Below are 49,360 nucleotides of genomic sequence, written 5' to 3'. Positions count from 1 at the left end.
GATCCTGGCGCCGATCTTCTTCCCCATCGCCATGAAGCTGGGCATCGATCCGATCCACCTGGGTATCGTCATGGTGGTGAACATGGAGATCGGCCTGGTACCCCCGCCAGTGGGCCTCAACCTGTTCGTCACCTCGGCGGTCACTGGCATGCCGCTGGGGGCGACCATCCGCGCGGCGCTGCCGTGGCTGATGATCCTGCTGCTGTTCCTGATCCTGGTGACCTACGTGCCGTTGATCTCGCTGTGGCTGCCGGGCCTGCTGGGCATGAGTTGAGGTCGCGGCGGCGGGGCGCGAGACGCGCTCCGCCGCCCGGCGCAAGGCTACGATCGGCGCGGCTTATAGCTACGATCGGCGCTGTCGCGCAGTGGTAAGACCATGGTCGTATGGTTCGTGGGGTGTGCGCTCGCTACAACTGGGCACAACAAAAACAACACTCACGTACCGAGGTTAAAGCCATGTCTGCGGCATCCCTGTACCCCGTGCACCCGGAAGCGGTGGCACGGACCTTCACCGACGAAGCCACCTACAAGACGATGTACCAGCAGTCCGTCGTCAACCCCGACGGCTTCTGGCGCGAGCAGGCCCAGCGGATCGACTGGATCAAGCCGTTCGAGAAGGTCAAGCAGACCTCCTTCGACGACCATCACGTGGACATCAAGTGGTTCGCCGACGGCACCCTCAACGTGTCGCACAACTGCCTCGACCGTCACCTCGCCGAACGCGGCGACCAGGTGGCGATCATCTGGGAAGGCGACGATCCCGCCGACCACCAGGAAATCACCTACCGCCAGCTCCACGAGCAGGTCTGCAAGTTCGCCAACGCCCTGCGCGGGCAGGACGTGCACCGCGGCGACGTAGTGACCATCTACATGCCGATGATCCCCGAGGCCGTGGTCGCCATGCTCGCCTGCACCCGCATCGGCGCGATCCACTCGGTGGTCTTCGGCGGCTTCTCCCCCGAGGCCCTGGCCGGGCGCATCATCGATTGCAAGTCGAAGGTGGTGATCACCGCCGACGAAGGCGTGCGCGGCGGCAAGCGCACTCCGCTGAAGGCCAATGTCGACGACGCCCTGACCAACCCGGAAACCTCCAGCGTGCAGAAGATCATCGTCTGCAAGCGTACCGGTGCGGAGATCAAGTGGAACCAGCACCGCGACGTCTGGTACGACGACCTGATGAAGGTTGCCGGCAGCACTTGCGCACCCAAGGAAATGGGCGCCGAGGACCCGCTGTTCATCCTCTACACCTCCGGCTCCACCGGCAAGCCGAAGGGCGTGCAGCATACCACCGGCGGCTACCTGGTGTACGCCTCGCTGACCCACGAGCGGGTCTTCGACTACCGTCCGGGCGAAGTCTACTGGTGCACCGCCGACATCGGCTGGGTCACCGGCCACACCTACATCGTCTATGGCCCGTTGGCCAACGGCGCCACCACCATTCTGTTCGAGGGCGTGCCGAACTACCCCGACGTGACCCGCGTGGCGAAAATCATCGACAAGCACAAGGTCAACATCCTCTACACCGCGCCGACCGCGATCCGCGCGATGATGGCCGAAGGCAAGGCGGCGGTGGCCGGTGCCGACGGTTCCAGCCTGCGTCTGCTCGGTTCGGTGGGCGAGCCGATCAACCCGGAAGCCTGGCAGTGGTACTACGAGACCGTCGGCCAGTCGCGCTGCCCGATCGTCGACACCTGGTGGCAGACCGAGACCGGCGCCTGCCTGATGACCCCGCTGCCGGGCGCCCACGCGATGAAGCCGGGCTCCGCGGCCAAGCCGTTCTTCGGCGTGGTCCCGGCACTGGTGGACAACCTCGGCAACCTGATCGAGGGCGCCGCCGAGGGCAACCTGGTGATCCTCGACTCCTGGCCGGGCCAGGCGCGGACCCTGTTCGGCGACCATGACCGCTTCGTCGACACCTACTTCAAGACCTTCAAGGGCATGTACTTCACCGGCGACGGCGCGCGCCGCGACGAGGACGGCTACTACTGGATCACCGGGCGGGTCGACGACGTGCTCAACGTCTCCGGCCACCGCATGGGCACCGCCGAGGTGGAAAGCGCGATGGTCGCCCACCCGAAGGTCGCCGAGGCGGCGGTGGTCGGCATGCAGCACGACATCAAGGGGCAGGGCATCTATGTCTACGTCACCCTCAACTCCGGGGTCGAGCCGAGCGAGGCGCTGCGCCAGGAGCTGAAGCAATGGGTTCGCCGCGAGATCGGTCCGATCGCCACGCCGGATGTGATCCAGTGGGCGCCGGGACTGCCGAAGACCCGTTCGGGCAAGATCATGCGGCGCATCCTGCGCAAGATCGCCGCGGCCGAGTACGACACCCTCGGCGACATCTCCACCCTTGCCGACCCGGGCGTGGTTCAGCACCTGATCGAGACCCATCGCTCGATGCAGGCCGCCTGACTTCCGCCTGATCCGAAACGACCCCGCGCGGTGCGAGCCGCGCGGGGTCTTTCATTTGGCGCGGGCCGAGGAGGAGGGCGTTTCGAATGGGCTCGAGCCGGGAATGGGGCGGCGGTAACACTTCGGTGATGCGCGCCTGCGCATAATTGGGGCGAGAGGAAACGCCACGCACAGCCAAGGTGCGACACGGGGTAGCAGTCGAGGCGAGTCGTAGCGGCCAAGCCATTGAAGGAGAAGGAATTGGCAATTTATGGCTTGAGATTTGCTTTACTCATTGATTACACTTCGCGCTTTCCGGGCACAAATGTCGCTGCCTGTCAATATCGCCGAATGCCCTCTTCGGTGCTTTTATAATTAGTTGTCGCATTGAAGAAATAACCACTTTCGGCCTGTCGCTAGAATGCCGCTCACCCCAGCTGGCGCCCTGTCCACGAGAAGGCGCCATGCGCAAGAGCCGGTGATCACGCATATCCGTCGGCAGCCTGGGCAAGGTTCTATTTCTCCTGCCAATCGATGCCATCCCCTTCGAAGGAGTTCCAGATGAAGAAGCTCGCACTTCTCGGCGCCCTGGCGCTGTCCGTGCTCTCCCTGCCCACTTTCGCCGCCGACAAGCCGGTGCGCATCGGCATCGAGGCGGCCTATCCGCCGTTCTCGCTGAAGACCCCGGACGGCCAGCTGGCAGGCTTCGACGTGGATATCGGCAATGCCCTCTGCGAAGAGATGAAGGTGCAGTGCAAGTGGGTCGAGCAGGAGTTCGACGGCCTGATCCCGGCACTCAAGGTGCGCAAGATCGATGCGATCCTCTCGTCGATGACCATCACCGACGAGCGCAAGCGTTCGGTCGACTTCACCAACAAGTACTACAACACCCCGGCGCGCTTCGTGATGAAGGAAGGCGCCAGCCTCAACGATCCCAAGGCCGACCTGAAGGGCAAGAAGGCCGGCGTGCTGCGTGGCAGTACCGCCGACCGCTACGCCTCCGCCGAACTGACCCCGGCCGGCGTCGAAGTGGTGCGCTACAACTCCCAGCAGGAAGCCAACATGGACCTGGTGGCCGGTCGCCTCGACGCGGTGGTCGCCGATTCGGTGAACCTCGAAGATGGCTTCCTCAAGACCGATGCCGGCAAGGGCTACGCCTTCGTCGGTCCGCAACTGACCGATGCCAAGTACTTCGGCGAAGGCGTCGGCATCGCCGTGCGCAAGGGCGATAGCGAGCTGGCCGGCAAGTTCAACGCGGCCATCGACGCGCTGCGCGCCAACGGCAAGTACAAGCAGATCCAGGACAAGTACTTCAGCTTCGACGTCTACGGTTCGAACTGACACTATCCGTCAGAGGTGGCACAAACGTCCGCGACGCCTCGCGCTGTTTGTGCCACTTTTTTATTGACTGGACGCCACTGCTTTAGCGCTGCATTAGCTGCATAGAGGTACCGTTTTGATGATCACTGGCTACGGTGCGACCATCGTCGATGGCGCCTGGCTGACTCTCCAGCTGGCCCTGCTTTCCATGCTCCTGGCCATCGTCCTCGGCCTGCTGGGCGCGGCCTTCCGCCTGTCACCGGTGCGCTGGCTGGCCTGGTGCGGCGACCTGTACGCCACGGTAGTGCGCGGCATCCCCGACCTGGTGCTGATCCTGCTGATCTTCTACGGCGGCCAGGGCCTGCTGAACTGGGTCGCCCCGCAACTCGGCTACGACGACTACATCGACCTGAATCCCTTCGTGTCCGGCGTCGGCACCCTCGGCTTCATCTTCGGCGCCTATCTCTCGGAGACCTTCCGCGGCGCCTTCATGGCGATTCCCAAGGGCCAGGGCGAGGCCGGCTACGCCTACGGCATGAGCCACCGCCAGGTGTTCTTCCGCATCCAGGTGCCGCAGATGATCCGCCTGGCGATCCCCGGCTTCACCAACAACTGGCTGGTGCTGGTCAAGGCCACCGCGCTGATTTCCGTGGTCGGCCTGCAGGACATGATGTTCAAGGCCAAGCAGGCCTCCGATGCGACCCGCGAGCCGTTCACCTACTACCTCGCCGTGGCTGGCCTGTACCTGCTGGTGACCAGCGTGTCGCTGCTGTTGCTGCGCCTGCTCGAACGCCGCTATTCGGTCGGCGTGAAAACCGCGGAACTGTGAGTCAAGGGGCCCTATCGTGATCTTCGATTTCTCCGTCATCTGGGACAGCCTTCCGCTCTATTTCGACGGCCTGCTGGTCACCCTCAAGCTGCTCTCGATCTCCCTGCTGATCGGCCTGCTGCTGGCGGTGCCGCTGGCGCTGATGCGGGTCTCCAAGCAGCCGCTGGTGAACTTCCCGGCCTGGCTCTACACCTACGTGATCCGCGGCACGCCGATGCTGGTCCAGCTGTTCCTGATCTACTACGGCCTGGCGCAGTTCGACGCGGTGCGCGAGAGCGCGCTGTGGCCCTGGCTGTCGAACGCGTCCTTCTGCGCCTGCCTGGCGTTCGCCATCAACACCAGCGCCTACACCGCCGAGATCCTCGCCGGCAGCCTGAAGGCCACGCCCCATGGCGAGATCGAGGCGGCCAAGGCGATGGGCATGTCGCGCCTGAAGATGTACCGCCGCATCCTCCTGCCATCGGCACTGCGGCGTGCGCTGCCGCAGTACAGCAACGAAGTGATCATGATGCTGCAGACCACCAGCCTGGCGTCCATCGTCACCCTGGTGGACATCACCGGCGCCGCGCGAACCGTCTATTCGCAGTACTACCTGCCGTTCGAAGCGTTCATCACCGCCGGTCTGTTCTACCTGTGCCTGACCTTCATCCTGGTGCGCCTGTTCAAGCTTGCCGAGCGCCGCTGGCTGGCTTACCTGGCGCCGCGCAAATCCTGATCCGGAGGACCGCATGGAGCGTATCGACCACCTGCTGCCGTGGAGCACCCTGGGAAGCGAGAAGCGCCTGAGCGTGTTCCGCTTCGGCTGCGGCGCGCGCAAGGTCTACATCCAGTCCAGCCTGCACGCCGACGAGCTGCCGGGCATGCGCACCGCCTGGGAGCTGAAGCAGCGGTTGCGCCTGCTGGAGGCGGAAGGCCGCCTGCGCGGTACCGTCGAGCTGGTGCCGGTGGCCAATCCGGTCGGTCTCGGGCAGATGATCCAGGCGCTGCACCAGGGGCGCTTCGAAATGAGCAGCGGGCGCAACTTCAACCGCGATTTCCCCGACCTGCTGGACGCGGTGATCGACAGTGTCGGCGAGCGTCTCGGCAGCGATCCGGCGGCCAATGTCGCGCTGGTCCGCCAGGGCCTGCGCGCGGCGCTGGACGCCCTGCCGCCGGCGACCTCGGAACTGGAGGGCATGCAGCGCCTGCTCTATCGCCACGCCTGCGACGCCGACCTGGTGCTCGACCTGCATTGCGACTTCGAGGCCGCCATCCATCTCTATACCCTGCCGCAGCAATGGCCCGCCTTCGCCTCCCTGGCCGCACGCCTGGGCGCCGCTGTCGGGCTGCTCGCCGAGGAGTCCGGCGGCGGTTCCTTCGACGAGGCCTGCTCGGTGCCGTGGCTGCGCCTGTCGCGCCTGTATCCGCGCGCCGAGCTGCCGCTGGCCTGCCTGGCGACCACCGTCGAACTCGGCGGCCAGGCCGATACCACGGCGCAGCAGGCCGAGGCCAACGCCGCGGCGATCCTGGCCTTCCTCGCCGAGCAGGGCTTCGTCGAGGGCGAATGGCCGGCGGCGCCCGAAGCCTACTGCGAAGGCTTGCCCTTCGAAGGCACCGAATACGTCCACGCGCCGCATACCGGCGTGGTGAGTTTCCTGCGCCGGCCGGGCGAATGGGTGGAGGCGGGCGAACCGCTGTTCCAGGTCATCGATCCCCTGGCCGACCGTGCCAGCACCGTGTGCGCCGGGGTCTCCGGCGTGCTTTTCGCCATCGAACGGATGCGCTACGCGCAGCCGGGACTCTGGCTGGCCAAGGTGGCCGGTCGTCAACCGATCCGTCAGGGACGCTTGCTCAGCGACTGATTAGCCGAGAACACACACATGTACAAACTGGAAGTCCAAGACCTGCACAAGCGCTACGGTAGCCACGAGGTGCTCAAGGGCGTCTCGCTGGCGGCGAAAGCGGGCGACGTGATCAGCATCATCGGCTCGAGCGGTTCCGGCAAGAGCACCTTCCTGCGCTGCATCAACCTGCTGGAACAGCCGCACGCCGGCAAGATCCTGCTCAACGGCGAGGAGCTGAAGCTGGTGCCCGGCCGCGACGGCGCGCTGAAGGCCGCCGACTCTCGCCAGTTGCAGCGTATGCGCTCGCGCCTGTCGATGGTGTTCCAGCATTTCAACCTGTGGTCGCACATGAGCGCCCTGGAGAACGTCATCGAGGCGCCCGTGCATGTGCTCGGCGTGTCGAAGAAGGAAGCCATCGAGAAGGCCGAGCACTACCTGGCCAAGGTCGGCGTGGCGCACCGCAAGGACGCCTACCCGGCGCACATGAGCGGCGGCGAGCAGCAGCGCGTGGCGATCGCCCGGGCGCTGGCGGTGGAGCCGGAAGTGATGCTGTTCGATGAGCCGACCTCGGCGCTCGACCCCGAACTGGTGGGCGAAGTGCTGAAGGTCATGCAGGACCTGGCCCAGGAAGGTCGCACCATGGTGGTGGTGACCCACGAGATGGGTTTCGCCCGCGAGGTGTCGAACCAGTTGGTGTTCCTGCACAAGGGCCTGGTCGAGGAACACGGCTGCCCGAAGGAAGTCCTCGCCAACCCGCAGTCGGACCGCCTCAAGCAGTTCCTCTCCGGCAGCCTCAAGTAACATTCATCGCAGAGGCCGGCTAAGCTGCTCCCATGACTGCCCAACCCCAACGCATCGGTTTCCTCCTCTGGCCCGCCACCCGCGCGCTGACGCTATCGCTTGCCGAGGAAGCCCTGCGGGCGGCCCGGCGGTTGCACCCCGAGGCGCTCTACGAGCCGCTGTTCCTGCTCGCCGAAGCGCCGGCCGAAGAGGAGGGCTGGCGCCTGCCGGGAACGGCCTGGAACGGCAGGCTGGAGCAATGCTCGCGGCTGTTCCTGGTCGCCGACGAGGCGCCGGCGGCGGTGTCGCCAGCGCTGGGCCTGGCGCTCAAGCAACTGGCGCGTTCGGGAGCGGCGATCGGCGCGCTGTCCGCCGGCATCTACCCGCTGGCCCAGCTCGGCCTGCTCGACGGTTATCGCGCCGCGGTGCACTGGCGTTGGCACGATGACTTCACCGAGCGCTTCCCCAAGGTCATCGCCACCAACCACCTGTTCGAGTGGGATCGCGACCGCATGACCGCCTGCGGCGGCATGGCGGTACTCGACCTGCTGCTGGCGCTGCTGTCCCGCGACCATGGCGCTGAACTGGCCGGCGCGGTCTCGGAAGAGCTGGTGGTGGAGCGCATCCGCGAAGGCAACGAGCGCCAGCGCATCCCGCTGAAGAATCGCCTCGGCTCCAGCCATCCGAAGCTGACCCAGGCGGTACTGCTGATGGAAGCCAATATCGAGGAGCCACTGACCACCGACGAGATCGCCCAGCATGTGTGCGTTTCGCGGCGCCAGTTGGAACGGATCTTCAAGCAATACCTGAACCGCGTACCCAGCCAGTACTACCTGGAGCTGCGCCTGAACCGCGCGCGGCAGATGCTGATGCAGACCAGCAAGTCGATCATCCAGATCGGCCTGTCCTGCGGTTTCTCTTCCGGGCCGCATTTCTCCAGCGCCTACCGCAACTTCTTCGGCGTCACTCCGCGCGAGGACCGCAACCAGCGGCGCGGCGGCAGCGCCTTCGAGACGACCTTCACTCCCGTCGAACGCGGCTGATCGCCAACGGCGCGGCGGTTTCAGCCGGGCTTTGCGACGCCCCGGGAGGCGGATCGCCTCGGGAAGTCGCCGAGTTCGCGACGGGCCGTCGGAATGATCGCCTCCAGCAGTTCCAGCGGAACGTCGCTGGCGAACAGGTTGACCACGAAACGCCGGCCGGCGTCGTCGCGAAATACCTCGAACAGCGGCTGTTCGCCGCGCCAGCACTCCAGGCCGAGGCCGTCGCGCGGATTGACGTCGGAGGCGAAGACGAGACGGTAGTCGATTCCCTCGATGGGCATGGCTTGTTTCCCTGCTGTTCCCGCCCGTGGGGCGGCGTAGAAGAAGTATGCACCCGAGTGCATCGCGCGTTTACACTGCGCCTTCCCGATGCTTTCTGTCGCATTTCCGAAAGCCGCGGAAATTCCCGGGTTGGCGCTATAACAAGTTGTCGCATGGCGGCAATGCCGGCCCGGTCCCAATCCCTACAATCCTTTCATCGATAGCCGCCTTCAGGCAGGAGAAACACCGATGTCCGCTCCCCATGCGCAGGTAGAACGTGCCGATTTCGACCGGTATATGGTCCCCAACTACGCCCCCGCCGCCTTCATCCCGGTGCGAGGCGAGGGATCGCGCGTCTGGGACCAGAGCGGCCGCGAACTGATCGATTTCGCCGGCGGCATCGCCGTGACCTCCCTGGGCCACGCGCATCCGGCGCTGGTCAAGGCGCTCACCGAGCAGGCCCAGCGCATCTGGCACGTTTCCAACGTCTTCACCAACGAGCCGGCCCTGCGCCTGGCGCGCAAGCTGGTGGACGCCACCTTCGCCGAGCGGGTGTTCCTCGCCAACTCCGGCGCCGAGGCCAACGAGGCGGCCTTCAAGCTGGCTCGCCGCTACGCCAACGATGTCTACGGCCCGCAGAAGTACGAGATCATCGCCGCCAGCAACAGCTTCCACGGGCGCACCCTGTTCACCGTCAACGTCGGCGGCCAGCCGAAGTATTCCGATGGCTTCGGGCCCAAGTTCGAGGGTATCACCCACGTTCCCTACAACGACCTGGAAGCGCTGAAGGCGGCGATCTCCGACAAGACCTGCGCCGTGGTGCTGGAACCGATCCAGGGCGAGGGCGGCGTGCTGCCGGCGCAGCAGGCCTACCTGGAAGGGGCGCGCAAGCTGTGCGACGAGCACAACGCGCTGCTGGTCTTCGACGAGGTCCAGAGCGGCATGGGCCGGGTCGGCGAGCTGTTCGCCTACATGCACTACGGCGTGGTCCCGGACATCCTCTCCAGTGCCAAGAGCCTGGGCGGCGGCTTCCCTATCGGTGCGATGCTGACCACCGGCGAGATCGCCAAGCACCTGTCGGTCGGCACCCACGGCACCACCTACGGCGGCAACCCGCTGGCCTCGGCGGTGGCCGAGGCGGCGCTGGACGTGATCAATACCCCGGAAGTGCTGGATGGCGTGAAGGCCAAGCATGAGCGCTTCAAGTCCCGCCTGCAGAAGATCGGCCAGGAGTACGGCATCTTCGGCGAGATTCGCGGCATGGGCCTGCTGATCGGCGCGGCGCTGACCGACGAGTGGAAGGGCAAGGCCAGGGATGTGCTCAACGCCGCCGAGAAAGAGGCGGTCATGGTGCTCCAGGCCAGCCCGGACGTGGTGCGCTTCGCGCCGAGCCTGGTGATCGACGACGCCGAGATCGACGAAGGCCTGGAGCGCTTCGAGCGCGCCGTGGCCAAGCTGGTCCGCGGCTGAGCGAACCCACGGAGCCCCGGCGCAGGCCGGGGTACCCGATGCGACATCCCGGAGCGGCCCGCGCCGGAGCCGGGAACCGTGCCGCCGTGCGTGGCGCGGGATCTTCCCTGCTGGACGTTCGAAACCGTGGCACAGGAAGGTGCCGCGGTCCCGCGCATGGATGCGGCAATCATCGTTGTCTGAGAAAGGAGTGACGCCATGTTGGTGATGCGCCCCGCCCAAGCGGCCGACCTGCCACAGGTGCAGCGTCTGGCGGCGGACAGCCCGGTAGGCGTCACGTCCTTGCCGGATGACGCCGAACGCCTGCGCGACAAGATCCTCGCTTCCGAGGCCTCGTTCGCCGCGGAGGTAAGCTACAACGGCGAGGAAAGCTATTTCTTCGTCCTCGAGGACAGCGCCAGCGGCGAGCTGGTCGGCTGCTCGGCGATCGTCGCCTCGGCCGGGTTCTCGGAACCGTTCTACAGCTTCCGCAACGAAACCTTCGTGCACGCCTCGCGCTCGCTGTCGATCCACAACAAGATCCATGTCCTCTCGCTGTGCCACGACCTTACCGGCAACAGCCTGCTGACCAGTTTCTACGTACAGCGCGACCTGGTGCAGAGCGTCTATGCCGAACTCAACTCGCGCGGTCGCCTGCTGTTCATGGCCAGCCATCCGGAGCGCTTCGCCGACGCGGTGGTGGTGGAGATCGTCGGCTACAGCGACGAGCAGGGCGAATCGCCGTTCTGGAACGCGGTCGGGCGCAACTTCTTCGACCTGAACTACATCGAGGCGGAAAAGCTCTCCGGGCTGAAGAGCCGCACCTTCCTCGCCGAACTGATGCCGCACTATCCGATCTACGTGCCGCTGTTGCCGGATGCCGCCCAGGAATCCATGGGCCAGGTTCACCCGCGAGCGCAGATCACCTTCGACATCCTGATGCGCGAAGGCTTCGAGACCGACAACTACATCGACATCTTCGATGGCGGCCCGACCCTGCACGCGCGCACCTCGGGGATTCGCTCGATCGCCCAGAGCCGGGTGGTTCCGGTGAAGATCGGCGAGGCGCCGAAGAGCGGGCGTCCATACCTGGTCACCAACGGCCAGTTGCAGGACTTCCGCGCGGTTGTGCTGGACCTGGACTGGGCGCCCGGCAAGCCGGTGGCCCTGAGTGTTGAAGCCGCCGAGGCCCTGGGCGTCGGCGAAGGCGCCAGCGTGCGCCTGGTAGCGGTCTGAAGGAGCCAGTCATGATCGTACGTCCTGTTACCAGCGCCGACCTGCCGGCCCTGATCGAGCTGGCGCGCAGCACCGGCACCGGCCTGACCACCCTGCCGGCCAACGAGCAGCGCCTGCAGCATCGCGTCAGTTGGGCCGAGAAGGCCTTCCGTGGCGAGGCCGAACGCGGCGACGCCGACTACCTGTTCGTCCTCGAGGACGACGCCGGCAAGGTCGTCGGCATCTCCGCCATCGCCGGAGCGGTAGGGCTTCGCGAACCCTGGTACAACTACCGGGTCGGCCTCACCGTGAGCGCCTCGCAGGAACTCAACATCCATCGCGAGATCCCCACGCTGTTCCTGGCCAACGACCTGACCGGCAATTCCGAGCTGTGCTCGCTGTTCCTCCACGCCGACCACCGCAGCGGCCTCAACGGCAAGCTGCTGTCGCGCGCGCGCTTCCTGTTCATCGCCGAATTCCGCCACCTGTTCGGCGACAAGCTGATCGCCGAGATGCGCGGCATGTCCGACGAGGAGGGGCGTTCGCCATTCTGGGAAAGCCTCGGCCGGCACTTCTTCAAGATGGAATTCTCCCAGGCCGACTACCTCACCGGGGTCGGCAACAAGGCCTTCATCGCCGAGCTGATGCCGAAGTTCCCGCTCTACACCTGCTTCCTCTCCGAGGAGGCGCGCGGGGTGATTGGCCGCGTCCATCCGAACACCGAGCCGGCGTTGGCCATGCTCAAGGCCGAGGGCTTCAGCTACCAGGGCTACGTCGACATCTTCGACGCCGGCCCGGCGATCGAGGCCGAGACCGACAAGATCCGCGCCATCGCCGAGAGCCAGAACCTGGTGCTGGCGGTGGGCACTCCCGGCGACGACGCCGAGCCCTACCTGATCCACAACCGCAAGCGCGAAGACTGTCGCATCACCGCCGCGCCGGCGCGGGCCGCCGCCGGCACCCTGGTGGTCGATCCGCTGACCGCCAAGCGCCTGCGCCTGTCGGCCGGCGCCTCGGTACGCGCGGTGCCGCTGTCGGCGCAGAAGCGCGCTTGAAAGCCTGATGGAGGCGTCCCGGCGAGGGCGCCCGAGGAGTCGATGATGAGTACCCATTACATTGCCGGCCAGTGGCTGGCGGGCCAGGGCGAGACCCTGGAGTCCCTCGACCCGGTTGGCCAGGGCGTGGTCTGGTCCGGGCGCGGCGCTGACGCCGCCCAGGTCGATGCCGCCGTGCGTGCCGCCCGCGAGGCCTTCCCGGCCTGGGCGCGGCGCCCGCTGGAGCAGCGCATCGAGTTGCTCGAGCGCTTCGCTGCGACCCTCAAGTCCCGCGCCGACGAGCTGGCCCGGGCGATCGGCGAGGAAACCGGCAAGCCGCTGTGGGAGTCGGCCACCGAAGTGACCAGCATGGTCAACAAGGTGGCGATCTCGGTGCAGGCGTTCCGCGAGCGCACCGGCGAGAAGTCCGGTCCGCTGGCCGACGCCACCGCCGTGCTGCGGCACAAGCCGCATGGCGTGGTGGCGGTATTCGGTCCCTACAATTTCCCCGGCCACCTGCCCAACGGGCATATCGTCCCGGCGCTGCTGGCCGGTAACTGCGTGGTGTTCAAGCCCAGCGAGCTGACCCCGAAGGTCGCCGAGCTGACGCTCAAGGCCTGGATCGAGGCCGGCCTGCCGGCCGGCGTGCTCAACCTGGTCCAGGGCGGTCGCGAAACCGGCGTCGCGCTGGCCGCCCACCGTGGGCTCGACGGTCTGTTCTTCACCGGTTCCAGTCGCACCGGCAACCTGCTGCACAGCCAATTCGGTGGCCAGCCGCAGAAAATCCTGGCGCTGGAGATGGGCGGCAACAACCCGCTGGTGGTGGAGGAGGTCGCCGACCTCGACGCCGCCGTCTACACCATCATCCAGTCCGCCTTCATCTCCGCCGGCCAGCGCTGCACCTGCGCCCGCCGCCTGCTGGTGCCGCAGGGCGCCTGGGGCGACGCACTGCTGGCGCGCCTGGTGGCGGTCAGCGCTACCCTGCGGGTCGGCCGCTTCGACGAACAGCCGGCGCCGTTCATGGGCGCGGTGATTTCGCTGAGCGCCGCCGAGCACCTGCTCAAGGCCCAGGAGCATTTGATCGGCAAGGGCGCACAGCCGCTGCTGGCGATGACCCAGCCGATCGACGGCGCCGCCCTGCTGACCCCGGGCATCCTCGACGTCAGCGCGGTGGCCGAGCGACCGGACGAAGAGTTCTTCGGGCCGTTGTTGCAAGTGATCCGCTACTCCGATTTCGCTGCGGCGATCCGTGAAGCCAACGCCACCCAGTACGGCCTGGCCGCCGGGCTGCTGTCGGATTCCCGCGAGCGTTTCGAGCAGTTCCTCGTGGAAAGCCGCGCCGGCATCGTCAACTGGAACAAGCAGCTCACCGGCGCCGCCAGCAGCGCGCCGTTCGGCGGTATCGGCGCGTCCGGCAACCACCGGCCGAGCGCCTACTACGCCGCCGATTACTGCGCCTATCCGGTCGCCTCGCTGGAAAGCCCCAGCGTGTCCCTTCCTGCCACCCTGACTCCCGGGATCAGCCTATGAATGCCCATGAAGTGAATTTCGACGGCCTGGTCGGCCCGACCCACAACTACGGCGGCCTGTCCTACGGCAATGTCGCTTCGCAAAGCAACAGCCAGGCGGTGTCCAACCCGAAGGAAGCGGCGAAGCAGGGCCTGGCGAAGATGAAGGCGCTGATGGAGATGGGTTTCAAGCAGGGGGTGCTCGCCCCGCAAGCCCGCCCGGATACCGCTGCGCTACGTAGCCTGGGCTTCTCCGGCAGCGACGAGGAGGTGATCCGCCGCGCGGCGAAGGAAGCGATGCCTCTCCTCGCCGCCTGCAGTTCGGCGTCGAGCATGTGGACCGCCAATGCCGCCACGGTCAGCCCGAGCGCCGACACCGCCGACGGCCGCGTGCATTTCACCGCGGCCAACCTGAACTGCAAGTTCCACCGATCCATCGAGCATCCCACCACCAGCCGCGTGCTGGCGGCGATGTTCAACGACGAGCGGCATTTCGCCCATCACGCGGCGCTGCCGGCGGTGAGCCAGTTCGGCGACGAAGGCGCGGCCAACCACACGCGCTTCTGCAAGGACTATGGCGATGCCGGCGTGGAGTTCTTCGTTTTCGGCCGCAGCGCCTTCGACAGTCGCTTCCCGGCGCCGCAACGCTATCCGGCGCGCCAGACCCTGGAAGCCTGCCAGGCCGTCGCGCGCCTGCACGGGCTGAGCGAGGCCGGAGTGGTCTACGCTCAACAGAACCCGGCGGTGATCGACCAGGGCGTGTTCCACAACGATGTGATCTCGGTGGGCAATGGCGAGGTGCTGTTCCATCACGAGGACGCCTTCCTCGATACCGAGAAGGTCCTTGCCGAACTGCACGACAAGCTTGGCCGCCGCGGCGGCCGCTTCCGCGCCATCTGCGTGCCGCGCGACCAGGTCGCGGTGGAGGACGCGGTGAAGTCCTATCTGTTCAACAGCCAACTGCTGTCGAAGGCCGACGGTTCGATGCTGCTGGTGGTACCGGAGGAGTGCCGGAACAACCCGCGGGTCTGGAACTACCTGGACCAGCTCACCGGTGACGACGGCCCGATCCGCGAAGTGAAGGTCTTCGACCTCAAGCAGAGCATGCAGAACGGCGGCGGCCCGGCCTGCCTGCGCTTGCGCGTGGCGCTGCAGGAGCGGGAGCTGGCGGCGGTGAATCCGGGGGTGATCATGAGCGCCGGCCTGTACGACACGCTGGTAGCCTGGGTCGACCGGCACTACCGCGACCGCCTGAGCGAAACCGACCTGGCCGACCCGCAACTGCTGCTGGAGTGCCGGACGGCATTGGATGAACTGACGCAGATCCTTAAACTGGGTTCGGTTTATTCCTTCCAACTCGATTGAGAGCCTCGCCACCATGTCCGATAGCCTGCAACTGATCCTCGAAGATACCGACGGCACCCAGCTGGAAACTTCCTGCACCCGTTTCGCCGTGGTCTGGCAGGGCAAGGAAGTGTGGGTCCAGCAAGCCGGCAACGGCCAGTTGCTGATCGGCGTCGACGTCGAAGACGGCGATACCGAATACACCAACCTGCTGCTGCGGCCGATGGCGACCAACCTGGTCAGCCTGCAACTGGAGATGGAGCCGATCGAAGAGGGCGACGACCACGAGCACGGCCCCGACTGCGGCTGCGACCACACCCACTGACTGAGGACATCCCATGCTCGCCCTCGGCAAACTGCTCGACTTGACCCTGGCCGGCCGCGAGCCGACCGAGAAGATCCAGCTCACCGCCGACGGCACCCGCCTGCACTGGCTGGCCGAGGGCGCGCTGGAAGTCACGCCGATCGGCGCCCGCGACAACGGCGTCGACCTGTTGCTCTCGGCCGGTATCCACGGCAACGAGACCGCGCCCATCGAACTGCTCGAACGGCTGATCCGCAAGGTCGCCGCGGGCACCCTCAAGCCTGCCGCCAGGGTCCTCTTCCTGTTCGGCAACCCAGAAGCCATCCGCCGCGGCGAGCGCTACGTCGAACAGGACATGAACCGCCTGTTCAACGGTCGCCACGAGGAGGGCAGCGGCAACGAGGCCTTCCGTGCCGCCGAGCTGGAGCGCCTGGCCCAGGTGTTCTTCAGCAAGACCGAGCGAGTCCACCTGCACTACGACCTGCATACCGCGATCCGCGGCTCGAAGATCGAGCAGTTCGCCCTCTACCCCTGGGCCGAGGGCCGCGAGCATTCCCGCAGCGAACTGGCCCGCCTGCGCGACGCCGGCATCGAGGCGGTGCTGTTGCAGAACAAGCCGGGCATCACCTTCAGCGCCTACACTTACGGCCAGCTCGGCGCCGAGGCCTTTACCCTGGAACTGGGCAAGGCACGTCCGTTCGGAGAGAACCAGGAGGTCAACCTGGAGCGCCTGGAGCGGAGCCTGGAGCTGCTGATCGACGGCAGCGAGGAACAGCCGGACGGCTCCCGACTCGATGGCCTCAAGCTGTTCAGCGTGTCGCGCGAGGTGATCAAGCACAGCGACCACTTCCGCCTGCACCTCGACGACGACGTGGCCAACTTCACCGAACTCTCGCCGGGCTACCTGCTGGCCGAGGATATCGGCGGCACGCGCTGGGTGGTGGACGAGGTCGGCGCGCGCATCATCTTCCCCAATCCACGGGTGAAGAACGGCCTGCGTGCCGGAATCCTGGTGGTGCCGGCCAAGCTCTGAGGCGTATCGGCCTTCCCTCTCGATCATGACGGAGCGCTTCGGCGCTCCGTTTCCGTTGCGGCCGGGAAGATTTCCCGACTTCCCTTGTGGCTGTCGGTAGAGCGCCGTAGGATCGGGCTTTTCCGCCGAACCGAGGAGCCCTCCGTGCCTGTCATCGACCTGCGCAGCGACACCGTCACCCAGCCCACCGCCGGCATGCGCGAAGCCATGGCCGCGGCCGAACTGGGCGACGACGTCTATGGCGAGGACCCTACGGTCAACCGCCTGGAGGCCGAACTGGCGGCGCGCCTGGGCTTCGCCGCGGCGCTCTTCGTACCGACCGGGACCATGAGCAACCTGCTCGGATTGATGGCCCACTGCGAGCGCGGCGACGAATACATCGTCGGCCAGCAGGCGCATACCTACAAATACGAGGGCGGCGGTGCCGCGGTGCTGGGCTCGATCCAGCCGCAGCCGATCGACGGCGAGGCCGACGGATCGCTCGACCTGGACAAGGTCGCGGCGGCGATCAAGGCCGACGACTTCCATTTTGCCAAGACCCGCCTGCTGGCCCTGGAAAACACCATGCAGGGCAAGGTGCTGCCGCTCGACTACCTGGCCGCGGCGCGCGCTTTCACTCGCGCGCGTGGCCTGGCCCTGCACCTGGATGGCGCGCGCCTGTACAACGCGGCGGTGAAGCTGGGCGTAGACGCCAGCGAAATCACCCGGCACTTCGACTCGGTGTCGGTGTGCCTGTCCAAGGGCCTCGGTGCGCCGGTGGGCTCGGTGCTTTGCGGCAGCGTCGAACTGATCGGCAAGGCCCGTCGCTGGCGCAAGATGGTCGGCGGCGGGATGCGCCAGGCCGGTCTGCTGGCGGCTGCCGGCCTGTACGCCCTCGATCACCAGGTGGCACGCCTGGCCGACGACCACGCCAACGCCGCGCGCCTGGGCGACGGGCTGCGCGAACTGGGCTATGCGGTGGAGCCGGTGCAGACCAACATGGTCTACGTCGATGTCGGCGAGCGGGCGGTCGCGCTGCGCGACTTCCTCGCCGAGCGCGAGGTGCGGATCAGCGCGGCGGCGCGTTTGCGCCTGGTCACCCACCTGGACGTTTCCGCCGAGTCCATAGGACAAGTACTGGATGCCTTCGCGGCCTTTCGTCGCTCATAAGCGAAAAGGTCGGCAATAGGCAATAACTATCGCGCAAATACACTACAACCTTGCCCAAGGGCCGATATAATGCGGCCCTTTGCCGGCGATTCGTGGCCGCCAATTTTCCGTGGAAGAACCTATGAAAAGCGCTGAAATCCGTGAAGCCTTCCTCCGCTTCTTCGAAGAGAAGGGACACACCCGTGTCGCTTCCAGTTCGCTGATCCCGGCGAACGATCCGACCCTGCTGTTCACCAACGCGGGCATGAACCAGTTCAAGGACTGCTTCCTCGGCCTGGAAAAGCGCGCCTACACCCGTGCGACCACCAGCCAGAAATGCGTGCGCGCCGGCGGCAAGCACAACGACCTGGAAAACGTCGGCTACACCGCGCGGCACCACACCTTCTTCGAAATGCTGGGCAACTTCAGCTTCGGCGACTATTTCAAGCGCGACGCCATTCATTACGCCTGGGAGTTCCTCACCGGCGAGAAATGGCTGAACCTGCCCAAGGAAAAGCTCTGGGTCACCGTCTACGCCACCGACGACGAGGCCTACGACATCTGGACCAAGGAAGTCGGCGTGCCCGCCGAGCGTATGGTGCGGATCGGCGACAACAAGGGCGCGCCCTATGCGTCCGACAACTTCTGGGCGATGGGCGATACCGGACCCTGCGGTCCCTGCACCGAGATCTTCTTCGACCATGGGCCGGAGATCTGGGGCGGCCCGCCCGGTTCGCCGGAAGAGGACGGCGACCGCTACATCGAGATCTGGAACAACGTGTTCATGCAGTTCAACCGCACCGCGGACGGCGTCATGCACCCGCTGCCGGCGCCGAGCGTGGACACCGGCATGGGCCTGGAGCGCGTCAGCGCGGTACTCCAGCACGTGCACTCGAACTATGAGATCGACCTGTTCCAGAACCTGCTGAAAGCCTCCGCCGAGGCCATCGGCTGCGCCAACGACGACGCGCCGTCGCTGAAGGTGGTAGCCGACCACATCCGTTCCTGCAGCTTCCTGATCGCCGACGGCGTGCTGCCGTCCAACGAAGGTCGCGGCTACGTCTTGCGGCGGATCATCCGCCGCGCCTGCCGCCACGGCAACAAGCTGGGCGCCAGGGGCACCTTCTTCCACAAGATCGTCGCAGCGCTGGTCGCCGAGATGGGCGATGCCTTCCCCGAGCTGAAGCAACAGCAGGCACACATCGAGCGCGTGCTGAAGACCGAGGAAGAGCAGTTCGCCAAGACCCTGGAGCAAGGCCTGAAGATCCTCGAACAGGACCTTGCCGAACTGCAGGGCAGCGTGATTCCCGGCAACGTGGTGTTCAAGCTGTACGACACCTATGGCTTCCCGGTCGACCTGACCAATGACATCGCCCGCGAGCGCGAGCTGACCATCGACGAGGACGGCTTCGAGCGCGAGATGGAGGCCCAGCGCGAGCGCGCCCGCGCTTCCAGCGCCTTTGGCATGGACTACAACAGCCTGGTCAAGGTCGACGGCGAGACCCGCTTCCTCGGCTACCAGGGTGTCTCCGGCGCTGGACAGATCGTCGCGCTGTTCAGGGACGGCCAGGCCGTCGAGCGCCTGGAGGAGGGCGAGGAGGGCGTCGTGGTCCTCGACCAGACGCCGTTCTACGCCGAGTCCGGCGGCCAGGTCGGCGACAGTGGCTACCTCGAGGCGGCTGGCGTGCGCTTCGACGTGCGCGATACCACCAAGGCCGGCGGCGCGCACCTGCACCACGGCGTGGTCGCCCGGGGCAACCTGAGCGTTGGCGGCGCGGTCAAGGCCGAGGTCGACGCTTCGGTACGCCAGGCCACCGCGCTCAACCACTCCGCGACCCACCTGCTGCATGCCGCGCTGCGCCAGGTACTGGGCGACCACGTACAACAGAAGGGCTCGCTGGTGGACAGCCAGCGCCTGCGTTTCGACTTTAGCCACTTCGAGGCGATCAAGGCGGAACAACTGAAGGCCCTGGAGGATATCGTCAACGCCGAAATCCGTCGCAACACCGAGGTCGAGACCGAGGAAACCGATATCGACACCGCCAAGGCCAAGGGCGCCATGGCGCTGTTCGGCGAGAAGTACGGCGACCAGGTGCGCGTACTGAGCATGGGCGGCGATTTCTCCGTCGAGCTGTGCGGTGGCACCCACGTATCCCGCACCGGCGACATCGGCCTGTTCAAGATCACCAGCGAGGGTGGCGTGGCTGCCGGCGTACGCCGTATCGAGGCGGTCACCGGCGCGGCGGCGCTGGCCTACCTGAACGGTGCCGAGGAGCAGCTCAAGGAAGCCGCCAGCCTGGTCAAGGGCAGCCGCGATAACCTGCTGGACAAGCTCGGCGCACTGCTGGAGCGCAACCGCTCGCTGGAGAAGGAGCTGGAACAGCTCAAGGCCAAGGCTGCCAGCGCGGCCGGCGACGACCTTTCGGCGGCTGCGGTGGAAATCAAGGGCGCGAAGGTACTCGCCGCGCGCCTCGATGGTCTGGACGGCAAGGCGCTGCTGGCGCTGGTCGACCAGTTGAAGAACAAGCTCGGTCGCGCAGTGATCCTGCTCGGCGGCGAGCTGGACGGGAAGGTTGTACTGGTCGCAGGCGTGACCCAGGACCTGACCGGCCAACTGAAGGCCGGCGAGCTTATGAAGCAAGCCGCGGCGGCAGTTGGTGGCAAAGGTGGCGGACGCCCGGATATGGCCCAGGGCGGCGGCACCGATGCAGCGAAATTGGACGAGGCCCTGGCCCTGGCCCAGCGCTTCGTCGAGCAAGGGCTCTGATGCCATGCCGGCCCCGCGCCAGAGCGACGCGGGGCCGGGCGGCCAGCGCCCCTTGATGCCCGGCCGGCGGTGCGCCCCGCCAGTCCGGGTAGCGAAAGAATGTGGCAGGTTCAAAAGGGCGCCCTTCACGGAATCAGGCGGTTTGAAATGGCTTTGATCGTACAGAAGTTTGGAGGGACCTCCGTCGGCACCGTCGAGCGTATCGAGCAGGTGGCCGAGAAGGTGAAGAAATTCCGCGAAGCGGGCGATGACGTCGTCGTGGTGGTATCCGCCATGAGCGGCGAGACCAACCGTCTGATCGGCCTGGCCAACCAGATCATGGAGCAGCCGGTTCCGCGCGAACTGGACGTCATGGTCTCGACCGGAGAGCAGGTGACCATCGCCCTGCTCAGCATGGCCCTGATCAAGCGCGGCGTGCCGGCGGTCTCCTATACCGGCAACCAGGTGCGTATCCTCACCGACAGCGCGCACACCAAGGCGCGCATCCTGCACATCGACGACACCCATATCCGCGCCGACCTCAAGGCCGGCAGGGTCGTGGTGGTCGCCGGTTTCCAGGGCGTCGACGGCAACGGCAACATCACCACGCTGGGCCGCGGCGGTTCCGATACCACCGGGGTGGCCCTGGCGGCGGCGTTGAAGGCCGACGAATGCCAGATCTACACCGACGTCGACGGCGTCTACACCACCGATCCGCGCGTAGTGCCGCAGGCCCGCCGGCTGGACAAGATCACCTTCGAGGAAATGCTGGAAATGGCCAGCCTCGGTTCCAAGGTGCTGCAGATCCGGGCGGTCGAGTTCGCCGGCAAGTACAACGTTCCGCTGCGCGTGCTGCACAGCTTCCAGGAGGGTCCGGGCACCCTCATTACTATCGATGATGAAGAGGAATCCATGGAACAGCCGATCATCTCCGGCATCGCCTTCAACCGCGACGAAGCCAAGCTGACCATCCGTGGCGTACCCGATACCCCCGGCGTGGCCTTCAAGATCCTCGGGCCGATCAGTGCCGCCAATGTGGAAGTCGACATGATCGTGCAGAACGTGGCGCACGATAACACCACCGACTTCACCTTCACGGTGCATCGCAACGATTACCTGAATGCCCTGGAAATTCTCAAGCAGACCGCCGCCAACATCGGCGCGCGCGAAGCCATCGGTGACACCAACATCGCCAAGGTTTCCATCGTCGGCGTCGGCATGCGTTCGCACGCCGGCGTGGCCAGCCGCATGTTCGAGGCGCTGGCCAAGGAAAGCATCAACATCCAGATGATCTCCACCTCGGAAATCAAGGTTTCCGTGGTGATCGAAGAGAAGTACCTGGAACTGGCGGTACGTGCCCTGCACACGGCGTTCGAGCTCGACGCGCCGGCGCGACAGGGTGAGTGACGCTGGCAGGCGAAAGGCGCGGCAACCCCGCGCCTTTTGTCGTTTTTGACCGTTCGGCAGGAACTTTCATTCCGGCGGGACTGGTCAATACTGGGTGAAGGATCGCGCTCTTGATTTCTGCGGATCCGCCGCCATTTCTTTTTTGCAGACTGTTGTCCTGAAATATTCGCGTGAGGAGAAAGGAATGCTGATTCTGACTCGTCGGGTCGGAGAGACCCTGATGGTAGGTGACGACGTCACCGTGACGGTACTGGGTGTCAAAGGGAACCAGGTGCGCATCGGCGTCAACGCGCCGAAGGAAGTCGCCGTGCACCGGGAGGAAATTTACCAGCGCATCCAGAAAGAGAAAGATCAAGAGCCAAACCATTAATTTTTATCTAATTTTCCCTTTGCAAACGGGGTAAAGATGGGTATCATGCGCCCCGTGTTGCGGAGAGGTGGCCGAGTGGCCGAAGGCGCTCCCCTGCTAAGGGAGTACACCTCAAAAGGGTGTCGGGGGTTCGAATCCCCCCCTCTCCGCCATTCAAGTGTTAGAGGTTGATTCAGGCGGCGAAAGCCATCTTGGTAACTAAGTTACTGATTTGATTGAAAAAATCGCTTGACGGATAAAATCCACAATCTATAATGCGCCCCCACGACGCACTCATAGCTCAGCTGGATAGAGTACTCGGCTACGAACCGAGCGGTCGGAGGTTCGAATCCTCCTGAGTGCGCCATATTTCGAAGGGTTCCTCTAGTCAGGGGCTCGACGGACGAAGGATCGACAGTTGCGGTCTTTCACGGTAAAACAAGCGTTACCGGCAGGTGGCCGGAAAAAGCACCGACACGCACTCATAGCTCAGCTGGATAGAGTACTCGGCTACGAACCGAGCGGTCGGAGGTTCGAATCCTCCTGAGTGCGCCATACCGAAAGGGCCTGCAGCAATGCAGGCCCTTTTTCTTTGCCCGGGATTTTTCTTCCGCCGGAACGCGGCCCCGTCGTCAGGCGGGGCGGGAAGGGGTCAGACCAGCACCGAGTACCAGAACACCCGGCCGATCACGTTGATGTGCTCGGCGGCTTCCTGGGGCTCGTAGCGCTCGTCCGGGTGCTCGTCGCTGTTGAAGCTGCGAATGCGCAGGCCGCCGCCCGGAAGGCGGTAGAGCAGTTTCACGCGCAGTTGGCCGTCGTGGTCGAAGGCGTACATGTCGCCGTCCTTGATCGTCCGCGCGCTAGTGTCCACGCCTACCGTGCTGCCGTCCGGCAGCACCGGCTCCATGCTGTTGCCGCTGACCGTGACGCAGGCGGCACTGGCCGGATCGATGTTCTTCTTGCGCAGGGTGTACTTGCCGAAGCGCAGCTTGCGCCCGCCGGTCTGCAGGATCACCGTGCTGCCCTTGCCGCCGGACAGCTCGATCTCCTTGTAGAAGGGCAGTTCGATCTCGTCGGCATCCAGGGGCGTTTCGTCGTCCCATGACTCTACTGCGCCAAGCCAACTGGCATTGGGTCCTGCGTTCGCCTGGCCGCGCTCGGCGAGCATCTCGCCGCGACCTTCCGCCAGCCACAGGGGGTTGACGCCGCAGGCGCCGGCGATCTGCGCGACGAAGCTGGTGGCGCGGGACTTGCCGCGCTCCAGATCGGAAATGGAGGTCTGGGTCATGCCTACCGCCTGGGCAAGCTGGACCTGGCTGAGATGGGCGTGCTTGCGCGCCGCCTTGATGCGATCTTTGAGTTCCATAGGGGGCAAGACTAAGGGTGTGCCTGTGGCATTGCAAGCGTCCGTATATGGGTATTACCATAATTTCAGCGCTTTCCTACTCGCCTCGGGTAGGACGGCGGCCCAACACAGCCACTGCGGGTGGCTAATGCGAGCGGCTAGCCAGGTGGGCCGGCCAAGGAGGGAATACCATGTTTCAAAGTACCGAGCAGGCGCTGGCCGTGGCCTACTGGATGTTCGAGCACCAGCCGGGACCGAAGTCGTCGACGGCGATGGTGATCGATGGCCTGCGCGAGCGCTTCGATCGCAGCTTCATCGAACACCTGCCCAGCGGTTTGAGTCCGCACGAATGGCAGGCCCAGGCGGTGATGACCGTGCGTTTCGCCCAGCGCCAGCTGGCTGCGCACCCACTGGAGCTGGCGGTGGTGCGGGCCGAGTTCGCCCGCGGGCGGGATTTCGTCCTTGGCCTGGCGGCTTTGCGCGACTGGCTGAAGCCCGGGGCCGACCCGATCGAGCAGCGGGCAACCCTGGCCTTGCTGATGCGCATGTTCCGTCGTCCGCCGTCGAGCATCCGCGAGATCGAGCGACTCAGCGGCCTGTCGAAGAGCACCCTGCATCGCTGGGACAAGGAATGGCGCGAGCGGATCGTCGCTTTGCTGCACCAGGCCTTGCAGCGACTGGAGGAGCCGATGGCGGAGGTGGGGATCGTGTGCGAGCGCTAAAAAAATTTCTATATGAAAACGGGTTTTCCCATATTGACGCTATGGGACGATAAAGGTATAAATTCTCCACGATTGAAATTCCTCTGGCCGAAGCCCGCCGATGCGGGCTTCGGCCGTTCCGGGCCCGCCTTTTCGGCGGGCCTTTGCATTTCCGGGAGTCATCCATGTCCGAGCCAAGCTCTGCGGCCTCCGCCGCCAGCGCAATGGCTGGCGTCGGCCTGGCCATGTACCTGCCGGGTATCGATGGCAACGCCTTGCTGGGAGGCTTCGGCGGCGCCATCTTCTTTGTCGTGTTCGCCCGTGACTACAACGCCCTGACCCGCCTCGGCTATCTGCTGGTGTCCTGGGTCGGCGGCTATTACGCCGGAATCGAGGCGCTCGGCCGCGGGTTGACCCAGACCAGCGGCATGGCCGCCTTCGTCGCCGCGACCCTGTGCGTGACCGGCGGCATCGGCATGCTCGAGTGGATGCGTGGCGGTGAACTGCCCAACTGGATGCGCGGGCTGTTGCGCCGCCGGGGAGGCAAGTCCGATGGTTGACCCGCTGTCCACCCTGACCGTGCTGGTCTGCTCGGCGATCTGCATGCGCCTGATCACCTATCGCCGCGCCGGCGCGCGTTTCCGCCCCGGCGTTTCCCTGTGCGCCTACCTGCTGGCGTTGTGCACCGGCTGCCAGGCGCTGGGAATAGTGGCCGGGTTGTATCGTGCCGAGCACCTCTCGCCGTGGATGCTCGGGGTACTGCTGGTGCTGCTGGTCCTGCTGTTGCAGGCGCGCGGCAACCTGGCGCGGGTCCTGCGCCTGCATTGAACGAACGTACTTCGCTCCGGCCTGGCCGGCGGTTGTATCCGCCGCGTCGGTGCCTGTCCGTCATCCATCCATCCTGAAAAAGGAGTTCGCCATGTCCAGTGCAACCGTGCGCCTGGATCACGCCGCCCTGCGCGAAACGTTGCGGCAGTTGTTCGGCCTGCCCGCCGGCAGCGTCATCGATGCCGATCAACTGCTGGCCCCGCCGGCCATCCCCTTCATGACCTTGCGCCTGGAGTCCTCGAGCCTGCTTGGCAAGGTGCGGCGGGAGTTTTCCGCCAGTGGCGAGCAGGAGTCCCTGCTGGCCAGTTGCGAGAGCATCTTTCGCCTGACCTGGCATGGTCCCGGGGCGCACCAGTACCTGCAGGATGCCCGCTGCCTGCTGCAGTCAGGCAATGCCGGCGAGCGCCTGCGCGTGCTGAAGGCCAGCCTGCTGCGCCTGACGCCCATCGAAAACCTGTCCGTCGTGCAGGATGGCCAGGCGCTGGGGCAGGCTCGTTTCGACCTTGTTCTCGCTCACGAACACGTGCTGCTCGTCGACCTCGAGCGCACCGCTTCCGGGCAGGCCTCCGGGGGGACGGGTGGAATGGCTTCCTAGAGGTCGTTGCGATGCATCGTAGCGATGCCATCCATACATAGAGGAGAGATCCATGGTCATGTTGATCAGTCGTCGCGTCGGCATCGTTCGCCTGGATGCGGTGATTTCCGAAAACCTCGCGCAGGCTGCCGTCAGCGCGCGCGGCGACCAGCTCATCACCATCGTCGGCAGCGTTGTCGACCATGCGCCCGCTGGCGAGCCGTTGCCCTCCTTGCTGCCGATGGAGGGAGGCAGCCGCGCGTTGAACGAGTGCCGTGTGCGCAAGGGCATCGCTGCCTTGACTTCACTGCAAGGCGCTTCCGAAACGGTGGACGTGCAAACGGGATTCCACCTGTATCGCGGTCTGTTCATCACGCGCGTTGTTGCCCGGCGAACCGCAGAAAGAGGATTGAGCCTGACCATAACCGCCAGCCAGAGGCGTGCGCTGCGCGCAGGCGGTAGTCTGCTGAAGACTGTCGTCCGTCTTTTCCATGCAGGCAGGGCGACACCCTGCCCGGCACGCTAAAGGCGATGCCGGTCCTGCTTTCATCGGTATGAGGTCGGCCCGGCCTTAGCTCCCGGGATCGACTCGCTCCACCCGGTACCTTCCCTTTCCCTTCACGCATCCCTCCTGATCGAAGCTCACGCTTCTCGCTCCCCGTCGCTTGTCGGCCTTGTACTGATAACGCACCTCCGCATTGTTCCCGCTGACCCGGTCCGGCTTGCCCAGCGCCCGCTCCACATCGGAGCGGGACATTCCCGCCATTATTCGCTGCTCCACGATCGCCTTGCGGCGTTCCTTCTCGTCCAGGCGTCTGCCGCAGCGATCTTCTCTTTCTCCGATCACCGCGAGCGGCACGCTTTTCCGGCCGATGGACGCCTTTTTCGTCTTCGTCTCGGCCATCGGCGTGACGCTCCTGCCTCCCGGCGGCGGGTTGTCCGCCACGACGGTCTCGCCGGCCTGCCCGGCGGGGCAACCGAGTTGGGTGAAGCTGACATGGCCGCTGGCGTCTTCGCAGCGGAATACCGCAGCGGCCTCGCAGGTGGACGCCAGCGAGAGGAGGAGAAGGAGGGACAGGGAACGCATGGCCGGCACTCCGGGTCGGATAAGGGTGAGTGCAGGCTAACGCGTTGCCTTTTTCCGCGGGGCCGAGTGTCCTGAGTGAAATTTCCGGCGTCGCAGTCAGGCGTCGAGTGACGATGAACTTTGTGCCGCAAGCGCTTGTTCTTGCCGCCATTTTGTAACGCGCAAAACGCAAGCGGAGTGTTATCATTATCCGTATCTGCCCCGAGAGGGCCCTTGGAACACCCCCATGGACTTACCCAGTAGAAACTCGAACAGTTTCCCGTTTGACCAATCACGTTTCTGATTGACCCCTTTGGCGTGCTCCGCTACTGGGGGTGGAGCGCGCTATGACCGAAGTAGAAGCCAAGAAGCCGCAGGAAAGCCTGCAGGACCGCCTAGCGCAGGTGGTCGAGCTGCTGCATCGCCACAAGGTGGTGGAGGACCTGACCCATCGTCAGGAAGGCCAGCACCATGACCGGGTGGAAAACCTCGTCCACCGGCAGAATCTCGTAGAACTCCAGCGCAAGCTGGAGGAACTGCACCCCGCCGACATCGCCCACATCCTCGAATCGCTGCCGCTGGACGACCGCCTGACGGTCTGGCAGCTGGTCAAGTCCGAGGACGACGGCGACATCCTCCTCGAAGTCTCCGACGCGGTCCGGGAAACCCTGATCGCGGACATGGACGACCACGAGATCATCGCCGCGACCAAGGACCTGGACGCCGACGAACTCGCCGACCTGGCGCCGGAACTGCCGCGCGACGTGGTCCATGAACTGATGGAAAGCCTCGACGCGCAGCAGCGCGAGCGAGTGCGTTCGGCGCTGTCCTACGAGGAGGACCAGGTCGGCGCGCTGATGGACTTCGAGATGGTCACCATCCGCGAGGACGTCAGCCTGGAAGTGGTGCTGCGCTACCTGCGCCGCCTGAAGGAACTGCCCGGGCATACCGACAAACTGTTCGTGGTCGACTACGACGGCGTGCTCAAGGGCGTGCTGCCGATCAAGCGCCTGCTGGTCAACGATCCGGACAAGCAAGTGCTGGAAGTCATGGCCACCGACCCGGTGACCTTCCACCCGGACGAGGACGGCTACGACGCCGCCCAGGCATTCGAGCGTTACGACCTGATTTCCGCGCCGGTGGTGGACAAGGGCGGCAAGCTGATCGGTCGTCTGACCATCGACGAGATGGTCGACCTGATCCGTGAGGAGAGCGAAAGCGAAGTCCTCAACATGGCCGGTCTGCGTGAAGAAGAAGACATCTTCGCCTCGGTCTGGAAGTCGGTGCGTAACCGCTGGGCCTGGCTGGCCACCAACCTGATCACCGCCTTCGTCGCCTCGCGGGTGATCGGCCTGTTCGAAGGCTCCATCGAGAAACTGGTGGCGCTGGCCGCGCTGATGCCGATCGTTGCCGGCATCGGTGGCAATTCCGGCAACCAGACCATCACCATGATCGTCCGCGCCATCGCGCTCGACCAGGTACAGCCGACCAGCAACAGTCGCAACCGCCTGCTGCGCAAAGAGCTTGGCGTCGCGCTGGTCAACGGCCTGGCGTGGGGCGGAGTGATCGGCGTGGTGGCCTTCTATCTTTACGGCAACTGGGAACTGGGCGTGGTGATGACCGCCGCGATGACCCTGAACCTGCTGCTGGCGGCGATGATGGGAGTGCTGATCCCGATGACCCTGCATCGTTTCGGACGCGATCCGGCGATGGGCTCCAGCGTGATGATCACTGCGATGACCGACAGCGGCGGTTTCTTCATCTTCCTCGGCCTGGCGACGATCTTCCTGATGTAGCCGGAGCGCCATGCAAGAAGCCGCCCACGGGCGGCTTTTTTCATGGCGGTCAGATCAGCGGGGAAACCTTCGGTGGCGACCAGGACAGCACGCTCAGGCAGCGATCGCCGCCATTGACGAAATACTCGTCGACGGCCTTGGTCTCGCGGGCGACGAAGCCCTCGCGACGGCATTCCTGGTCCAGCCAGCCGCCTTGCTCGACCCGGTACAGCCAACCCTCGGATGCCGCACAGGCTGGCCAGAATTCCAGCAGGTCGGCAGCGTCGAGCTGGCGCAGGCCTTCGACTTCGACGAACTCGACGCGCCAGGTGCGCTGGTTGGCGAGGTCGCGGACGAGGATGGTGAGGCCGGCGCGATCCTGGCGGCACTCCAGGAACCAGGGGTCGACGCAGGGCGGCGCCTGGAGCAGAACCGCCAGCAGCGGCTCCGCGCGTTCAGCCACGGACGCGCAGGGTCAGGCCCTTGAGGAAGTTGCGCAGCAACTGGTCGCCGCAGGTCCGGTAGTTGCTATGGCCGGGCTTGCGAAACAGGGCGCTCAGCTCGGGTTTGGAGACCGGGAAGTCGACGCTGTCGAGGATGGCATGGAGGTCTTCCTCCTTGAGTTCGAAGGCGACCCGCAGCTTCTTCAGGATCATGTTGTTGCTCAACGGCAGCTCCAGCGGTGGTAGCGGACGCGACTCGTCGCGTCCGCGGCGCTGGATGATCAGTCCGTCCAGGCAGCGCGCCAGGTAGCGGTCGGGGCAGGCCTGGAAGCCGTCTTCGTCTTCCTTCTTCAGGTAAGCCTCGAGCAGGTCCGCTTCGACTTGCTCACCGAACGGGGCGGCCAGTTCGGCCAGATGTGCATCGGGAAGATCCAGCAGGTAGCGCAGGCTGCGTAGTACGTCGTTGTTGAGCATCGTGCTCTCCGGAACGGTTGGCGATGAAAAAGCCCCGCGGGGCGGGGCTCTTCAGGGAGGGCTCAGACCAGCTCGGCCCAGAGGTCGTATTCGTCGGCATCGGTGATGCGCACGCGGACCTTGTCGCCCGGCTTCAGCTCGTCGCTGTCGACGAACACGTTGCCGTCGATTTCCGGAGCGTCGGCCCAGGAGCGGCCGACCGCGCCCTGTTCGTCGACTTCGTCGATCAGCACTTCGATTTCCTTGCCCACCTTGAGCTGCAGGCGAGCGGCGGAAATCGCCTGCTGGTGGGCCATGAAGCGTTCCCAGCGGTCCTGCTTGACCTCGTCCGGCACCGGCTCCAGGCCCAGCTCGTTGGCCGGAGCGCCTTCGACGGGGGAGTACTGGAAGCAGCCGACGCGGTCGAGCTGGGCTTCCGTCAGCCAGTCGAGCAGGTACTGGAAGTCTTCTTCGGTTTCGCCCGGGAAGCCGACGATGAAGGTCGAGCGGATGGTCAGTTCCGGGCAGATCTCGCGCCACTGCTTGATCCGGGCCAGGGTCTTGTCCTCGAAGGCCGGGCGCTTCATGGCCTTGAGCACCTTCGGGCTGGCGTGCTGGAAGGGGATGTCGAGGTACGGCAGGAGCTTGCCGGCGGCCATCAGCGGGATCACGTCGTCGACGTTGGGGTACGGGTAGACGTAGTGCAGGCGAACCCACACGCCCATGCTGCTCAGCGCCTCGCAGAGTTCCTTCATGCGGGTCTTGACCGGCTGGCCGTTCCAGAAGTCGGTCTTGTACTTCAGGTCCACGCCGTAGGCGCTGGTGTCCTGGGAAATCACCAGGAGTTCCTTGACCCCGGCCTTGACCAGGCGCTCGGCCTCGCTCAGCACGTCGCCGACCGGCCGGCTGACCAGCTTGCCGCGCATGGACGGGATGATGCAGAAGCTGCAGCTGTGGTTGCAGCCTTCGGAAATCTTCAGGTAGGCGTAGTGGCGCGGGGTCAGCTTGACGCCTTGCGGCGGGACCAGGTCGACCAGCGGGTTGTGTTCGGTCTTCGGCGGCACCACTTCGTGCACCGCGGTAACCACCTGCTCGTACTGTTGCGGGCCGGTGACCGCCAGCACGCTGGGATGCACGTCGCGGATCGCGTGCTCTTCCACGCCCATGCAGCCGGTGACGATGACCTTGCCGTTCTCGGCGATGGCTTCGCCGATCACTTCCAGGGACTCGGCCTTGGCGCTGTCGATGAAACCGCAGGTGTTGACCACCACGACGTCGGCGTCTTCGTAGGTCGGGACGACCTCATAGCCTTCCATGCGCAGCTGGGTGAGGATGCGCTCGGAGTCGACCAGCGCCTTGGGGCATCCAAGACTGACGAAGCCGACTTTGGGAGTGGGGGTGGACATGGCTAACCTCGGTAGGCGGGCGCGCTTGCTGGCGCCTCTGATCAAAAAGTGCGCAATTCTAGCGGCAGCGCCGCGGCTTTTCCAGTCTCCCGTGCAGCTCTTTTCCGGCCCTGGAAAAACTCTCCGCGGGCGCTCGGCAATCGGCTCCCCGGCCTTCTATAGTCATAGCAGTCCGGGGCCTCGGCGCTTGCATCGCGGACGGCATGGGCGCAGCATTTGCCGAATTTTTCCGGGGGAAAGCGTTTCATGAGTGATGCAGCGACGCGTGCCGAGGAGACGTCGGAGGGGCATTCCAGCTCTGCCATCGGCCTGATGGTCGGGGCGGTTGGAGTCTGCTATGGGGATATCGGCACCAGTCCCTTGTATACCCTGAAAGAGGTCTTCATCGGCGGCTACGGGGTGCAGGCCAACCACGATGGCGTCCTTGGCGTGCTGTCGCTGATCTTCTGGTCGCTGGTCTGGGTCGTTTCCATCAAGTACGTGATCTTCGTCCTGCGTGCCGACAACCAGGGCGAGGGCGGGGTGATGGCGCTGTCGGCCCTGGCGCGCCGGGCGGCGGCGCCGTTCGGCAGGCTGCAGACCTTCGTGGTGGTTGCCGGCCTGATCGGCGCGGCGCTGTTCTACGGCGACAGCATGATCACCCCGGCGATCTCGGTACTGTCGGCGGTAGAAGGGCTGGAGATCGCCTTCGACGGCCTGGAGCACTGGACGGTACCGCTGGCGCTTATCGTGCTGATCGGCCTGTTCCTGATCCAGAAGCACGGCACCGCGCGGATCGGCATCCTGTTCGGCCCGGTCATGGTGCTCTGGTTCGGCGCCCTGGCGGCGCTGGGTGTCTACGGGGTGATCCAGCAGCCGGAAGTGCTGCAGGCGATGAACCCTGTATGGGCCGTGCGTTTCTTCGGCTCGCATCCCGGCATCGGTGTCGCCATCCTCGGCGCCACCGTACTGGCGCTGACCGGCGCCGAGGCGCTGTACGCCGACATGGGCCACTTCGGTCGCAAGCCGATCGCCCGTGCCTGGTTCCTGCTGGTGCTGCCGGCGCTGGTGCTGAACTACTTCGGCCAGGGCGCGACCATCCTTTCCAACGCCGAGGCGGCGCGCAACCCCTTCTACCTGCTGGCGCCCGGCTGGGCGCTGCTGCCGATGGTGGCGCTGTCCACCCTGGCCACGGTGATCGCCTCCCAAGCGGTGATCTCCGGCGCCTTCTCCCTGACCCGTCAGGCGATCCAGCTCGGCTACGTGCCGCGGATGACCATCCAGCACACTTCCAGCCACGAGCAGGGGCAGATCTACATCGGCGGGGTGAATTGGGCGCTGATGGTCGGCGTGGTCCTGCTGGTGCTCGGCTTCGAGTCCTCGGCGTCGCTGGCGGCGGCCTACGGCGTGGCGGTGACCGGAACCATGCTGATCACCACCCTGCTGATGGGCGTGGTGATCTGGCGCCTGTGGAAATGGCCGCTGTGGCTGGGCGTCCCGTTCTTCTGCGTGATGCTCGCGGTGGACAGCCTGTTCTTCGCCGCCAACCTGCCCAAGGTGATCCAGGGCGGCGCCTTCCCGGTCATCGCGGGTATCGTCATCTTCATCCTGATGTCCACCTGGAAGCGTGGCCGCCAACTGCTGGTGGAGCGTCTCGACGAGGGCTCTCTGCCGCTCTCGGTGTTCATTTCCAGCATGCGCGTGCAGCCGCCGCACCGGGTCCAGGGGACCGCGGTGTTCCTTACCGCGCGTACCGACGCGGTGCCTCACGCGCTGCTGCACAACCTGTTGCACAACCAGGTGCTGCACGAGCAGGTGGTGCTGCTCACCGTGGTCAACGAAGACAGCCCACGGGTTTCGCCGGATCGCCGTTTCGAGGTCGAGGCCTATGGCGACGGATTCTTCCGGGTGATCCTGCACTTCGGCTTCATGGAAGAGCCGGACATCCCGGCGGCCTTGCGCCTGTGCCATCTCAACGAACTGGACTTCAGCCCGATGCGCACCACCTACTTCCTCAGCCGGGAGACGGTGATTCCATCCAAGCGCATCGGCATGGCGCGCTGGCGCGAGGGGCTGTTCGCCTTCCTGCTGAAGAACGCCAACGGCAACCTGCGCTATTTCAACCTGCCGCTCAACCGGGTGATCGAGTTGGGAACCCAGGTCGAGATCTGATCCGTTCCGCTGCAAAAAAAGCGCCCGACTGGGCGCGTTTTTTTGCACGTTTCTCAGCGCCGTTGCGGCAGCATCCGTACCAGGGTGTTGTCGCGGCTGACGAAGTGATGGAAGAGCGCCGCGGCGGCGTGCAGGCCGATCAGGAAATAACCGGCGTTGCCGATGGTTTCGTGCCATTCCTTGATTTGCCCAGCGAGGTCGGGGTTCTTGTCGATCAGCGGCGGTAGCTCCAGGCCGAAGAACGGTATCGGCTTGCCGGCGGCGCTGAGGATCAGCCAGCCGGCGAAGGGCAGGCCGATCATCATCAGGTAGAGGGCGTAGTGCATCAGCCTGGCCAGCGTCGCCTGCCAGGCGGGGATGGCGGGCTCTATGCGCGGGGTAGGGGTGGCCAGGCGCACCAGCAGGCGCAACCAGACCAGCAGGAAAACGCTCAGGCCAAGCATGAAGTGCCATTGCTTGAGCAGTTCGCGGGTTTCGCTGCCCTTGGGGAAATTGCCCTTCAGTTCGATACAGGCGTAGACCCCGGCGATCAGCAGCAGGGTCAGCCAGTGCAGGGCAATGGTCAGGCTCCCATAACGGGATTCGGTGTTTTTCCAGCTCATCACGGTTCCTTCTCTTCGGCTCTCGGGAGCCCGCTCTGCGGCGGGTCGGCCGGTATTCTCGGCGGCTCCGCTGAAGCCAGCCTGAATGCCCCCGGCAGGCTCAGTCTAGCTGGCGCCGGCCGGGGACAAGAAGGGCGGAGCGGGGAGAGCTTGATCGCGATCAGGCGTCGGGAGCGTTCTCGCGGTCGCGGATGGCCTGGAGCATCTTCTTCGCCAGGGACAGGTAGTCCTCGTCGAAGTGGTGGCCGCCCGGCAGTTCGAGCTTCTCGCCGACGGCCTGGGATTGGGTACAGCCGCTTTCGTCCTTTTCTTCGGCGCCATAGATGCAGAACACCTTGGCCGCCGGCAACCTGGCCATTTCCGGGCCGGTGGCGGCTTCCTCGCCGGCCTTGCCCAGCCAGCCTTCCACTTCGATCTCGAAGCTGCCGGTCCGCGCCAGCGCCAGCAGCAGCATGGCTTTCACTTGTTGCTGGTCCTTTCCGGGCAGGCGGTTGTAGATCGCCGGCAGGATGTCGGCGCCGAACGAGTAGCCGGCCAGGACGAAACGTTTCGCGCCCCACTTCTCGCGGTAGTGTTGCATCAGCTTGGAGAGGTCGGCGGCGCTCTGTTCCGGGCTTTTGTGTTGCCAGTAGTAGCGCAGGGTGTCGATGCCGACCACCGGGTAGCCCATGCTCGCCATATGCTCGGCAGAGTCCTTGTCCAGGTCGCGCCAGCCGCCGTCGCCGGAATAGAACAGGGTGACGATGTCCGAGGGTTGCGCCGCGGGGACCTCGAGTACCGGCAGGGCCTCGGCGTTGCCTTGCAGTTGCAGGCGCAACTGATGGGCGAGCACGTCGGACAACGGGGTGTCGTAGTCGCTGATGCTGGTTTCCGCGCTCGACTGCTTGCGGACGAAGACCGCGGTGTCGTCGTCCGGGTTGTCGTTCCAGGCCAGCAGCCACTGGCCGTGCGCCGCCTGATGCGGCAGCGGGGCGTCGCAGTCGCGCTCGGCCAGGGCAATGTCGAAGCCGACCGAGAGCGCCTTGGCCTTGTCGTCGTCCTGGCTGGCGAGCCAGCGCCAGGCGGTGGTCGAGCCCGGGCCGATGCCGGCGACCAGGTTCGGCTTGCCGCCGAGGCGGGCAATGACCGCTTCGAGCCGGGACTGCTGCGCCCTGCAATCGCTGTTTTCCGGGGGGAAGTACTGGATCACCCGGGCGGCGCTGTCGTGAGCCAGGTTCAGCATCTGGGCGTCGTTCAGTTGCTGTTCGGGGGCGGCGATCACCACCACCCGCGAGCGCGGCTTCTCGCCGGGTTCGGCAAGGGTGGCGTGGCCGCCGTCGTCGAGGTCCAGGGCTTCCAGTTTCGCCTGGGCCGCCGGTCGGCTCCAGAGCAGCAGGGCGGCACCGACGATCAGCACCAGGGCGGCGACCAGAAAACGGCGCCAGTGACGTTTCACGACAGACATATCAGCGTTTCACCAATCCAGTCAGGCCGCCGGCGATCAGCGCGGCGGTATCGGCCAGGGCCACCAGCGGGTCGAGCCCGGCTGGCACGGCCAGGTAGCGGGGTTCCCAGTCGGGCTGGAACTTGTCCTTGAAGCGTCGCAGCCCCTGGAAATTGTAGAACTGTTCGCCCCGCCGGAAGACCAGCGCGCCCAGGCGCTGGGTCAACGGCGCGCCGCGCCTTGGCTGGAGCCCGGCCAGCGGCACCATGCCGAGGCTGAAGCGCGCGTGGCCCTGGGCCTTGTAGTGGAGGATGAGGCCGAGCATGAGGAACTCCATGGTCAGCTTCGGCGCGTCCGGGTGCACGCGCATCAGGTCGAGGCTCGCCAGTTCGCGGCTGTCGGTTTCCAGCAGGTTGGCGAAGGCCACCGGCTTGCCCTGGTGGCGGACGATGGCGATGCGGAAGAAGTTCAGGTACGCCGGGGTGAAGCGGCCCAGGGAGAAGCCTTTCTCGCGCACCTGCTTGCCGCCCAGCCAGGCGTCCGATATCGCCTTCAGCTCGTCCAGCGGAGCCTGGCCCGGTTCATGGAACTCCAGGGCCAGGCCGTCGCGCTGGCCGCGGTTCCAGGTGTAGCGCAGGTCTTTCATTTCCTTGCCCTTGTTCTCCAGGTCAAAGCGCAGCAGGTCGACTCGCGCTTCTTCGCCGAGCTTGAGGGCGGTCAGGCCGATGTCCATGTAGAACGGCAGGTTCTCGGCACGCACCTGGTAGAACACCGGGCGGGCATGGTGCAGGTCGCAGAGGTCGCGGAACTGCCAGATCAGTTCGGCGCGCTGCATGGCCGGGCCGATCGGGTCGTACAGGGCGATCATGCTGCGACCGCGGCGGGCGTACATGAGGAAAGCGTCGTCGCCCTCATGGAAGAGCAGGGCCTTGTCGCCGGTCAGGGCCAGGCCGCCATCCGGCTGGTCCGAGTGGCGGATGATCCGCGCCGCGCGCTGCAGCTCTTCCGCGTTCGGCTCGCGGATCGCCGGCGGTGCCGCGCGCAGCAGCCAGCCAAGGGCCAGGGCCAGGAGCAGCAGGCAACTGCCGAGGGCGGCGCGCAGGGCGCGCGGGGCGTCGGCGTCCAGGGCGAACTGCCACCAGAGCTGGTTGCTGTAATGCACGTCCTGGTTGGCGAACAGCAGCAGCCAGACCGAGGCGCCGACCACGCAGATGCTGGCGCCTACATAGAGCGGCGAGAAGGGTACTTCCATCAGCCGGCTGGGACGGTAGAAGGAGCGGCGGAACATGGCGAGCAGCGCGGCGGTCAGGCTCAGCAGGCTGGCTTCTTCCCAGTCGAAGCCTTTCAGCAGCGAAAGCAGGGCGCCCACCAGCAACAGCACCAGGGTCAGGGCCCAGGCGGCCGACAGCCGTCGGCGCAAACCCTGCGCGAGCAGGAGGCAGAGCACGCCGATCAGGCTGGCGACCAGGTGCGAGGCATCGATCAGGCGATGTGGAATGAGGAAGCCGAGGTGCTCCAGGCGGGTGTCGATCGCCGGCGTGGCGCCGGAAAACAGCAGCACGACACCGGAGAGGAAGACCAGGATCGCCAGGATCGGTGCGGCGAAACCCGAGGCGACGCGGATCGCCTGGCGCGTCACCCACAACCGGCGCGCTTCGAGGAACAGCAACAACAGGCAGGCCAACAGCAGCGGCAGCACCACGTAGATCAAGCGGTACAAGAGCAGGGCCGCGGCCAGCGGCGCGGCGCCCAGTTGGCCGGCGAACGCGGCCAGCAGCACCGCCTCGAACACCCCGACTCCGCCCGGTACGTGGCTGAGTACGCCGGCGGCCAGGGCGAGCAGGTAGACCAGCAGGAACGCCGCGAAGGGTGGGGTTTCCGGCAGCAACAGATAAAGGACGGTAGCGGCGGCGGCGACGTCGAGGGCGGTGATCAGCAGTTGCAGCAGCGACAGGCGCAGGCCTGGCAGGCGCAGGCTGCGGCGGCCGAGGCGGACCAGCAGGCTGTCGGGGGACGGCCGTTCTCCCGGCAGACGGTGCCGGGCCAGGAACGCCACCAGGCCGACAGCCAGCAACAGGACGGCGATCGCGATGACGGCGACCAGGGCGTGGGGCAGGTGCAGCGCCGACGCCGCATCGTCGAGGTCGCAGAGTGCGGCGAGTGCCGCCAGCACCGGCAGTGCGCAGCCCAGGGAAAGGCTGGCAAATAGCGTCATCCGGGCAATTTCGGCAGCGCCGATGCCATGCCGGGAATACAGTCGGTAGCGTACGGAGCCGCCGGAAAGCAGCGACAGGCCTACCGCATTGCCGATGGCGAAGGCGCTGAAACCGCCGGTGGCCAGGCTGCGCATGGGCAGCGTGACGCCAGCGAAGCGGCTGGCCGACCACTCGTAGCCGAGCAGGATGACGAAGCCGAGGGCGGTCGCGCTCAGGGCGCCGAGCAGCGCCGGCCTGGGCACGTCGGCGATGGCATCGTGGAGGGCGCCGGGATCGATCTCCCGTAGCAGGTGGTAGCAGGCCACCAGCGCCAGGCCGAACAGCAGCAAGGTGAAGACCAGGCCGATGGGCTGGCGGTAGGCGGTAATCCGATCGATCAGCCGGATGCGTTGTGGGGACGCGGGAGAGCTGGGTGGAGCGGGATGTTCTGGAACGGGAGCGTCGGTGCGCATCAGCCACCTCATGGGAATTTGCGCGACAGAGTATGGCCTCTCGGGCGAGTTCCCAAGTGGTCGCAGCAGATTTTTTCTGTGCGGGGCGGCGTCCTGTCACAGGGAGAAGACCGCCGGGTTTTGCAGGAGTTGCGTCGGCGAAGTGGCCGAAGGCCATTTGCTGGTATTCGTTCAGCGATGGTTCAGCTTGCCGTGGGCATAGTGGCGGCTTGCACTGTCCGACCATTTCCGAGGGGGGAAGGGTGACGATGATCCAGGCGGGCATTCATGTCGGCGCCGGAGTCGTGCTGGGCGTGGCCGCTGGATGGTGGCTGGGGGATTGGGAACAGTCGTTGCAGGTCAAGGATTCGGTGGCGCGGGTCGATTGCCTGTTGTACGGCGCCCTGCTGGTGGTGTTGCTCCGCCACGACGGTTGGTTGCGCCGCCTGGGCCTGTTGGGCCTGGGGCTGTTCTGCGGTTCCCTGCTGGTCTATTCGGTGAATCCGGCCAGCCTGTTCGCTGCGAAAGAGTCCTGGAGCCTTGCGCGGATCTCCATGCGGGCCTTCGGTCCGCTGGTGATGCTGGTCGTGGGGATGGCCTGCGCGCGCCTGGCACACGAGTTGCGCTGACGCAGGCGTTGCGCTCACGCCGGAGTCAGGTGACGCGATTCCTCGCGGTATTCCTTCAACCAGCGCAGCACTTCCACGGCCTCCCAGCGAGAGGGGTCGTACAACGCATAGATCTCGCCCTGGTAGCCGACCACATCGAGCGGCCGGTGGAAGCCGGCGCGCTGGAACAGCGCCTCGATCTCGGCGAAGCAGGTGTTGAAGTGCACGCGGGTGAACGGCGTCTTGCCGTCGGTGACCAGGCCGTCCATCTGCAGTTCGTCCACTGCCTGGCGGATGTCGTCGAGTCCCATCCGGTTCACGCTGCGCTTCAATTGTTCGACGTTCAGCATCTGTCTGTCCTTTCCGTATCCGTTACCGAGCATTCATCGAAGGCTGAGCTGGCTGTACGAATATACAGTTAAATGTGCGATGATGCGAGCGAACGGAGGGCGAGGCGATGCAGTGGAGCACGAGTGTCGGAATGCAAAAAGCCCCGGCGCTATCGCTAGTGCCGGGGCTTTTCGAATGTGGTTGCGGGAGCTGGATTTGAACCAACGACCTTCGGGTTATGAGCCCGACGAGCTACCAGACTGCTCCATCCCGCGTCTGTGTGGGCGCATTCTACGGACTCTCGTCGGGCTGTCAATCGATTTTTCGAAAAAAGTGTTTTTTCTTCAAATGCTTAGCGCTTGCCCAATGCTAGAATTCGGCGCTCCGGGGCAGGCCCGGCGGGGCTTGTAGCGAGATTCCGGTGCGGAAAATCATCCATATAGACTGCGACTGTTTCTACGCCGCCCTCGAGATGCGCGACGACCCCAGCCTGCGCGGCAAGGCGCTGGCGGTTGGCGGTTCGCCGGACAAGCGCGGAGTGGTCGCCACTTGCAGCTACGAGGCGCGAGCCTATGGCGTGCGCTCGGCGATGGCCATGCGCACGGCGCTCAAGCTGTGTCCCGATCTGCTGGTGGTGCGCCCTCGTTTCGATGTCTACCGGGCGGTGTCGAAGCAGATCCATGCGATCTTCCGCGATTATACCGATCTGATCGAGCCGCTTTCGCTGGACGAGGCCTACCTGGACGTCAGCGCTTCGCCGCATTTCGCCGGTAGCGCCACGCGGATTGCCCAGGACATCCGCCGCCGGGTGGCCGAGGAGCTGCACATCACCGTTTCGGCGGGCGTCGCGCCGAACAAGTTCCTGGCCAAGATCGCCAGCGACTGGCGCAAGCCGGACGGGCTGTTCGTGATTACCCCGGAGCAGGTCGACGGGTTCGTCGCCGAGTTGCCGGTGGCCAAGTTGCATGGCGTCGGCAAGGTCACGGCGGAGCGCCTGGCGCGGATGGGCATCCGCACCTGCGCCGACCTGCGCCAGGGCAGCAAGCTGAGCCTGGTGCGCGAGTTCGGCAGCTTCGGCGAACGCCTGTGGGGACTGGCCCATGGTATCGACGAGCGACCGGTGGAAGTCGACAGCCGGCGCCAGTCGGTGAGCGTCGAATGTACCTTCGATCGCGACCTGCCGGACCTGGCGGCTTGCCTGGAGGAACTGCCGACCCTGCTCGAGGAGCTGGACGGACGCCTGCAACGCCTGGATGGCAGTTATCGGCCGGACAAGCCGTTCGTGAAACTGAAGTTTCACGATTTCACCCAGACCACGGTGGAACAGTCCGGCGCCGGGCGCGACCTGGAGAGCTACCGGCAATTGCTCGGCCAGGCCTTTGCCCGTGGCAATCGTCCGGTGCGCCTGATCGGCGTCGGCGTGCGCCTGCTCGACCTGCAGGGCGCCCACGAACAACTCAGGTTGTTCTGATGCTCCTCATGGCCTCAACGAAGTCGCGAGGTTCCGCGGCGACGGCTCTTCCCCTACCGGCAAGGCGCTGAAACGGCCGAGATCCTGCAGCAGTTCCAGGCGTGCTGCACGGAGCGGGCCGCGTATGGCTTCCTGTTGTTCCACGTCGAGCGGGCGGTCGTCGCCATCGCTCACCGGACCGTGGTGACGGTCCGCGCCACGCAGTGGGAAGCTCACCTTGAAGCCTTCGCCCAGGTAGGCGATGCGCGTGGTATCGGCGCTCACCGCATAGTCGCGATGGTAGTCCGCTGCGAGCAGGTCCTGTCCCAGCGAGTAGTCGCGGGGCGGATTGCGTACGCCCAGCAGCGGCAGGAGCGTTGCGGGCAGGTCGATGTGGCTGGTGATGCCGCGGACGGCACGGGGCGCCTGTCCGGGAATGCTCAGCACGGCGACGGTGCCGGTCTGGTAGCGATTGAACTCGGTATTGTGGCCCCAGCGCGAGCGTTCCATGAACTCTTCCCCATGGTCGCCGAGCACCACTACCGCGGTGTTTTCCAGCAGGTGCTGGTTTTCCAGGTGCTGCAGCAGGCGGCCGATCTGTGTATCGACTTCGCGCACGGCATTCAGGTAGCGGTTCTTGATCAGCGGCATCTGCGCCTGGAAATCGGTGGTCAGGTAGTTGAAGTTGACCAGATAGGGGCGGATTTTCGCGGTCTCGTCGCGGAAGCTGTAGTTGGCGTGGCTCGACTCGAGGAACAGGCAGGCGAAGAACGGCCGGTCGGGTAGTCGGCGATCGACGAAGCGCAGCAGGTCGTCGGTGTTCCGGGCGTCGCGCTGCCAGGCAGGCTCCGGGCTATCCAGCACGTGCAGGTCCTGGGGGCGCAGGTTGACGAACACGCTGCGGTCGAAGGGCGGATAGCTGAAACGTTGCGCGGCATTGATCCGGAACTGGTAGTTCTGCTGCCTGAGTACCTCCATGAGCACCGGCGGCTGGCCGGCCTTCAGCACGGCGTCCCAGTAGCCGCCGTGCAGCCCGTAGAACATGCCGAAGACGCCCATCTGGGTCAGGTTGCCGCTGCTGTAGTGGTTGTCCAGGCGGATCGCCCGGTTGGAGAAGTCCCACAGCCTGGGCATGTAGCGCGGATCGAGCATGTCCCCGCGGAGCGACTCGGCGACGATCCAGACGATGTTCAATGGGTGCGCCGGGGCGCTGATCTCCAGCGGCCGGAGCGGATAGTGCAGGTCGCTCTGCTGCTGGAGCAGCTCGCGCTGGGTGGGCGTCGGCTGGATGCCCAGGCTTCGCGCCAGGCTGCGGACGGTCAATGGCAGGTACAGCGGATAGCGTTCGCTGGCCAGCAGGATCGGCCGGTAGTCGCGCAGGGAGCTGAACGCATAGGCCAGGCGTTCGCCCAGGGCCAGGCAGAGGAAGGCCGCCAACAGGTAGCGCCAGGCGCGCCGAGGGAGCGCGGGAAGGCGTTCGCGGCTGACCTGGCAGGCGCTGTACAGCAGCACCTGCAGACAGAGCAGGGCCAGGGCCGCCAGGCTTGCGCTGAGCAGGGTGCCGTCGCCGCTGCCGAGGCTGGAGAGGCCGCCGGGCGAGACCAGCAGGCCGATGCTGAAACCGTTGAGGTGGAATCCGTACAGGTCGTAGAGGGTGCGGTCGGCGTAGAGCAGTATCTGTACCGCCGCGCTGCCGACGATGGCCAGCACGCCTGCCAGCCACGGACTGAGGCGCACGGGAAGGCGGTCATGGAAATGCAGGAGCAGTCGGCAGGCGAGGTACACCGGGACTATATAAAGGAAGGCGTAGCTCAGGCTGGCAGCGACGCTCCAGAGCGGCAGCCAGGCGTCGTCGAAGACGATCCCGTCCTGCAGGCGCAGCACCTGCCAGAGCACCACCAGCCACGACAACAGAAAGAAGCGGTTGAGTGTCTCGGTGCTGGGTGGGGCGAACATCAAGCGTCTCCGGGCGAGGATGCGGAAGCCTAGGGACGTGGTGGTCAAGCGGGAATGAAATGGATGTCAAAAAAATGTAAACGGGCGGCGCCGGGTAGCGCCGCTTCAGGCTTCAGTCGTGCTCGGGGACCAGGCGCAGCGGCTTGCCTTCGGCCGGCCACAGGCGCAGCTCGTCGGACGGCGAAATGTCCCAGTGCTGGACGCTCTGCAGCAGGGCCAGGAAGCGCCGTTCCTGCTCCATGATCTCCGCCGCGCACAGGCGGCGGGTGCTGCCGATGGCGCCGAACTGAAGGAGGTCGTCCTGCAAGGTGTAGCTGGCGAACCAGTGGTTGCAGCCGCCGTTGCCGAAGGCACGGCCCTGGCCGTCGAAGGTCAGGCTGATGTGGCTGTAGTCCATCGTCGGTTGTGCGCCGACCCAGTCGACCTGGTAGGCCTGCTCGGTTTCCAGGGTGGTCTCCTGGCTGGCGCAACCGCCCAGGACCAGGGCGGCGGAGGCGAAGAGGGCGAGAGAGGGTTTCATGGCGTTTCCTTTGCGCATTTCGTACGGGCGATAGTTCACAGACCGTCGGTCGGACGGAGCGTTCGCCCTACTGGCATTTCGGGCACAGGTGCTTGCCTTCGCGGCTGCTCCAGCCCAGTTCGTGAATGCGCTCTTCGGCGGCCGGCGCCAGGGCCTTGCGACCGAGACTGGCGTCCACGGCGAACTCGAAGTCGAGACGAGCCTGGCACTGGTCGCAGTCGACCTGCCAGGTATGGATCGCCAGTTCGCGGAATGCCGGGCCGCGGGCGACCGCCAGCCACTGGCCGGGTGGGTTGATCAGGTGGCGAACCTTTTCCACGGTCAGGCGCATGCTCAGGGTCTTGCTGCCCTTGAGGCTGACCAGCAGCGCGTCGTCGGCCTTGATCGAGCCGCCGGTGCCGGTGACCTGGTAGCGCCCCGGGGAGAGCGCGCGGCATTCGTTGAGGGTGTATTGCGGGTTGAGCAGGGTGTAACGGAAATCGTGTTCAGCCATGGAGCCTCCAATCAGCCGCGCATGCTACCACGCCATCAGGCCCGGACCCGATTGCGCGGCGTCCCGTCCTGCCAGGCGGCGATGTTGTCCAGGGTGGTGTCGGCGATCGCCGCCAGCGCCTCGCGGGTAAGGAAGGCCTGGTGGGCGGTCACCACCACGTTGGGGAAGCTCAGCAGGCGTGCCAGCACGTCATCCTGCAGGGGCTGGTCGGAGCGATCCTCGAAGAAGATATCCGCTTCCTCTTCATAGACGTCCAGGCCGAGGTAGCCCAGTTGTCCGCTCTTCAGCGCCTCGATCAGCGCCGCGGCGTTCACCAGGGCGCCACGGCCGGTATTGATCAGCATCGCGCCGGGTTTCATCGTCGCCAGGCGCTGCGCGTCGATGAGGTGGCGGGTGTCGGCGGTCAGCGGGCAATGCAGGCTGACGATGTCGGACTCGGCGAGCAGGGCGTCGAGCGCCAGGTAGCGGCCGCCGAGCGCTTGGATGCGCGGATTGGGATAGGGATCGTAGGCCAGCAGCTCGCAGCCGAAGCCGGCCATGATGCGGGCGAAGGTCTCGCCGATCTGTCCGGTGCCGATCACTCCGACGCGTTTGCCGTGGAGGTCGAAGCCGGTCAGCCCATGCAGCGAGAAATCGCCCTCGCGGGTCCGGTTGTAGGCGCGGTGCAGGCGCCGGTTGAGCGTCAGGATCAGGCCGACCGCGTGCTCGGCGACAGCGTGCGGCGAATAGGCCGGGACGTGCACCACCGGCAGGCCGAGCGCTTCGGCGGCGGCCAGGTCGACGTGGTTGTAGCCGGCCGAGCGCAGGGCGACCAGGCGCGTGCCGCCGGCGGCCAGGCGTTCCAGCACCGGCCGCGAGAGGTCGTCGTTGACGAAGGCGCAGACTACTTCGAAGCCCTGGGCGAGGACCGCCGTGTCCGCCTGCAGGTGGGCCTGCTGGAAGTGCAGTTCGAAGCCGTGCCGGTGGTTGCTGGCCTGGAAGCTCTCGCTGTCGTAGGCCTGGCTGCTGAAGAACAGGATGCGCATGGTCAGAGTTCGCTGGAGTCGAGGCTGGTGGAAGACAGGTGGGTGGTGGCCGAGGCAGTGTCGGCCAGGGCCTCGATGGCCTTGTCCAGCTCGTCCAGGGCCGCGGCCGCCGCCGGATCGTTCTGCTTGAGCAGGGTTTCGCTGGTCTGGCAGGCCGCGCGCAACTGCGGCACGCCACAGTAGCGGGTGGCGCCATGCAGCCGGTGGACCCTCTCGAGCAAAGCGGTGCGGTCGTCGTTGTCGCGGGCCTGGCGAATCGCCTGGCGGTCCGCCGCCAGCGAGGCCAGCAGCATCGCCAGCATGTCGGCGGCGAGGTCGGCCTTGCCGGCGGCCAGGCGCAGCCCTTCCTCGGGGTCGAGCACGCTCAACTGGCCGAGCTGCGGCGCACGGCTCATGCTGGCCAGCGACTGGCCCAGGCTCAGTCCCGTCCACTTCAGCACTACCTGGGCCAATTGCTGTTCGTCGATCGGCTTGGTCAGGTAGTCGTCCATGCCGGCCTGCAGCAATGCGCGCTTCTCGTTGGAAAGCGCATGTGCGGTGAGCGCGATCACCGGCACCGGGCTGACTTCCCGCTCGGCCTCCCAGCGGCGGATCGCCTCGGTGGCCTGGCGGCCGTCCATGCCGGGCATCTGCACGTCCATGAAGACCAGGTCGAAGCGCTCGCGCTGCACCACCTCGAGGGCCGCGTAGCCGCTGTCCACCGCGGTGACCTGGGCGCCGAGGTCGCTGAGCAGGGTCTGCACCAGCAGCAGGTTGGCCGGGTTGTCGTCGACGCAGAGCAGCCGTGGCGGCCGTCCGGAAACCATGGCGTGGGGCTTGTCGCTGCGCGTCGGGCGGACCTGCAGCAACTCCTGCAGCTTGCGTTGCAGCTTGCGGGTGCAGGCGGGCTTGGCCTCGACCTGTTCGTCGGGCAGGGTCGCGTGGTATTGCGCCTGCTCGGTGGTCGGGCAGAGCACCAGGGTCTTGCAGCCGAGCCGTTCGAATTCCCAGAACGACTGGCTCAGCTCTTCCGGCGGATGGATCGCGGCCGAGACGCCGAGCACCGCCAGGCTGATCGGCAACTGGTCGGGCGGCGGGTTGCGCAGGCTTTCCTGGAGGCTGTCGAGGTCGGCGAATTCGCTCACTTCCAGGCCGAAGTCGGTGAGCTGGTGGTGCAGCGAGCGGCGCGTCAGCTCCTGCGGTTCGAGCAGCGCCACGCGCTGGCCCGCGGCCCAGGAGGCGCCTGGCTCCTCGTTGTCGTCGCGACTTTTCGGCAGACTCAGGCTGATCCAGAATTCGGCACCTTCCCCAGGCGTACTGTCGACGCCGATCTCGCCGCCCATCTGCTCGATCAGGCGCTTGGAGATCACCAGGCCTAGGCCGGTGCCACCGGCTTGCCGCGACAGTGAGTTGTCGGCCTGGCTGAAGGCCTTGAACAAGGCTTGCTGGTCCTCCTCGGAGAGGCCGATACCGGTGTCCTGGACGCTGATCCGCAACTGCGCGCGGTCGTCGCTTTCGTCCTCGAGCATGGCGCGTACGGCGACGGTGCCGCCCTGGGTGAACTTGATGGCGTTGCCGACCAGGTTGGTGAGGATCTGCTTCAGCCGCTGCGGGTCGCCCTGCAATTGGATCGGGGTATCCCGGTAGACCAGGCTGACCAGTTCCAGTTGCTTCTCGTGGGCGGCCGGAGCCAGCATGGTCAGGGCGTCCTGGATCAGGTCGCGGAGATTGAAAGGGAGGTTTTCCAGAACCAGCTTGCCGGCCTCGATCTTCGAGAAATCGAGGATCTCGTTGATGATCCCCAGCAGGCTTTCCGCCGATTTCTGGATGGTCGTGAGGTAGTCCTGCTGGCGCGGGCTGAGCTCGCTCTTCTGCAGCAGGTTGGTGAAACCGAGGATGCCGTTGAGCGGGGTGCGGATCTCGTGGCTCATGTTGGCGAGGAACTCGGACTTGATCCTGCTCGCCTCCAGGGCCTCCTTGCGCGCCAGGTCCAGCTCGATGTTCTGGATCTCGATGGTTTCCAGGTTCTGGCGTACGTCCTCGGTGGCCTGGTCGATGTTGTGCTGCATTTCCTCCTGGGCGCTCTGCAGCGTTTCCGCCATGCGGTTGATGCCGGAGGCCAGTTCGTCCAGCTCGTTGCTGCCCATCGGTGGCAGGCGGGTTTCCATGCGGCCTTCCTTGAGCTGGGCGACGCCCTGGCTGATCAGTTCCAGCGGCGCGTTGATCGCGCGGCTCATGCGCAGGGCGAGGAGGGCGGTGACGCCGAGGCCGGCTGCGATCAGCAAGAGGCTGGTGAACAGGCTGCGATATCCGCGCAGCAGAGTCCCATGGTGCGACAGTTCCAGTTCGACCCAGCCGAGTACGCGCTCGTCGTCAGGCTCGGTGGCGCCGGACAGGCTGTGGTGGCGGCCAAGAACCGGTAGCAGGAAGTGCGTGGTGTCCAGTTCGGTGGACATGCTCAGATGGCTGGCGTCGCCGGCCGGGGCGACGGTGAGCATGCTTGGCCCGGCATGGGCGAGGCGTTCCTGGCGGGCGTCGAGGAAGGTCACCGCGCGCACGTCCGGTTGGTCCAGCGCCTCGTTGGCGATGCGGTTGAGCACGGCGGTATCCTTTCGCGCCAGCGCGGTGGCGGCCAGCGGCGCCAGTTGTTCGGCGATCAGTTGCCCGCGCTCGATCAACTGGGCGCGCATGTCGGACAGCTGGACCCAGGTGAAGTAACCGCCAAGCACCATCGCCAGCAGGCTGGTGGGGAGCAGGGTGAGCAGCAGTACGCGCCCCTTGATGCCGAGATCCTTGAACACACGTCTCTCCGTCGAGCCAGATCGGGATGGCCGACGCTCCCCGGCCATACGTTTACCCCGCGCAGTTTAGCGGGTCGCGGAAGGGGAATCTGCACCGATGTGCGCAGCCCGGCGGATTCGGCTTGCGACGAAGCGGAAAGATCGTGAATACTGGCACGATTGCTAATCAATCTTATTTGGCTGCCATGCTCCCATCCCTGACGCCCGACCCCCGACTGCTGGCCATCGAGGACGATCCGACACTGGGCGCACATCTGTTCCAGCACCTCAATGGCAGCGGTTTCGAGGTGACCTGGTGCCGAGACGGGGAAGAGGGGTTGGCGGCTGCGCGCAGCGGCGCCTATGACCTGATCCTGATGGACATCATGCTGCCGGGGCGCGATGGCCTCGAGATTCTTCGCCAACTCCGCCAGGAGCAGGCGCTGCCGGTGATCCTGATGTCGGCCCTGGGCGCCGAGCAGGACCGCATCGCCGGGTTCAGCCAGGGCGCCGACGATTATCTGCCGAAGCCTTTCAGCCTGGCCGAGCTGCGGGTACGCATCGATGCCATCCTGCGTCGGATCGCCCTGGAGCGGGGGGGCGCGCCGGGCCGCTGCGCCGAACCGCTGGCGCGGCCCTCGCTGCAGTTCTCCGCCGATGTCTGCGATGTCAGCCTTGGCGAGCGGTTCGCCGGCCTGACGCCGACCGAATACCGCCTGCTGGAAACCTTCCTCGCCGCGGAAGGAGAGACCCTGACCAAGGCCTTCCTTTACCAGCATGTCCTGCACCGCGGTCATACCCAGCATGATCGCAGCCTGGACATGCACGTCAGTCACCTGCGGCGCAAGCTGCAACGCCTCGGTTACGCCGGTCACCAGTTGCATACCGTCTGGGGCAAGGGTTACGTCCTGACACCGGCGCCATGATGCCCAACCGCCATTCGCTGTTCTGGCGCCTGGCCCTGGTGCTGGTGGCGTTCTTCCTGCTATCGGTATGGCTGTCCTGGACCTGGGGACGCAGTGCCGAACTGAAGGGTTACTACCTGTCCGCCGAAGCCCGCTCCGCCTTGGCGGATTATGCGCGGCGAGCCGAGCGTGCCTGGCTCGACGATGGCCGCGAGGGCATCGACCGTTGGCTGGCCGAGCCGCGCCAGCAGGCGCTGGACTGGGTGGTCGTGCTCGACGGACGGCTGCAATCGCTGGGCAGTCGTCCGCTCACCACGGAGGAAGCCGAACGCCTGACTTTCCTGCGGGGCGTCGACTGGCCGATGAGCTCCCGTTCGTTGTCGCGGCCGTTCATCAGCCTGCGCTTCCCCGAACATCCGGAGCAAGGCCGGGTGGTCCTGCGTCTTCCCGCCGAGTTCGTCCCTCCCGGTTTGTCGCCGGCCAAGCGCCTGGTCACCCATGGCCTGGTGCCGGCCGGGCTGGCCCTGCTGCTGGGAGTGTTGCTGTATCGGCGCTGGATAGTGCCGCTGGGACGCCTGCGAGCGCAGGCCAATGCCCTGCGCGGCAACGACCTGACGGCGCGTACGCAGGCAGAGATCAGCCGGCGCAGCGACGAGCTGGGCGATCTGGGGCGGGCGTTCGACCATATGGCCGAGCGACTCGACGAGCACATGGTGTTGCAGCGCCAACTGCTCCGCGATCTCTCCCACGAGCTGCGCACGCCGCTGGCGCGCCTGCAGGTGGCGGCAGAGGGCACGCTGCCCGCGCAGCTCCTGCGCGAGCGCCTGGAGCAGGAGGTACAGGGCATGCAGCAACTGGTGGACAACACCCTGGAGCTGGCCTGGATGGACACCGAACGCCCGGTATTGGCGCTGGAGGACATTTCCATCCCGGCGTTATGGGACCTGCTGGTGGAGAACGCACGCTTCGAAAGCGGCTGGGCCGCCGAGCGGTTCCGCAGCGATCTGCCCGAGGATTGTGTCGTGCGTGGCAACCTCAATGCACTTGCCCAGGCCCTGGAGAACCTGCTGCGCAACGCCATCCGGCATTCGCCGGAGGGCGGCGTGATCCGCCTGCATGGTCGGCGCGAAGGAAGTTGCTGGTGGCTTTGCCTGGAAGACCAGGGCGAGGGTGTGGCCGAGCACCAGTTGGAGACCATCTTCCGCCCGTTCACCCGACTGTCTTCGGCACGTACCGGCAAGGGCTTCGGCCTGGGACTGAGCATTGCCCGTCGCGCCGTGGTGCTCCAGGGCGGCCGCCTATGGGCGGAAGCCGCCGATCCGGGGCTGCGCCTGTGCCTGGTGCTGCCTTCTGCCTAGCGAGGCGCAGGTGCCTTTACATTTTACCTAGATGTAAATGATCTTTACTCTCCTTTGTGAATGATTATCATCCATGCCGATCTCCTCGGCCGGCCTTGTTCCGGGTCTGCGCCCTGTCCTACCCGTGCCGAGACGTCACCCGCGCAACGCCGGCGACCCAGGCTTCAGAAAAAACGTCAACGTATCCCTCGTGGCTCGCCTGCTACCCGTTTTCCCTCGACAGGAGTAGTCACGCATGTACCCCCAATTCCGTCGCGGCCATCTCGCCGCTGCCGTCCTTTTCGCTTCATCGAGCCTGCTGGGCGGGCAGGCCCTGGCCGAGGACGAGCGCCTGGAAGAACTGGACGAACGCGCCGAATCGGTGGTCCAGCTGGGTGACGAGGTGGTGCTGGGCACCGCCGAACAGGAGCTCAAGCAGGCACCGGGGGTATCCATCATCACCGCCGAGGACATCAGGAAGCGCCCGCCGGTGAACGATCTCTCCGAGATCATCCGCACCATGCCCGGGGTCAACCTCACCGGCAACAGTTCCAGCGGCCAGCGCGGCAACAACCGGCAGATCGACATCCGCGGCATGG

General features: G+C 65.8%; 46 protein-coding genes and 4 tRNA genes. 34 read left to right on the top strand and 16 right to left on the bottom strand.

Annotated features, from left to right (window positions below):
- From HMPREF2914_RS05280 to argR, 8 genes are all read left to right on the top strand, one after another.
- Positions 1 to 274 (top strand): TRAP transporter large permease subunit (locus tag HMPREF2914_RS05280; RefSeq protein WP_139148196.1); only part of this gene is annotated, 274 nt, incomplete at its 5' end.
- Between the two features lie 182 nt (positions 275 to 456).
- Positions 457 to 2,412, top strand: coding sequence for an acetate--CoA ligase (acs, locus tag HMPREF2914_RS05275; protein WP_023092156.1), 1,956 nt, complete (start codon positions 457 to 459; stop codon positions 2,410 to 2,412).
- 540 nt (positions 2,413 to 2,952) lie between these two features.
- The gene (locus tag HMPREF2914_RS05270; protein WP_003085932.1) at positions 2,953 to 3,732 is read left to right on the top strand and encodes an ABC transporter substrate-binding protein; all 780 of its coding nucleotides are present in this window, start codon (positions 2,953 to 2,955) and stop codon (positions 3,730 to 3,732) included.
- Positions 3,733 to 3,850: 118 nt separating this feature from the next.
- On the top strand, positions 3,851 to 4,540 hold the full coding sequence (locus HMPREF2914_RS05265; protein ID WP_003085934.1) for an ABC transporter permease: 690 nt from the start codon (positions 3,851 to 3,853) through the stop codon (positions 4,538 to 4,540).
- A 16-nt stretch (positions 4,541 to 4,556) separates the two neighbouring features.
- Complete coding sequence (locus tag HMPREF2914_RS05260) at positions 4,557 to 5,255, top strand: ABC transporter permease (protein WP_003085936.1); 699 nt, start codon at positions 4,557 to 4,559, stop codon at positions 5,253 to 5,255.
- Between the two features lie 13 nt (positions 5,256 to 5,268).
- Positions 5,269 to 6,381 (top strand): M14 family metallopeptidase, encoded by a 1,113-nt coding sequence (locus HMPREF2914_RS05255; RefSeq protein WP_023092155.1) that lies wholly within the window; start codon positions 5,269 to 5,271, stop codon positions 6,379 to 6,381.
- A gap of 18 nt (positions 6,382 to 6,399) precedes the next feature.
- Positions 6,400 to 7,164: an arginine/ornithine transport ATP-binding protein AotP gene (gene aotP, locus HMPREF2914_RS05250; RefSeq protein WP_003085940.1), complete on the top strand. Its 765-nt coding sequence runs from the start codon at positions 6,400 to 6,402 to the stop codon at positions 7,162 to 7,164.
- Positions 7,165 to 7,196: 32 nt separating this feature from the next.
- Positions 7,197 to 8,186, top strand: coding sequence for a transcriptional regulator ArgR (gene argR / locus HMPREF2914_RS05245; RefSeq protein WP_003085944.1), 990 nt, complete (start codon positions 7,197 to 7,199; stop codon positions 8,184 to 8,186).
- Positions 8,187 to 8,206: 20 nt separating this feature from the next.
- Here the strand turns inward: argR and HMPREF2914_RS05240 are convergent, their stop codons facing one another.
- Positions 8,207 to 8,530, bottom strand: a complete 324-nt coding sequence (locus HMPREF2914_RS05240) for a hypothetical protein (protein ID WP_003134266.1) — start codon at positions 8,528 to 8,530, stop codon at positions 8,207 to 8,209.
- Positions 8,531 to 8,696: 166 nt separating this feature from the next.
- Here HMPREF2914_RS05240 and aruC point away from each other — a divergent pair, with 166 nt between their 5' ends.
- From aruC to HMPREF2914_RS05170, 14 genes are all read left to right on the top strand, one after another.
- A complete protein-coding gene (aruC, locus tag HMPREF2914_RS05235) occupies positions 8,697 to 9,917 on the top strand; it encodes a bifunctional succinylornithine transaminase/acetylornithine aminotransferase (RefSeq protein WP_003085948.1) in 1,221 nt (406 codons plus the stop codon).
- 198 nt (positions 9,918 to 10,115) lie between these two features.
- Positions 10,116 to 11,132, top strand: a complete 1,017-nt coding sequence (gene aruF, locus HMPREF2914_RS05230) for an arginine/ornithine succinyltransferase subunit alpha (RefSeq protein WP_003085950.1) — start codon at positions 10,116 to 10,118, stop codon at positions 11,130 to 11,132.
- Between the two features lie 11 nt (positions 11,133 to 11,143).
- Positions 11,144 to 12,166: an arginine N-succinyltransferase gene (gene astA / locus HMPREF2914_RS05225; RefSeq protein WP_003110258.1), complete on the top strand. Its 1,023-nt coding sequence runs from the start codon at positions 11,144 to 11,146 to the stop codon at positions 12,164 to 12,166.
- 42 nt (positions 12,167 to 12,208) lie between these two features.
- The gene (gene astD, locus HMPREF2914_RS05220) at positions 12,209 to 13,675 is read left to right on the top strand and encodes a succinylglutamate-semialdehyde dehydrogenase (protein WP_023435825.1); all 1,467 of its coding nucleotides are present in this window, start codon (positions 12,209 to 12,211) and stop codon (positions 13,673 to 13,675) included.
- Complete coding sequence (astB, locus tag HMPREF2914_RS05215; RefSeq protein WP_003085956.1) at positions 13,672 to 15,018, top strand: N-succinylarginine dihydrolase; 1,347 nt, start codon at positions 13,672 to 13,674, stop codon at positions 15,016 to 15,018. The genes astD and astB overlap by 4 nt, the downstream gene beginning before the upstream one ends.
- A 13-nt stretch (positions 15,019 to 15,031) precedes the next feature.
- On the top strand, positions 15,032 to 15,322 hold the full coding sequence (locus HMPREF2914_RS05210) for a hypothetical protein (protein WP_003085959.1): 291 nt from the start codon (positions 15,032 to 15,034) through the stop codon (positions 15,320 to 15,322).
- 13 nt (positions 15,323 to 15,335) lie between these two features.
- Positions 15,336 to 16,334: a succinylglutamate desuccinylase gene (gene astE / locus HMPREF2914_RS05205; protein ID WP_003134260.1), complete on the top strand. Its 999-nt coding sequence runs from the start codon at positions 15,336 to 15,338 to the stop codon at positions 16,332 to 16,334.
- A gap of 144 nt (positions 16,335 to 16,478) precedes the next feature.
- Entirely contained in the window at positions 16,479 to 17,483 is a 1,005-nt protein-coding gene (ltaE, locus tag HMPREF2914_RS05200; protein ID WP_016263814.1) for a low-specificity L-threonine aldolase, read from the top strand.
- 121 nt (positions 17,484 to 17,604) lie between these two features.
- Positions 17,605 to 20,229: an alanine--tRNA ligase gene (gene alaS / locus HMPREF2914_RS05195; RefSeq protein ID WP_003112602.1), complete on the top strand. Its 2,625-nt coding sequence runs from the start codon at positions 17,605 to 17,607 to the stop codon at positions 20,227 to 20,229.
- A 147-nt stretch (positions 20,230 to 20,376) separates the two neighbouring features.
- On the top strand, positions 20,377 to 21,615 hold the full coding sequence (locus HMPREF2914_RS05190; protein ID WP_003085971.1) for an aspartate kinase: 1,239 nt from the start codon (positions 20,377 to 20,379) through the stop codon (positions 21,613 to 21,615).
- A gap of 184 nt (positions 21,616 to 21,799) precedes the next feature.
- Positions 21,800 to 21,985, top strand: coding sequence for a carbon storage regulator CsrA (gene csrA / locus HMPREF2914_RS05185; protein WP_003085981.1), 186 nt, complete (start codon positions 21,800 to 21,802; stop codon positions 21,983 to 21,985).
- Positions 21,986 to 22,046: 61 nt separating this feature from the next.
- Positions 22,047 to 22,137, top strand: a tRNA-Ser gene (locus HMPREF2914_RS05180).
- A gap of 117 nt (positions 22,138 to 22,254) precedes the next feature.
- Positions 22,255 to 22,331, top strand: a tRNA-Arg gene (locus HMPREF2914_RS05175).
- Between the two features lie 111 nt (positions 22,332 to 22,442).
- A tRNA-Arg gene (locus HMPREF2914_RS05170) sits at positions 22,443 to 22,519 on the top strand.
- 97 nt (positions 22,520 to 22,616) lie between these two features.
- On the opposite strand, the gene alpR is transcribed toward HMPREF2914_RS05170, so the two are convergent.
- Entirely contained in the window at positions 22,617 to 23,330 is a 714-nt protein-coding gene (alpR, locus tag HMPREF2914_RS05165) for a transcriptional regulator AlpR (RefSeq protein ID WP_003085982.1), read from the bottom strand.
- Between the two features lie 170 nt (positions 23,331 to 23,500).
- On the opposite strand from alpR, the gene HMPREF2914_RS05160 reads away from it, so the two are divergent.
- The 5 genes from HMPREF2914_RS05160 (at position 23,501) to HMPREF2914_RS05140 (ending at position 25,938) form a co-directional block, all read left to right on the top strand.
- Entirely contained in the window at positions 23,501 to 24,031 is a 531-nt protein-coding gene (locus tag HMPREF2914_RS05160; protein ID WP_023092154.1) for a hypothetical protein, read from the top strand.
- Positions 24,032 to 24,195: 164 nt separating this feature from the next.
- Entirely contained in the window at positions 24,196 to 24,570 is a 375-nt protein-coding gene (locus tag HMPREF2914_RS05155) for a phage holin family protein (protein ID WP_003085986.1), read from the top strand.
- A complete protein-coding gene (locus tag HMPREF2914_RS05150; RefSeq protein ID WP_003085989.1) occupies positions 24,563 to 24,838 on the top strand; it encodes a phage holin family protein in 276 nt (91 codons plus the stop codon). Before HMPREF2914_RS05155 ends, HMPREF2914_RS05150 begins: the two co-directional genes overlap by 8 nt.
- Positions 24,839 to 24,929: 91 nt before the next feature.
- A complete protein-coding gene (locus HMPREF2914_RS05145; protein ID WP_023092153.1) occupies positions 24,930 to 25,433 on the top strand; it encodes a phage neck terminator protein in 504 nt (167 codons plus the stop codon).
- 52 nt (positions 25,434 to 25,485) lie between these two features.
- Positions 25,486 to 25,938, top strand: coding sequence for a hypothetical protein (locus HMPREF2914_RS05140; protein WP_023092152.1), 453 nt, complete (start codon positions 25,486 to 25,488; stop codon positions 25,936 to 25,938).
- A 45-nt stretch (positions 25,939 to 25,983) separates the two neighbouring features.
- Here HMPREF2914_RS05140 and HMPREF2914_RS05135 read toward each other — a convergent pair whose 3' ends face one another.
- Positions 25,984 to 26,499, bottom strand: a complete 516-nt coding sequence (locus tag HMPREF2914_RS05135; protein ID WP_023092151.1) for a DUF4124 domain-containing protein — start codon at positions 26,497 to 26,499, stop codon at positions 25,984 to 25,986.
- Between the two features lie 326 nt (positions 26,500 to 26,825).
- Here HMPREF2914_RS05135 and mgtE point away from each other — a divergent pair, with 326 nt between their 5' ends.
- Positions 26,826 to 28,274, top strand: coding sequence for a magnesium transporter (mgtE, locus tag HMPREF2914_RS05130; protein WP_003085996.1), 1,449 nt, complete (start codon positions 26,826 to 26,828; stop codon positions 28,272 to 28,274).
- 49 nt (positions 28,275 to 28,323) lie between these two features.
- On the opposite strand, the gene HMPREF2914_RS05125 is transcribed toward mgtE, so the two are convergent.
- The 3 genes from HMPREF2914_RS05125 to rimO all read right to left on the bottom strand — a co-directional run bounded on the left by HMPREF2914_RS05125 (position 28,324) and on the right by rimO (position 30,555).
- Complete coding sequence (locus HMPREF2914_RS05125) at positions 28,324 to 28,716, bottom strand: hypothetical protein (protein WP_003085997.1); 393 nt, start codon at positions 28,714 to 28,716, stop codon at positions 28,324 to 28,326.
- Positions 28,709 to 29,170 carry a YehS family protein gene (locus HMPREF2914_RS05120; RefSeq protein WP_003104756.1) on the bottom strand — a complete coding sequence of 154 codons (462 nt, stop codon included), beginning with the start codon at positions 29,168 to 29,170 and terminating at the stop codon, positions 28,709 to 28,711. Before HMPREF2914_RS05120 ends, HMPREF2914_RS05125 begins: the two co-directional genes overlap by 8 nt.
- 62 nt (positions 29,171 to 29,232) lie before the next feature.
- The gene (gene rimO / locus HMPREF2914_RS05115) at positions 29,233 to 30,555 is read right to left on the bottom strand and encodes a 30S ribosomal protein S12 methylthiotransferase RimO (RefSeq protein WP_003086001.1); all 1,323 of its coding nucleotides are present in this window, start codon (positions 30,553 to 30,555) and stop codon (positions 29,233 to 29,235) included.
- Between the two features lie 246 nt (positions 30,556 to 30,801).
- Here rimO and HMPREF2914_RS05110 point away from each other — a divergent pair, with 246 nt between their 5' ends.
- On the top strand, positions 30,802 to 32,706 hold the full coding sequence (locus tag HMPREF2914_RS05110) for a potassium transporter Kup (RefSeq protein ID WP_003086004.1): 1,905 nt from the start codon (positions 30,802 to 30,804) through the stop codon (positions 32,704 to 32,706).
- A 53-nt stretch (positions 32,707 to 32,759) separates the two neighbouring features.
- Here the strand turns inward: HMPREF2914_RS05110 and HMPREF2914_RS05105 are convergent, their stop codons facing one another.
- The 3 genes from HMPREF2914_RS05105 to mprF all read right to left on the bottom strand — a co-directional run bounded on the left by HMPREF2914_RS05105 (position 32,760) and on the right by mprF (position 37,399).
- Positions 32,760 to 33,308 (bottom strand): cytochrome b, encoded by a 549-nt coding sequence (locus tag HMPREF2914_RS05105; RefSeq protein WP_009315320.1) that lies wholly within the window; start codon positions 33,306 to 33,308, stop codon positions 32,760 to 32,762.
- Between the two features lie 160 nt (positions 33,309 to 33,468).
- A complete protein-coding gene (locus HMPREF2914_RS05100; RefSeq protein WP_023092150.1) occupies positions 33,469 to 34,752 on the bottom strand; it encodes a virulence factor family protein in 1,284 nt (427 codons plus the stop codon).
- A gap of 1 nt (position 34,753) precedes the next feature.
- The gene (mprF, locus tag HMPREF2914_RS05095; protein WP_023092149.1) at positions 34,754 to 37,399 is read right to left on the bottom strand and encodes a bifunctional lysylphosphatidylglycerol flippase/synthetase MprF; all 2,646 of its coding nucleotides are present in this window, start codon (positions 37,397 to 37,399) and stop codon (positions 34,754 to 34,756) included.
- Positions 37,400 to 37,647: 248 nt separating this feature from the next.
- Here mprF and HMPREF2914_RS05090 point away from each other — a divergent pair, with 248 nt between their 5' ends.
- On the top strand, positions 37,648 to 38,007 hold the full coding sequence (locus HMPREF2914_RS05090; RefSeq protein ID WP_003104747.1) for a PA0921 family PhoP regulated protein: 360 nt from the start codon (positions 37,648 to 37,650) through the stop codon (positions 38,005 to 38,007).
- A gap of 14 nt (positions 38,008 to 38,021) precedes the next feature.
- Here the strand turns inward: HMPREF2914_RS05090 and HMPREF2914_RS05085 are convergent, their stop codons facing one another.
- Positions 38,022 to 38,336: a transcriptional regulator gene (locus tag HMPREF2914_RS05085; RefSeq protein ID WP_003109929.1), complete on the bottom strand. Its 315-nt coding sequence runs from the start codon at positions 38,334 to 38,336 to the stop codon at positions 38,022 to 38,024.
- Positions 38,337 to 38,514: 178 nt separating this feature from the next.
- Positions 38,515 to 38,591, bottom strand: a tRNA-Met gene (locus HMPREF2914_RS05080).
- Between the two features lie 146 nt (positions 38,592 to 38,737).
- Between HMPREF2914_RS05080 and dinB the strand changes: the two genes are divergently transcribed.
- On the top strand, positions 38,738 to 39,787 hold the full coding sequence (gene dinB / locus HMPREF2914_RS05075; RefSeq protein WP_003086018.1) for a DNA polymerase IV: 1,050 nt from the start codon (positions 38,738 to 38,740) through the stop codon (positions 39,785 to 39,787).
- Positions 39,788 to 39,793: 6 nt separating this feature from the next.
- On the opposite strand, the gene HMPREF2914_RS05070 is transcribed toward dinB, so the two are convergent.
- From HMPREF2914_RS05070 to gacS, 5 genes are all read right to left on the bottom strand, one after another.
- The gene (locus tag HMPREF2914_RS05070; protein WP_003109931.1) at positions 39,794 to 41,722 is read right to left on the bottom strand and encodes a sulfatase-like hydrolase/transferase; all 1,929 of its coding nucleotides are present in this window, start codon (positions 41,720 to 41,722) and stop codon (positions 39,794 to 39,796) included.
- 112 nt (positions 41,723 to 41,834) lie between these two features.
- Entirely contained in the window at positions 41,835 to 42,242 is a 408-nt protein-coding gene (locus HMPREF2914_RS05065) for an META domain-containing protein (protein WP_003104742.1), read from the bottom strand.
- Between the two features lie 67 nt (positions 42,243 to 42,309).
- The gene (locus HMPREF2914_RS05060; RefSeq protein ID WP_023092148.1) at positions 42,310 to 42,735 is read right to left on the bottom strand and encodes a hypothetical protein; all 426 of its coding nucleotides are present in this window, start codon (positions 42,733 to 42,735) and stop codon (positions 42,310 to 42,312) included.
- A 35-nt stretch (positions 42,736 to 42,770) separates the two neighbouring features.
- Positions 42,771 to 43,760, bottom strand: a complete 990-nt coding sequence (locus HMPREF2914_RS05055; protein WP_003112591.1) for a 2-hydroxyacid dehydrogenase — start codon at positions 43,758 to 43,760, stop codon at positions 42,771 to 42,773.
- A gap of 2 nt (positions 43,761 to 43,762) precedes the next feature.
- Positions 43,763 to 46,540, bottom strand: coding sequence for a two-component system sensor histidine kinase GacS (gene gacS, locus HMPREF2914_RS05050; RefSeq protein WP_021264334.1), 2,778 nt, complete (start codon positions 46,538 to 46,540; stop codon positions 43,763 to 43,765).
- Between the two features lie 185 nt (positions 46,541 to 46,725).
- Between gacS and pirR the strand changes: the two genes are divergently transcribed.
- The 3 genes from pirR to HMPREF2914_RS05035 form a co-directional block, all read left to right on the top strand.
- The gene (gene pirR, locus HMPREF2914_RS05045) at positions 46,726 to 47,445 is read left to right on the top strand and encodes a response regulator transcription factor PirR (protein WP_009316375.1); all 720 of its coding nucleotides are present in this window, start codon (positions 46,726 to 46,728) and stop codon (positions 47,443 to 47,445) included.
- Positions 47,445 to 48,782: a sensor histidine kinase PirS gene (gene pirS / locus HMPREF2914_RS05040; RefSeq protein WP_023980578.1), complete on the top strand. Its 1,338-nt coding sequence runs from the start codon at positions 47,445 to 47,447 to the stop codon at positions 48,780 to 48,782. Before pirR ends, pirS begins: the two co-directional genes overlap by 1 nt.
- 235 nt (positions 48,783 to 49,017) lie before the next feature.
- Positions 49,018 to 49,360, top strand: a 343-nt coding sequence (locus HMPREF2914_RS05035) for a TonB-dependent receptor plug domain-containing protein (protein WP_049262926.1), incomplete at its 3' end; no start/stop codon positions are given.

Origin of the sequence: Pseudomonas sp. HMSC067G02 (genome assembly GCF_001813485.1) — a bacterium.
Taxonomy (GTDB): Bacteria; Pseudomonadota; Gammaproteobacteria; order Pseudomonadales; family Pseudomonadaceae; genus Pseudomonas; species Pseudomonas aeruginosa.
Note: the sequence above shows the minus strand (reverse complement) of the source record. Positions and strands in the feature narration are given on the sequence as shown.

Excerpts from the sequence above, each read along its gene's own strand:
- HMPREF2914_RS05265 (WP_003085934.1), top strand. The coding sequence starts at position 3,851 with ATGATCACTGGCTACGGTGCGACCATCGTCGATGGCGCCTGGCTGACT.
- HMPREF2914_RS05100 (WP_023092150.1), bottom strand. The coding sequence starts at position 34,752 with ATGTCTGTCGTGAAACGTCACTGGCGCCGTTTTCTGGTCGCCGCCCTG.
- csrA (WP_003085981.1), top strand. The coding sequence starts at position 21,800 with ATGCTGATTCTGACTCGTCGGGTCGGAGAGACCCTGATGGTAGGTGAC.
- astB (WP_003085956.1), top strand. The coding sequence starts at position 13,672 with ATGAATGCCCATGAAGTGAATTTCGACGGCCTGGTCGGCCCGACCCAC.
- pirR (WP_009316375.1), top strand. The coding sequence starts at position 46,726 with ATGCTCCCATCCCTGACGCCCGACCCCCGACTGCTGGCCATCGAGGAC.
- HMPREF2914_RS05190 (WP_003085971.1), top strand. The coding sequence starts at position 20,377 with ATGGCTTTGATCGTACAGAAGTTTGGAGGGACCTCCGTCGGCACCGTC.
- argR (WP_003085944.1), top strand. The coding sequence starts at position 7,197 with ATGACTGCCCAACCCCAACGCATCGGTTTCCTCCTCTGGCCCGCCACC.
- astD (WP_023435825.1), top strand. The coding sequence starts at position 12,209 with ATGATGAGTACCCATTACATTGCCGGCCAGTGGCTGGCGGGCCAGGGC.
- HMPREF2914_RS05145 (WP_023092153.1), top strand. The coding sequence starts at position 24,930 with ATGTCCAGTGCAACCGTGCGCCTGGATCACGCCGCCCTGCGCGAAACG.
- aruC (WP_003085948.1), top strand. The coding sequence starts at position 8,697 with ATGTCCGCTCCCCATGCGCAGGTAGAACGTGCCGATTTCGACCGGTAT.
- aotP (WP_003085940.1), top strand. The coding sequence starts at position 6,400 with ATGTACAAACTGGAAGTCCAAGACCTGCACAAGCGCTACGGTAGCCAC.
- mprF (WP_023092149.1), bottom strand. The coding sequence starts at position 37,399 with ATGCGCACCGACGCTCCCGTTCCAGAACATCCCGCTCCACCCAGCTCT.
- HMPREF2914_RS05240 (WP_003134266.1), bottom strand. The coding sequence starts at position 8,530 with ATGCACTCGGGTGCATACTTCTTCTACGCCGCCCCACGGGCGGGAACA.
- HMPREF2914_RS05055 (WP_003112591.1), bottom strand. The coding sequence starts at position 43,760 with ATGCGCATCCTGTTCTTCAGCAGCCAGGCCTACGACAGCGAGAGCTTC.
- HMPREF2914_RS05160 (WP_023092154.1), top strand. The coding sequence starts at position 23,501 with ATGTTTCAAAGTACCGAGCAGGCGCTGGCCGTGGCCTACTGGATGTTC.
- astE (WP_003134260.1), top strand. The coding sequence starts at position 15,336 with ATGCTCGCCCTCGGCAAACTGCTCGACTTGACCCTGGCCGGCCGCGAG.
- HMPREF2914_RS05060 (WP_023092148.1), bottom strand. The coding sequence starts at position 42,735 with ATGGCTGAACACGATTTCCGTTACACCCTGCTCAACCCGCAATACACC.
- HMPREF2914_RS05065 (WP_003104742.1), bottom strand. The coding sequence starts at position 42,242 with ATGAAACCCTCTCTCGCCCTCTTCGCCTCCGCCGCCCTGGTCCTGGGC.
- acs (WP_023092156.1), top strand. The coding sequence starts at position 457 with ATGTCTGCGGCATCCCTGTACCCCGTGCACCCGGAAGCGGTGGCACGG.
- HMPREF2914_RS05090 (WP_003104747.1), top strand. The coding sequence starts at position 37,648 with ATGATCCAGGCGGGCATTCATGTCGGCGCCGGAGTCGTGCTGGGCGTG.
- aruF (WP_003085950.1), top strand. The coding sequence starts at position 10,116 with ATGTTGGTGATGCGCCCCGCCCAAGCGGCCGACCTGCCACAGGTGCAG.
- HMPREF2914_RS05140 (WP_023092152.1), top strand. The coding sequence starts at position 25,486 with ATGGTCATGTTGATCAGTCGTCGCGTCGGCATCGTTCGCCTGGATGCG.
- alpR (WP_003085982.1), bottom strand. The coding sequence starts at position 23,330 with ATGGAACTCAAAGATCGCATCAAGGCGGCGCGCAAGCACGCCCATCTC.
- alaS (WP_003112602.1), top strand. The coding sequence starts at position 17,605 with ATGAAAAGCGCTGAAATCCGTGAAGCCTTCCTCCGCTTCTTCGAAGAG.
- mgtE (WP_003085996.1), top strand. The coding sequence starts at position 26,826 with ATGACCGAAGTAGAAGCCAAGAAGCCGCAGGAAAGCCTGCAGGACCGC.
- HMPREF2914_RS05255 (WP_023092155.1), top strand. The coding sequence starts at position 5,269 with ATGGAGCGTATCGACCACCTGCTGCCGTGGAGCACCCTGGGAAGCGAG.
- HMPREF2914_RS05110 (WP_003086004.1), top strand. The coding sequence starts at position 30,802 with ATGAGTGATGCAGCGACGCGTGCCGAGGAGACGTCGGAGGGGCATTCC.
- rimO (WP_003086001.1), bottom strand. The coding sequence starts at position 30,555 with ATGTCCACCCCCACTCCCAAAGTCGGCTTCGTCAGTCTTGGATGCCCC.
- HMPREF2914_RS05085 (WP_003109929.1), bottom strand. The coding sequence starts at position 38,336 with ATGCTGAACGTCGAACAATTGAAGCGCAGCGTGAACCGGATGGGACTC.
- HMPREF2914_RS05210 (WP_003085959.1), top strand. The coding sequence starts at position 15,032 with ATGTCCGATAGCCTGCAACTGATCCTCGAAGATACCGACGGCACCCAG.
- HMPREF2914_RS05135 (WP_023092151.1), bottom strand. The coding sequence starts at position 26,499 with ATGCGTTCCCTGTCCCTCCTTCTCCTCCTCTCGCTGGCGTCCACCTGC.
- HMPREF2914_RS05150 (WP_003085989.1), top strand. The coding sequence starts at position 24,563 with ATGGTTGACCCGCTGTCCACCCTGACCGTGCTGGTCTGCTCGGCGATC.
- HMPREF2914_RS05155 (WP_003085986.1), top strand. The coding sequence starts at position 24,196 with ATGTCCGAGCCAAGCTCTGCGGCCTCCGCCGCCAGCGCAATGGCTGGC.
- HMPREF2914_RS05270 (WP_003085932.1), top strand. The coding sequence starts at position 2,953 with ATGAAGAAGCTCGCACTTCTCGGCGCCCTGGCGCTGTCCGTGCTCTCC.
- HMPREF2914_RS05070 (WP_003109931.1), bottom strand. The coding sequence starts at position 41,722 with ATGTTCGCCCCACCCAGCACCGAGACACTCAACCGCTTCTTTCTGTTG.
- HMPREF2914_RS05105 (WP_009315320.1), bottom strand. The coding sequence starts at position 33,308 with ATGAGCTGGAAAAACACCGAATCCCGTTATGGGAGCCTGACCATTGCC.
- pirS (WP_023980578.1), top strand. The coding sequence starts at position 47,445 with ATGCCCAACCGCCATTCGCTGTTCTGGCGCCTGGCCCTGGTGCTGGTG.
- astA (WP_003110258.1), top strand. The coding sequence starts at position 11,144 with ATGATCGTACGTCCTGTTACCAGCGCCGACCTGCCGGCCCTGATCGAG.
- HMPREF2914_RS05120 (WP_003104756.1), bottom strand. The coding sequence starts at position 29,170 with ATGCTCAACAACGACGTACTACGCAGCCTGCGCTACCTGCTGGATCTT.